Below are 40,460 nucleotides of genomic sequence, written 5' to 3' on the forward strand. Positions count from 1 at the left end.
TGTTTTTGCATTATCGTAGTAAGAAGCACACCAGTAGTGGCTTATCTCAAGACGATCTTCAACGCTTACAAGCATTATCACAAAAGGCCGAGCAAATGCAGCAGCGTGTCGATACCTTAGAACGTATTCTTGACGCAGAAACACCGAGTTGGAGGCGCCGCTATGAATAAATCAGAGCTGTATCGCGACACGGTAAACGGTAAAATTACCGGTGTCTGTGCTGGCCTGGCTAACTATTTTGCGTTAGAGGTTTGGCTAGTTCGAATCTTGTTTATTTCCGCGGCGTTGCTCGGGGGGAGCTTTTTGGTTTTGCTGGCCTATATCGCTATGACTTTGATGATAGAAAAGCAGCCAGATAATTATGTTGAGGCGATGCGATCACAACAAGAGCATAAGCTAAAGAACAAACCTTGGCAGCAAGGCCAAACACCGGACTCTTTACTCAACACTATAGAGAAAGACTTTGACCAACTTGAAGACAAAATCCGTCACCTTGAAGCTTATGTGACGTCGGACAGGTTTAAAGTGGATCGCGAGTTTAAGTCGTTATAGTGGGCTTGCTCAAAAATGCGACTTTTCACTCATAAATTGGGCAAATGATTAATTTGCATAGTAATTTAACTTAATGCTGGTGGAAGTGCTTCGGCCATTCATCTATCTTGTATCTAGTCAATGCAATTGGATGAACCACTATGTACAAGCCTGCCTTGTTACTTGCCATAGGCGCAGCTCTTAGCGGTTGTGGCAAGGAGCTCCCCCCTGTTCCAGAGCCGGACTCACGGCCTGCTAAATTGTTTACCGTTTCTCTTGGCAACTCACAGTTTGAGCGTAGTTTTCCCGCAACAACCGAAGCGGGGGACAAAGTGATTTTGACCTTTCGTGTGCCTGGCCAACTGCAATCTATTGATGTCGTAGCTGGACAACCGGTAGAAAAAGGTCAAGTGTTAGCAAAGCTCAACCCTGATGAGTATTCTCTACTCGAAAAACAAGCCCAAGCTCAGTTTCGCTTAGCCGATGTTCAATACCAGCGCTACAAAAAGTTACGGGCAGACAAAGTGGTATCAGAGCAAGACTTTGACCAAGCCAAAGCAAATCATAACTCTGCCAAAGCGACGCTAGAGCAAGCGCAAGCCAATTTAAGATACACCCAGCTTGTCGCCCCTTATGATGGCACTATCTCCTTGGTGCCTGCTGAAAATCATGAGTACATTGCGGCCAAACAAGGCGTGATGAATATTCAAACCAATCAATTGCTCAAAGTCATGTTCCTGTTGCCAGATCACTTACTAAACCGCTTTTCGCGTGGGTTAAATGTGAGTGCCAAAATGGTTTTCGATGCTTTTCCTAACAACCAATATGATCTGACATTTCAAGAAGTGGATACTGAAGCCGATCCCAAAACTGGTTCCTACAAAGTGACCATGGTGATGGAGCGCCCTACAGACGTGGGTATTTTACCCGGCATGGCAGGAACGGTGAATGCACAGGTCGAGTCAACCGGGGCCACTAAGATCCCACCGTCAGCCTTAATGGAGCAAGATGGCCAGCATTACGTCTGGCATGTTGATGAACAAGGCGTGGTCAGCAAAGCTGAAATTGTACTCAATGAAAAAGGTCAGGTGACCAGTGGCTTAAATGACGGCGACCAGATCATTATCTCTGGGGTTAACGGCATAACTCCGGGTATCAAAGTACGAGAATGGGTCAAGGAGCGAGGACTTTAAAATGAAGCAATGGTTTAAATTGTGCGCCCTTTCGACCAGTGCAATGTTGCTCGGTTGTAGCGGTGAAGCAGACTATGTTGACTTTGGTTTACCTAAAGTCAAAGTGGTTGAGGTGTCGACCAAAGATGAAACCGTAGACAAGCTCTATTTCCCAGCCGTAGCGAATGCGGCGGAGCGCTCACACTTAAGTTTCCGTGTACCTGGAGAGGTAAGCAAAATCTATGTAAAGGAAGGGGAGCACCTCAAAAAAGGTGACATGATCGCAGAGCTTGATGCCAACGATTATCAGCTCGAGGTGGATAATGCACAGGCTCGATTCAGTGTCGTAGACAGTCAGTTTAAACGCTCTCAACCTTTGGTCGAAAAAGGCTTATTGGCTAAGTCTCAATTTGATGAAATTGCGGCCAACCGCCAAATCGCGCTCGCAGAGCTAGAGCTTGCCAAGTTACGCCTTTCCTTTACCAAATTATATGCGCCTGTGGATGGCATCATCTCTCGAGTGAGTGTTGATCAATTTGAGAACATTCAAGTTGGTCAGCAAGTCGTCAATATTCACAGTGTAGAAAGTGTGGAAGTTCTGATTCAGCTTCCAGACAGGCTTTACACTAGCCAGCCGAGTCAGCAAGATTTGGCTAACATCGATGCAGTGGTTAAGGTTCCGAGTGGCAACGAGTACTCGGCCAAAATCAAGGAATACACTACTGAGCCAGACCCTGCGACGGGCACCTTCACTGTGACGCTCTCAATGCCTATGCCTGAGGATGAGTTCGTTCTCGATGGTATGGCGGTTGAGGTGACAGCGAATACTGGTGACAAAGGTGGGTTCAAGTTCAGTCAGGGTGTTCTTGTGCCGATTCGCGCCGTGTTTAATGATGATGGGTCGCCTATCGCACGCGAACACAAATACGTTTGGTTGGTTAACGCTGATGAAACGGTGACGAAACAGCAAGTGGTGACAGGAAATGTCAGTCGTGAACGCGTGCAAATACTTGATGGGTTGTCTGGAGATAATCAAGTCGTAATAGCGGGTATTTCCGCTTTGAGGGAAGGAATGAAAGTACAAGTGGTTGAACAGGAGGCGCACAATGAGTGAACAATCCATCAATTCGCCTCACGACGACGATAGCGTAACCGGCATTGCCGCGTACTTTATTCGCAATCGAGTTATCAGCTGGATGATCTCTCTAATCTTTTTGATTGGCGGGGCCGCGGCATTTTTTGGCTTGGGCCGCTTAGAAGACCCTGCGTTTACCATCAAGGATGCCATGGTGGTGACCTCTTATCCTGGTGCCACGCCGCAGCAAGTCGAAGAAGAGGTGACGTACCCGCTCGAAAAGGCGATTCAACAGCTCACTTATGTCGACGAGGTTAATTCGATTTCGAGTCGAGGTTTGTCGCAAATCTCAGTGACCATGAAAAACAACTATGGTCCTGATGATTTACCACAAATTTGGGACGAGTTGCGTCGCAAAGTCAATGACCTCAAAGGGCAATTACCTCCGGGGGTGAATGACCCGCAAGTGATCGATGACTTTGGCGACGTTTACGGAATCTTGTTGGCGGTGACTGGCGACGGTTATAGCTACAAAGAGTTGCTGGATTATGTCGACTACTTGCGCCGAGAACTCGAGCTGATCGATGGTGTCAGTAAGGTATCGGTGTCAGGGCAGCAGCAAGAGCAAGTGTTTATCGAGATTTCGATGAAACGCTTAAGCAGTTTGGGGCTGGCGCCGCAAACCGTGTTTAACTTGCTTTCGACACAAAACGTTGTCTCTAGCGCCGGTGCAATTCGGATTGGCGACGAGTACATTCGTATCCACCCAACCGGTGAGTTTCAAAGCGTCGATAAACTGGGGGATTTAATTATCACCGAAGCGGGCGCCCAAGGACTGATCTACTTAAAAGACGTGGCGGAGATCAAGCGTGGTTACGTGGAAGTGCCGAGCAACATCATCACTTTCAATCGTGATTTGGCGTTGAACATCGGTGTCTCCTTCGCTCAAGGTGTCAACGTAGTTGAAGTCGGTGAGCGTTTTGACCGGCGTCTCGCTGAGCTCAAATATCAACAACCCGTGGGTGTGGAAATAGCAGAAATATACAGCCAGCCCAAAGAGGTCGACAAGTCAGTAAGCGGATTCGTGGTCAGCCTTGGTCAGGCGGTCGCGATTGTTATTATTGTCCTGCTGTTTTTTATGGGGTTGCGCTCGGGACTGCTGATTGGATTGATTTTACTGCTAACCGTGCTGGGTACTTTTATTTTTATGAAGTACTTTGCCATCGATTTACAGCGTATTTCTCTGGGGGCGTTGGTTATTGCACTTGGGATGCTGGTCGATAACGCGATAGTAGTGGTCGAAGGGATATTGATCGGGACTCAAAAAGGACGAACCCGATTGCAAGCGGCTACCGATATCGTCACCCAAACCAAATGGCCACTGCTTGGGGCGACCGTGATTGCGGTAACCGCCTTTGCTCCGATTGGTCTTTCTGAAGATGCGACAGGCGAATACTGTGGCACTTTATTTACCGTGCTGCTCATCTCGTTGATGCTAAGTTGGTTCACTGCAATATCTTTGACGCCATTTTTTGCCGACATCTTCTTTAAAGGCCAGAAAATGAAACAAGAGGGTGCAGAGAGTGATCCATACAATGGGATGATTTTTGTTGTATACAAAAACTTCCTCGAGTTTTGTATGAAGCGCGCATGGATAACCGTGATCGTGTTGGTATTAGGTTTGGCGGCGAGTATCGCTGGTTTTACTCAGGTTAAGCAGTCATTCTTTCCTTCATCGACAACGCCAATTTTCCAAACCGATATCTGGCTACCGGAAGGCACAGATATTCGAGCGACCAATACCAAACTGAAAGCCTTGGCTTCTTGGCTGTCGGAGCAAGAGGGTGTAGAACACATTACCACCACGGCGGGTAAAGGTTTGCAGCGCTTTATGCTGACCTATGCGCCGGAGAAAAGTTACGCCGCGTACGGTGAAATCACTACTCGAGTTTCTAGCTACGAGCAACTGCATAAGCTGATGAGCGATTTCAGATCTCATCTCGAACAAGGCTTCCCGGAGCTGAACTATAAACTCAAGCAGATAGAACTTGGACCAGGCGGAGGTGCGAAAATAGAAGCACGAGTGATAGGTTCAGATCCGACGGTACTGCGTAGCATCGCTCGTCAAGTTGAAGATATTATGCGTGCCGACCCTGCCTCGACCAACATCCGTCATGACTGGCGCGAACGTACTAAAGTGTTAGAGCCGCAGTTTAATGAAAGCCAAGCACGTCGTTACGGTATTACTAAAGCGGATGTCGACGAGTTTTTAGCGATGTCTTTCTCAGGCACAACGGTGGGTGTCTACCGTGACGGTACCACTTTAATGCCGATCGTTGCGCGGCTGCCCGAAAGTGAACGGGTAGATATTCGTAACATCGAGGGCATGAAGATTTGGAGCCCTGCGCTGAGTGAGTATATTCCTTTACAACAAGTGACACTGGGCTACGAGCTACGTTGGGAAGACCCCATCATAGTGCGTAAAAACCGCAAGCGGATGCTTACCGTTATGGCCGACCCGGATATCTTGGGAGAAGAAACGGCCGCCACGTTGCAAAAACGTCTGATGCCGCTGGTCGAAGCCATCGAATTACCACCGGGCTATTCTCTAGAGTGGGGCGGGGAATATGAATCATCGGGTGACGCCCAAGCGTCGCTGTTTACGACCATGCCAATGGGCTATTTGTTTATGTTCTTGGTAACGGTATTTTTGTTCAACTCGGTCAAAGAGCCGTTGATTGTTTGGTTGACTGTACCGCTTGCGATCATTGGCGTAACCACAGGACTGCTGGTTCTTGATACTCCGTTTGGGTTTATGGCGCTACTGGGCTTCTTGAGCTTATCAGGGATGCTGCTGAAAAACGGGATCGTACTGCTGGATCAGATCGAAATCGAAATGCAGTCGGGTAAAGACCCTTATGTGGCGGTTGTTGACGCAGCACTCAGTCGGGTAAGGCCTGTGTGTATGGCAGCGATCACCACGATATTGGGCATGCTCCCGCTACTGCCAGACATTTTTTTCAAACCAATGGCGGTAACCATTATGTTTGGTCTCGGCTTTGCCACGATACTAACACTGATTGTCGTACCTGTGCTGTATCGTCTGTTTCACAAAGTTGAGCTACCGAGTTAGAGCACAATGTTAATTTGACGCCCTCACATGGTGAGGGCGTTTGTTTTAGGGGAACACTATGAACCAAGATGCGACCTGTGCCTGGGCGATGAATCATCCTCTCGAACGCGTATATCACGATACAGAATGGGGCATTCCTGTTTATGATGATACTACTTTGTTTGAGTTTATTACTTTAGAGGGGGCGCAAGCTGGATTGAGTTGGATTACCATCTTGAAAAAGCGTGAGGCGTATCGAGCGGCTTTTGAAAACTACGATTTGGAGCGTTTGGCTCAATACGATGAGAGCCGAGTAGCGCAAATTATCACCAATTTTGACGTCGTTAAGCATAAAGGCAAGATTGCTTCGGTCTACGGTAATGCGCGAGCTGCTCTGACATTGATTGAAGAGTATGGCAGCTTGTCTAACGCTTTATGGCAATTTGTAGATGGAGAACCAATGGTGAACCATTGGTCAGAGATGGGCCAAGTACCCACCTCAACACCAGAGTCCAAGGCGATGAGCCAGTTTCTTAAAAAACGTGGCTTTAAGTTTGTTGGTGAAACCATTTGCTACGCCTTTATGCAAGCCGTAGGAATGGTCGATGATCATTTGCTTACTTGCCCGAAAAAGCGCGCTTAGCCTTGTGTATTAACGCTAACGCCTTGATCATGTAGCCTTTCTAGGGCTTCCACTCGCCTTAGCTGCTTGGCTTCAAAATATTGGCTTCTAAGCTCAGAGAGCGGTTGTTCAATGTTTTGGTTCAACGCTTGGTTGAGCAGTTGGTCGCGCTTGGCTAAATAGTCGGTCAGCTTTTGTTGGAAGGTTGCGCGCTGCTGGTCGAGTTCTGCCAAGCGCAGTGCACCTTGCTCTCCAACCAGTTCCACTCGAGTGGTGTAACGCTGTGGTGGGTCGAGTGAGTCTACTTGGTTTAAATCACTGACGAGTATAGCGTTTTTTTCTGCCTGCTTAATATACTCTGGCATTTGTGCGAGTTTGTCTGCGACTATGTACCGCTGCTGCTCTGAGTCCAATCGACTTTGCGCCGCCCAGGCTTTTTCTATCGCAAGTTCACGCAATAGGTTTTCGTCATTAAATAACAAGGTGATTTGCTGCGTAGTAAAAAACTGCTGTTGCAACTGGCGAATACTAAGATGCATCTGCTCTAGATCGAGCGCATGAATCTGCCCTGTTGGCAGAGGGGGAAGTTCAGCCAGAGCTGCTTTGTATTGGAGGTAGAGGTCAAATAGCTCCGCAGAGAGACTCAGCTCGGTATGACGTTGCGCTTGCTGGTTAACTTGGTGCTGAACTTGCTCTATGTTGATTTCGCCAAGGCCAGACAGTGCGAAATCATAGTAACCTTTAGTGGAGCTGAGGTCGGGCTCGATGTCTTGTTGAGACATCGAGGAGGCGATTGGAGGTGACGTTGGCTGCAAGTGCAACCAGAACGCACCAATAAGGGCTAGCAATAGGGAGACGCTTACTAGTGCGATTCTGTAGGACATAGCCATTACAATCCTTGCTGCTTCAAGCGATTGGCGTGTTGACGATAGAGGGTAACGGGGTCGGTCTCAAAGAGATGATGAATACCGAGTAATCCATTGATCTCATCTAAATGGTTCATTTTGTAGTCATCACGGATGACTTTACCAAGGTGAGTGCTGCACGTTCCTACCAACCCATCATTAGGTTCATCGAACGCGAGACCCAACACCATCATAGCGCCGTCGGTAGGGTCAAGTGCGTTACTAAAGTTCGATGAGCCTGTCCAAGAGTAATAGTACACGTCATTACCAGCGAGCAACTCTCCATCTCCGCACGCGCCAGTGGGGACGCCTTCAGGGTAATATTGGTTGAACGCCAAAGATCCTTCTGTGGTAAGTGCATCCAGTGAGGCGAGGGCATCTTGGTCAAGATCGCTGCCGCCCGATAAAAGGCCAATTAATGAAGTGAGCCCGTTGGCTAGCTTAACGGCGAGACTTTCCAGCCCCGATCCTTGGTCAACACTGCCACGTACAAGATCCGCGACTTTAGAGCCCTTATGTACACCACCTACACTGGTCACTGACGCGACCAAGTCAGGCCTAACGGATGCGACATAGCGAGCGGTAGGACCGCCATGACTATGACCGATCAGGTTAACTTTATCTGCACCTGTTGCCGCAACGAGGGTTTCGACTTGGGCGAGTAGTTGCTCTCCACGCGCCTCAGTGCTATGGGTTGCCGATACTTGTGCCACGTATACCTTGGCCCCATCTATTGTTAGGGCATGAGGAATACCATAGAAGTAGTCGATCCCCGCGAGCTTATCAAAACCAAACAAACCGTGGACCAATACAATCGGATAACGAGTTTGAGTGTAGTTTGCAGCATGAGCTGTAACGGCAAATAGAGGCTGGACGATGAGCAGTGCGCAGCAGAGTAAAAATGAATGGGTGAGTTTCAAGGTAAGCTCCTTCTGGTTGGACCTCTTTTAGTCACTTAACCCTAGAAGAAAATAGTTGGATGGAACAATAGAGAATGGGAATGAAGTGTTAAACAATGATTTGATGCCTAAATTAAACAAAAATCATAAACATAGCATGGATGTAGAGAACCAAGCCTCGCAAAGCGAGGCTTGGTTTCGGTTAAGCTGTGGTGTTTTTTTCGTTCACCAACGCGTTGTAGCGATCGAGGCCTGCGGTCAGATCCGCAATCAGGTCATCGACGTTTTCTAACCCGATGTGAAGGCGAATAAGCGTACCGTCAAAGTTAGGGTTTGCAACACTGCGTAGACTGTTAAAACTCTTCGGCTCATTGGCTAATATCAGGCTCTCAAATCCGCCCCAAGAGTACCCCATACTAAAATGTTTCATACCATCGAGTAGGGCGGTGGTGGCTCTTGGATAACTGGTTTTGAGTACGAAAGAAAACAGGCCATTGCCGCCAGTGAAGTCACGCTCAAAGAACTCATGTCCAGGACAGGTTTCAAGTGCGGGGTGACGAACATGATCCACTTCAGGTCGAGTTTGCAACCATTGCGCGACTTTCAAACTGTTCTCGGCATGCTGGCGCAGACGTACATCTAAAGTACGAATGCCGCGTAAGCCCAAGTAAGCATCATCTGGCGAGACACATTGACCCATAAGGTAACTATGCTCACGCAATTGCTCCCAGTGTGCATCATTTGCTACCGCTGTCCCCAACATGACATCTGAATGACCAACGATGTATTTGGTTGCTGCTTGAATAGAGATATCAACGCCGTGGTCAAATGGTGAGAAATTAACACCAGCAGCCCAAGTATTGTCGAGCATGACGATGATATCGTGCTCGTGAGCCACCGCGGCCATGGCCGGAACATCTTGCACTTCCATGGTAATAGACCCCGGCGACTCTAAGAACAAGACTTTAGTGTTTTCCTGAATGAGATTGCGAATATCTGCGCCAATAGTCGGATCGTAGTAGGTGGTTTCAACCCCCATTTTTTTTAGAATTTTCTCGCAAAAGTCGCGCGTGGGTTCATAACAGGTATCGACCATTAAAATATGGTCACCTGATGCAACGAAAGCTAAGATGGCATTGGATATCGCGGCAGTACCACAAGGGTACAATGCACAGCCTGCGCCGCCTTCAACTTCTGTCATCGCGTCCTGAAAGGCAAAATGAGTATGGGTGCCGCGTCGGCCGTAAAACAAGGTTTTATTTGCTCGGTTCACCGTTGCGTGATGTTTTTCTGCGACCGTATCGAATACCACAGTCGACGCTCTTTGCACCGGTGGATTGACGACCCCATTGGTCCATTTTTTATCACGACCTGCGGTCACATACTTAGTTTGCTTACTGTCTGACATTGGAAGTCCTTATCTATTTCCTTCCCTTATTTAAAACATGGCAAGGTTTGAATAGCAAGGGGATCAGAGTAGTGGGTTAAACAGATAGAACACACGCTCTAAAAAGCGTGAAAATATTGACCGCTGTCTCCACGCGTCCAGCTTCACGGAGTGAGCTTGCTCGATATAGCTCTGTTGCAGCCAGTACATCTCTCTGGTGAAGGCTTGATCATCGATGGCTAACGTCAGTTCGAAGTTAAGCCATAAACTTCTCATATCCATGTTTACCGTGCCAACCAAGCAAAACTCCTTATCAATGACGACTGATTTGGTGTGCAGTAGCCCGCCATAAAACTCATAGATTTTCACGCCTGCAGTCAGCAGCTCACTGTAGAAGGCGCGCGATGCCCATTGCACCATCATAGAGTCATTCTTATGTGGGATAATCAGTTCGACATCAATGCCGCGTTGCGCGGTCATCTTGAGGGTCTCTAATAGGTCGGCGCTTGGGACGAAGTACGGTGTAGTGATTCGTACAGAGTGGTTGGCCTGATTGATCGCCAAGGTCAGCACTTGCGAGATTAAGTGTTCGGGCATACCTGGGCCAGAGGGCACGACTTGCACTGGGTGCTGAGGCTGATCTGGCTCGATACGACACTCAGGTAGCTTAGGGAAAGTACGTGCGCCGGTTTCAACTTCCCAATCCCAACAGTGAATTGCTGACAACACATTGACCGTGGGACCCGTAATTCTGACCATTATGTCTATCCACTGCCCGACGCCAGAGTCTTGCTTAAAATAGGCGGGATCAACGAGGTTCATAGAACCTGTGTAGGCAATGGTTTCATCAATCACGATGATTTTTCGATGTTGGCGTAGATCAAGACGACGTAAAAAAATCCGCCACGGGCTGACCTCCAACGCCTGAACCACTTCGATTCCGGCATTGCGCATCATTATATACCATTCGCTATTGAAAAATCGTGGGCTGCCGGCCGAATCGAGCAGTAGCTTAACACTGACCCCCCGCTTGGACGCCTGAATCAGCGCTGAAGCGACGGAGTCAGCCAAACCGCCAGGATGCCAAATATAGAAAACCATACGAATACTCGACTGAGCGCTTTCGATGTCTTCAATAATCGAGTGGAGAATTTGCTCTGGTGCACTTTGAAGTGACAAAGAGTTTCCAGAGAGCGCGGGTAGACCAAGTCGATTGTTGCACAGTTCATCAATGCGATAGATGTGGCGACCAAAACTCTCGGGTGAGTGTGCATGACAATCATTGAGGTTAGAAAACCACTCGGCGAACGGTGCGAGCATTTCTTTTGCTCGCTCTGCGCGAGTCCGTCCTAGGTTGAGTTCACCAAACAGGAAGTAACAGGCCACACCGACGATTGGAATGATGTAGATGATCATTAGCCAAGCTAAAGAGACGCTCACTGCGCGGCGTTTAAGTACCACACGTATCGTCACGCCCGCGACTAAAATCCAGTATAAGCCGATCCCTGCCAGTGTAAGAAAGTGATAAAACTTTTCCATTCAGTAACCTAGGTAAAAATATGCTCTTCAATCTTAGAACTGACAGACAACAAGAACAAGCACGATTTATTTGGGCACAAGGTAAAGGTCAGGTTGTCTAGAAAAAGAATAATTATGTTATGTGAATGTAAAACGTGGTGTATAGTGGATGTTAAAGGCTAAAAAAGCAGCATTTAAACATAATAATTACAATTGTGATGGGAAAATACACTAAATGGGCTTCCAATTTTAATCTCAAACTGCTTTACTTGCTACAACGTTAGCGTCACTGATAATTTTATTAAGTGTAAAAATAACTATACACCCACTTTTAACGACGCCTAACAGAAGCAAACACAACTTAAAAACGATTTAATGGAGTAACCGTGGCTACAAGTACAAGTGCACAGCCCCGTGATACATGGGGGTCTAAACTAGGCTTCGTCATGGCCGCAGCAGGTTCTGCTGTTGGTTTAGGCAACATATGGAAATTTCCTTACACAGCAGGTGAGAGTGGCGGCGGTGCGTTCGTTGCAATCTACCTAATTTTTGTCATTTTTATCGGCTTTAGCGTCATGCTCACAGAGTTTGCTATTGGTCGTAAGACAGGTCTATCTGCCGTAGGTGCGTTCAAATCAACTGACCGTCGTTGGACGTTTACTGGCGTACTCGGGGTTCTCAGTGGCCTGCTTATCATGGGTTTCTACCCTGTAGTAGGTGGTTGGGCTCTGGCATACATCTTCAAGGTGGGCGGTGGTCTACTAAGCACACCTGAAGCTATCGGTGATAGCTTTGGTGGTTTTATCTCAGACCCAGTTCAACCTCTAATGTGGATGGGTGTTTACCTAGCGTTTAACGTCATTATCGTTATGAAAGGTATTTCAGGCGGTATCGAGAAAGCAGGTAAGATTCTGATGCCACTTCTGTTCCTTATCCTGATCGTGGTATCGGTGAAAGGCCTTATGTTACCAGGCGCGATGGCAGGTCTAGAGTTTCTGTTCATGCCAGATTTCTCTAAAGTAGACAGTAATGTCGTTCTCGCGGCGCTAGGTCAGGCATTCTTCTCACTCAGCTTAGGTATGGGTTGTATGATGACTTACGGCTCTTACCTGAAGAAGAAAGAAAACCTGGTTCAGACTACCGGTATGGTCACTGCAATGGACACGGGTGTCGCCATCCTTGCAGGTGTCGCTATGTTCCCAGCCATGTTCGCATTCGGTATGGAACCTGCGGCGGGTCCTGGTCTGGTCTTCGTCGTTGTGCCTCAGCTCTTCGCTGAAATGGGCGGTGTTATTGGACTTCTATTTGCTCTTATGTTCTTCATCGGTCTGACGGTAGCAGCACTGACATCTTCTGTATCTCTACTAGAAGTTGTCGTGTCTTACCTAATTGATGAGAAAGGCATGAAGCGTCCAACAGCCGTTATTAGCGCGAGCTCAGTGATGGCAGCACTATGTGTGTTTGCATCACTATCGCTAGGTGGCGTTGGTCCAACCCTGTTCGGGACAGGTGTATTCGATATCTTCGACCTACTGACGGATAAAATCTTCCTAGCAGTTGGCGGTATGTTGGTGTGTATCTTTGCGGGCTGGCGTCTATCTCGCGCTGATCTTGAAAAAGAAATCACTAACGACGGCGAAGTATCATTCCCACTATTTGGTCTATGGTACAACCTGGTTAAATATGTCATCCCAGTTGCAATTGCTATTGTTGCCTTCATGGGTATCAAGTCTGGCTTTGATAGCGGTAAAGGTGAAATCATGCTACTAGGTATTGGTATCATCGCGTTGACCGGTATCTTCTCTAAGAAACTGTAAGCTAACAGCTTATGAGATAAGAGCCTTCCTTCGGGAAGGCTTTTTTGTGCCTATGGGTTGATAAAAACCAAACTGGTTTTCAGCGCGAGACAGGGTATACTCTGGCCTCCGAAATGGAGCAAAGTAAATGTTTGATATTTTATACACTCACAGCGACTTTCTCGTGGTGAATAAACACCCCAACGTGTCCGTGCACAAAGACGATGGGGACACCATGTTGTTGCAGGAGGTGGCGAAAGAGAGCGGCGACAAACAGCTCTACTTGATTCATCGCCTAGATAAAATGACTTCGGGACTATTGCTATTGGGCCGAAGTGCACAAGCGGCTCGGGAGTTGAGTGAGCAGTTTGCCGAGCGTAAAGTCGCGAAATTCTATTTGGCAATCGGTGGTAAGAAGCCTAAAAAAAAGCAAGGCTTGATCTGTGGAGATATGGAGCGCTCGCGCCGCTCAAGTTGGAAATTACTCAACCGCAGTCAAAATCCGGCTATGACTCAGTTTTTCTCTTCGGCCTCAGCGCCGGGCGAGCGACTATTTTTATGCAAACCTTTGACGGGTAAAACGCATCAAATTCGCGTAGCGCTTAAATCCGTGGGCTCCGCGATAGTGGGCGACCCCATTTACAACCCCTCTAGTCAGGCCGATCGAGGTTACTTGCACGCATTTGCATTGTGTATTGAATACCAATCTCACACCTATCGCTTTGTCTGCGACCCTCGCAAATCCCCGTCATTTGGTGATAAATGGCATCACGACACCACCAGCCAAGCGATGGATTCTTGGCTTAAACCATGGGAGTTATCATGGCCGACAATATCCAATTAAACTCAGAATATATGATGCAAGCCTCTCAGCTGCCGGTGTTTTTTGAACAGCTAAATCAGCAACTCGCTTTAGCACCGAATGAAGTCCGCCGCTTGTTCCACGGTCGCGGACGCCGTTTTACTGGCCTTGAACAACTGACTTGTGATTGGATTCAAGGCCAGCTGATTGTCAGCGTGTTTAAAGGCGTTGATGACGCATTCATCGCCACTCTGAAGCATGGACTGGCTCAACTCGCCCATTCGACTCTTTGGCAACAGAAACAGGGGCGCTCGATCGTTTTGCAACATCGCTATGCGCAAGGTGCCCCGTCAGAGCTCATTTTTGGTGAGTTGGATAATCGTCCCGTGGTGGAAGAGTCAGGCTTGAAGTATCAGCTCGATATTGGGCGCAACCAAAATTTCGGTCTGTTTCTCGATATGCGTTATGGGCGAGACTGGGTTAAGGCTAACGCCCGCAACAAAAACGTGTTGAATTTATTTGCCTATACATGTGGATTTTCAGTGGCGGCGATTGACGGTGGGGCAGACCAAGTGGTGAACGTCGACATGGCCCGTTCGTCGTTAAACAAAGGGCGTGATAATCACAAGCTTAATCAACATAATCTTAACCAAGTTAAATTTTTGGCTTACGATATTTTTCGTTCGTGGGGCAAAATCAAACGTCTAGGTCAGTACGACTTAGTGATCATCGATCCTCCTTCGTTTCAAAAAGGCAGCTTCGCTTTAACCAAAGACTACAAGCGCATTCTACGTAAACTCCCTGAGCTACTTGCAGAGGGAGGCGAAGTGATCGCTTGTGTCAACTCTCCACAAGTTACCTGCGAGTTCCTTATCGATGGTATGAAAGAAGAAGCACCGACATTGAGCTTTGTCGAGCGCCTCGATAATCCGCCGGAGTTTGCCGATGTCGATAGTGAAGCGGCACTTAAGGTATTGCGATTCAAATAATCAACGCCCAACCGGGCGTTTTTTTGTTATCGGTCTTGACCTGAAGTTAACTTGAGCTTTTATCCTAACTATTAAGTTGAAGGTCAGGAGGACTAGCTATGTATCACACTTATATCAAAACACTGAGCGTAAAAAGCTATCAGCAGTCCGCGCTCAAAACACCAATACATCACACACGTAAACGCTGGGATTTGACGAGTTTCTCTATGGGAATCCTCAGTGCCTTCGCGCTGATTATTCTGTTTTAGAGTTGCCCTGCTTTAGGGTGTGAAAGCCCGAATAGATGCGAGTGAAGGTGGTAAACCAGCAGGCGGCGCCAAAGATAAAAGCGATAGTGGCAAAGTAGTCAGGCAGGAAGCACAACAGCACGAAACAGGCAATAGTCTCGGTTCCCTCCGTTAAACCACTCATGTAGTAGAGCGATTTATGCTGATAGACAGGATTCTCGATCCCTCTCTTACCGGCCATGACGGCGAAGGCCAGAAAGCTACTTCCTGTGCCAATAAAAGAGAAAATTAGAAAGGCTCCGGCAACCGCATTCTGTTCAGGGTTGGCTAAAACAAAACCAAAAGGGACCAGTGAATAGAACAGAAAGTCGAGGCTGATATCGAGAAAGCCGCCCGCATCGGAAATGCCTTGAATTCGGGCCAGCGCACCGTCTAAGCCATCACAGATACGGTTGGCGATAACAAAGCCAAGTGCGAGATTGTACAGCTCAAAGATGAGTGCAGGAAAGGCAAAGCAACCGAGCGCAAAACCAAACAGGGTTGTCTGATTAGCCGTAACACCGCATTTGTCTAACACTTTCGCGGTTTGCGCCAGTGGCCAGCGAATCACTTTAATACTTAGGCTATCGAGCATGGGCAGCCTCCCATGGCCAAGTTAAGCAGCGACTATGCTCAGGAATATCCGTTTCGTCGTGAGTTACCATTAGCGCGGGTATGTTGGCTTGCTTAAGCTGCTCAACCACCCATTGGCGAAATTGAACTCTTAACGCTTTATCAAGCTTACTGAATGGCTCATCCAACAGCGCTAAGTTAGGTTTGGCGAGCAGCATGCGAGTCAAGCTAATACGTGCGCGTTGGCCCCCAGAGATTTGATCAGGGAAGGAGTCTGCGAGCTTAGTCAGCGAGATATTTTTTAGTGCTTGCATAGCTTGTTGTTTACGCTCGGGACCTTTGATGTCGTTAGGTAGAGCAAAAGCGAGGTTTTCCCATACTGTCAGGTGAGGGAACAGCAAGTCGTCTTGAAACAGGATACCGACTTGGCGCTGATGCGAAGGGAGTGAGTCAATCGACTGCTGGTTGAGCGATACAGAGCCGCTGTAGGTAAACTCACTGCTGAGATGCCCCGCGATGGCATCCAGCAAGGTCGATTTACCGCAACCGCTCGGGCCCATCAGAGTGACAATTTCACCTTGCTCAATACTGAGGCTAAGCGCATCAAACAAGGCGTCGCCATTGCTTTTATAGATGGCGAGGTTTTCGAGACAAAGGCTCATTAGGCAGCAATCCTTTAATAGACAACCTACGATACTTAACCTGCATGCGGCTAAGCACAATAGCAATTGAGAAGAATACGAGTGGCAGCAATGCTTGCCACAACGCGTATATAGCCGTTACACGACGGTCGAAGCCACTCGAAAGCGCGACCGCTTCGGTGGTGATGGTACTGATTCGGCCTGCGCCCAATACCAAGGTCGGTAGGTACTGCGCCAAACTGACACTGATACCAATCGCCCAAGCAAACATCACCGCTGGCAGTAAGATCGGAAGCTTTACTTGCCGCCATACCTGAAATGGACTTTTGCCTAGACTAAGACCAACCCGGGTTAAACCATTATCGAAACTACGCCAAGGTCCATCAAGTGACAGATAAACGTAGGGAAATGCAAAGAAAACGTGCGCCCAGCAGACCCAAAAAAGGTAAGCACCACTGTTGATATAGAGGGTCGTCACCTGAATGCCAAACAGTACCGACAACTGTGGGATGAGCATAGGAATAGCAATGATGTAACCAGGGATTGACCAGCGATGGCGCAGACGGTACTCATGGGCGGCTAAAGCGAGTAACAGGGCGATGGTTGCGCTGATCACAGCGATGAGTAAGCTTTGATTTAGAGTACTGAGTATGCCGTCCCATTCATAGTGCCAGAAACGTACGCTGTATTGACTAGGTAACAGGTCGGGAAACCGCCAGCGCTGGGCGAAGCTCCAAACAATCAAAAGTGGAACCGTGAGTAAGCTCAGCAGCAACACTAGGTTGAAGATGGATTGACCCGGTAGAGCAAAACCAGAGCGTCCGGAGTATTGCCAGTATCGAACGACTTTGGTGACAAGCCATTCAACCAGACGGGCAAACGCTATAACAAGGCTGGCTAATAGAAACAGTACTGTTGCAGCGGCAGCAGCACGAGGTAGCATGGCCAAATCCGGCTCATTGAACCACTGCCAGATCAGCACTGCAAAAGTGGGTGGGTTGGTTGGCCCAATAATGAGTGCGACGTCTACCACGGACAGGCTGTATGCGATAACCGCCAACATCGGGAAGCGCAATTTTGCGAACCATTGGGGAAAAATACACTTCCACCATGTTTGCACTCGGCTATAGCCAAGTGATGCTGTCACTTTTTCTGTTTGTGTTACCTTAAGTTGCTGCAAAATTGGAATGCTCATTAGCAGCAAAAACGGCACCTCCTTGATGGCTAGCATCACGACTAGGCCTAATGCATACGGGTCCTTGACCACAAGCGCTAAATCAGCGACGGATTGTGCATTGGCATCGTAGCCAAACAGGTGATAGAGCGAACGGGCAACGAGCCCTGTTGGTGAAAACAGAAAGGCAAAGCCAATAGCAAAGGCCACATGCGGCATGGCGAGTAGCGGCGAAAGTGTCAACTCGACTCTGCGCCAAAATGGGTGATGCCAAGTCGCGAGTAATATTGCAAAGGTAGCAAAACAAGCTAAGTAGCTACTTAATAGAGCGGAAAACAGCGTCAAACCAACAGAGTGCCATACTCCCTGCCAAGCAAAGAGTGACTCAAAACCGGCAAGAGAAAAGCTCTCTAGCCCAATGGGAGGAATATAACCAAACGCTGCGACTACCACTCCGGCCAGTCCCGGAATGGTAGGTAGGATACAGATCACAATGATCAGGACATAGATCGCGTATAACATCTAATCGCTTCTAGTTTCCGTAGCGCTTTAGCCACTCTTGCTCAAGGGCGTTCTGCCAGCTTGGATGTGGCTCAGCGATAGATTTAAACTGCTGAGTATTCTTAGCGCTTCCTGTCAGATATTTGCTACTTAATACTGATGGGTCACCCCAAACGCTGGTATCCCCTTTGCGAGATTGCGCTTCTGGGCTGAGTAAGAAGTTGATCGCGACTTGTGCACCAGAACTGGCGTTGGCATTCCAAGGGATGGCTAAGAAGTGGATATTAGACAGTGCGCCGTTATCCATAGCATACACCTGAGTCGAGTTGGCCAGATTGCCATTGGCTTGCGCTGAATACACGGCGTTTGGGTTGAAGGTGATCGCGAGATCTAGCTGTCCATCATCGAGCAATTGGATCGACTCAGCGGTGCCTGATGGAAACTGCTGACCGCCGCGCCAAGCCACTTTGTGGAACTCGTCGAGATATTGCCAGAGAGGTTGGGTGATGATCGCAAAGCTATTGTCATCCACAGGTTGCATCAGCGACGCATCGTTGTCGGTCAGTTCTATCAACAGGGCTTTAAGAAAGCTAGTGCCATGGAATTCAGGTGGGCGCGGGTAGCTAAGACGGTTTGGGAACGCTTTAGCGTAGCTGAGCATTTCACTAAAAGAGTTTGGTGGGTTGTTGAGCTTTAGCTTGTCGTGAATGAATACGAGTTGTCCCACTCCCCAAGGCGCTTCTAATCCTTCGGTTGGTTCAGAGAAATCAACGTCAATAGGTAAGGTTTTATCGACGTATTGCCAGTTAGGCAGGCGCGTAGTGAAGGGGCCAAACAACAACTGATTGTCTTTCATGGACTTAAAGTTTTCGCCGTTGATCCAAACCATGTCAACGCTACCACCACTGTTTTTACCCGCTGCTTTTTCTGCGATAAGGCGAGTGGTGGTCTCAGCGATGTCGGTCACCTTGACGTGTTGTAGAGTCACACCATATCGGCTCTGAAGTTGCCCATTTGCCCACTGAAGATAGCGGTTGATCTCTTGGCTGCCTCCCCACGCATGGAAGTAAACCGTTTGTCCTTTTGCCTGCTCGAGCGTTTGTTGCCAAGTGTCGGCAGCGAATGACGAGATGGAAATGAGTATTGATGAAAATAAAGTGATCAGCCTTGTCATAATGGTCCCTGTTCGTTGAATAGTAATATCGGCCAGATACTCAGACCGGAACAAATCAAGTATTCATTCATTATGACTGAAAAAAGAGAGGTTTATTATATATTTGAAGTATTTGTCGTTGGACCGTGTAAAAAGTGGCTAACAGAAAGTAAACAGCAGCCGAGAAGGCTGCTGTTTAGATTTAATGACTAAGTATCTGGTTAGTTTTTCCAGTCATTAAGCTTGAACGTCAGAGTATGAACATCGCTCTTAAGGGTCAACGTATCTTTGGTTAGCGTCATATCGCTCCAGTCTGATAGTGTTTGAGAGAAGGCTTGTTCAACGTCCATTACATCACCAATACACATCTTCATCGTCATGCCCATTTTTTCGATACGGAACTGATTGTCTTTAAGCTCTGCCTGACCGAAGAAGTTGTTACATCCAGCACTACCGTTAGCGGTCATTTTCTCACCCACTTCAAGACGTGGGGCCTTTCGCTTTGCAGACAACTCAAGCGGTGTGCCATCGATGCTTACTAACTCCCAGTTGTGATGCTGGAGGTCTTGCGCTGTGATTTGAGGTGCTCCGTCACCATTAGATGTACAGGCTGTCACAACCCAAGGAAGAGTCATTGCTGCAAGTAAAGTTTTTGGGCTAAGCTTCATAGAGTTTACTCCACACTATTATTAAGTGAGCCATTTCAGATGGCATTGATGACAGCAGTATAGTGAAGAATAGGTGGTTTTTGTCAGCACTGAGTCATAGTTTGGCGTGTATCACACATTAAAACTTATTGATAAACAAAATGTTATATAGTTTTGACCCGGCGATTTGTTTTATGTAGCGAGGAGAAACGTGGAGCAATTAGAGTTTTTTACCGTCCCCAGCCCCTGTGTTGGCGTTTGTACAGTGGATGACAAAGGCTACTGCAGAGGGTGTATGCGCAAGCGAGAAGAGCGCTTCAATTGGCTTAACATGACACCAGCACAGCAGTTGCATGTGATTAAACTGTGTCGCCAGCGCTACTTGCGTAAAATGAGAAAAGCGCAAACCCCAGACCATGACTCAAGGCCAATCAACGACCCTCAGCAAGAGCTTTTTTGAACTCATCTTTTCCAACTTGGCTTTGGAACGCTAGCGACCAAATAAAAGGCAAGCTACTTCATTCCCCAACGGTCGCTCACCCAACCGCCTGCACTTTCATCAAAATGCGCGCCAGAGAAACGGTGATTGACTTCGTTACTACGTTCATTCTTCGGCTTATTGTCGAGTAAATTCTGGATATAGTTGGCCATCGGATCACCGCTGTGCAGTCGTTGCTGTCGAGTCGCCACCTCTTTAATCAGTTGCAGACGGTATGAGTTGCTTGCGCGTTTCATTCGGTGATCCTCTTTGTTATGACACTAATATGAAAAGTTAGAAGTTGAACCGGAAAGCGTCAATTCAAAGTTGGTTAAAAAATGCACTATTCTGATTGTTAAGACGGGCGCAATGTGTCAAGCATGGTACTGAGTAAATCGTATCCTTCTGATTTTATGTTGGTCGAACTAGGAGCAGATGTAATCGCGGTGACACAAAAAATTCATAGAAGAGTAAAGAACCGACACGCCTGACTTGAAGTGTCGTTACACACTGAAGTGAACAATAGGCAAGTAGGTTGGGGAATAGAGCGAGAGAGACGGAAAGGTTAAAAAACAAAAAACCTTGCGTTAGCAAGGTTTTGAATTGGGTAGACTCGACTAGTTAAGTTGGGTACAGCGTGTTTTGGTGATCAACTCATCAGCCATAAGCTGTCCTCGGCTATTTCGCATTTTCACTCGATAGCTCAAACCAACGTCGAGGTTTCTTTGGGTTTCTGGACTAGTGCAATAACTGCGAATGCTGCGATTCAGCACTTGCTTAATCGGCTTGGCCCCTTTTGCGTCTTGGTTGTAGACCATCATAATCTCAATGGTGGTTTGATTGGCGTTGGCACGCAAAATGGATAATGGCCCAGCTTCGATGGGCAGTTCAGCCGCGAGAAGTTTGGCCCGGCTTTCTGCTAACATAGATAAGTGGCGCTGCCTCTCAGCATCAGCAGAAGAACATCCAGCCAACACCACGCTCGCTAAACATACGCTGACAAGAGCCTTAATGGGTAAATTCATGGTTAGAACACTTTCTTGAACGGCTTAACGATGACGTTGTGGTACACACCTGCGGCGACATACGGGTCGGCATCGGCCCAATCTTGTGCTTGTTGCAGTGAGTCAAACTCGGCAATCACGGTTGAGCCTGTAAAGCCAGCAGTACCTGGATCGCTTGAATCGATAGCCGGCATTGGCCCCGCGGTGAGCAAACGCCCTTCATCTTGGAGTTGTTGTAAACGTTCAAGGTGCGCTGGACGTACGCTAAGGCGTTTCTCCAGAGAGTTTTCTACGTCTTGAGAGAAAATGACATACCACATGATCTGCTGTCCTTTTTGCAATGGTGTTGATAGTGACTACACTCTACCCGAATCCCGACGATTTTAAAGTACTGAAGCGCCTATAATTTGATGTACTTCATTGAGTCACTTTATTGGGCGTGGCTTGCCTTCACCATCGATGGCCACGTAATTGAACGTGGCGTCGCACACCATGTATCTATCCTCTAAACCGTGTTCTTTGACGGGTTTGACCCACACTTCCAGATCAATACTCATCGATGTACGTCCGATCTTAGTGCAATCACCGTAACAGCAGACCACATCACCCACTCTCACGGGTTTTTTAAATGTAATACCAGAGACGGACACAGTGACGATGCGCCCTGAAGAGATCTCTTTTGCCAAAATGCCGCCAGCAAGATCCAGTTGGGACATGATCCAGCCGCCAAAAATATCACCATTGGCATTGGTATCGGCTGGCATTGCAAGGGTTCTTAGTAGGAGTTGTCCCTTAGGGGTATGGTTCTCTTGACTCATATTGACATCCACAACAAACAAAACAGCGACCAAAAGGGTCGCTGAAAAAAGGGATTGTAGCAAAATTTTTGTCCCAATCGCTAGAGTGAAGCTTAGCGTCTACAGTTGCATAATACGTTTGTAGTCTTCTAAGTAACCTTCATCGCGAAGACTGTCCACCGCGAACTGAAGCTCTTCATCGCTCATTGAGAAGCAACTCGACTTGCCCGTCATGCCGTTGAGATATTGATGATATTCGAGTTCGGTGAAGTGGCCAATACGATCAACCAGTAGGCTTTTGATGCCTGCGTGAATCAGTCTATAGTAGGTGTGACGTTGAACTTCCATAACGTACCTCTCTGGATGCGGCAAATGACTGATGCCGCTTATGTTCCGTGGCTAAAGAATAAGCATATTTGATGCCACTCTGATTGCGAACATTTGACAGTTACGATTTTATTTTAATGACAATAGGTTACAAGCAGAAAGGACGCGATATGCGTCCTTTTGGTTTTGCTGAGCTGCAATATGAGTGGCAGAATCGGAATCAACCTGCCACCTTTTTGACTCTACTGAGGCTGCGCAGCAAAAATAGAGTCAAGCATAGCGCTAAGTGCATCTTTGGTGGTGGGTTTGGTTAAGCGACCGTCCATCAGTTCACTCATTCTCTGAATGTCTTTAATGCCCGACTCACCAGAGAGAGCAACGATAGGAATGGTCGGATAGTGCTGTTTAATGATACTTGCCGCTTCGAACCCATCCATCACCGGCATTTGAATGTCCATAAAGACCAAGTCAATCGGGTTGTTTTGGATGATTTCAATGGCCACTTTGCCATTATTTGCCAACACAACGCCATAGCCCAACTGCTCTAGGTAGAGCTTGACCAAGGCGCGTTGAATTTCTTTATCATCGACAACGAGAATCATAGGTACCGAAGCGCGATTTGGGTTTGGCTCTGGTGCTGATGCCTTGGTTGGTACCTCGGTAGTCTGCAGCTTAGTGCCGACATCTGTAGTCGGGTTAATGGTGACTACTTGCTCTAAGGTCATGTTCGTGGCAGGGAAGGAGAGCGTAAACTCAGTGTAGCAGTTCGGCTCGGACTCACAGCTAATGGTGCCACCAAAGGCGTTCATCACGCGTTGACAATACCCTAAGCCAAGTCCGCTCCCCCCACTCTTGTTATGGCTGAAAAAGTCATCAAATACACGGTTAATCAGGTTGGGCGGAATACCCGGACCGCTGTCTCGAACAATCAGGTAGTTTTCATAACGCCCTTTTTGAGTGCGAATTTCGATGCGGCTATTTGGGTATGAATCAAAATAATAGATGGCGTTGCGCAGCAAATTAAACAGCACAAAGCTGAAGAGTGTGTCGTTGATCGCGACGACAAAATCCTCGTCGAGTTGTAGAGAGACTCTCTGACGGTGGTTGGCTTGTTCAAACCCATATTGCTCGACAGTCGCTCGAATCACAGGTGTGATGGCTGTAGGTTCTGCCGGCTCGAGTGCGAGTGAGGCGTCGTTAACTTCGCGGAGAATGATGTCAATCAGCTGTTTGCCACGCTCGACGGCTTGTTTCCCTTTTTCTACATGGTCGGCCAATGCTGCATGGCGTCCTTGAGGTTCGATCAACTGGTTAATGTACTCAAATTCAAGTTGCGCTTGTGCCAAAGGGTTGCGCATTTCATGAGCGATAGAGTTGGCTAACGCTTGAGATTGTTTGATCTTCAAACCCGCATTGATATATCCCTGAGCTTTTTTTACAACGAGCTGTAAGGCTTTGATTTCTTCACCAAAAAATAGGCGTCCGTTATGCTTTCGATGGGCGATCAACAGGTGAGAGACATTATTGGAGCGGTCAAAAATAGGCAGCACCATGGCGACATTATCGTTGTCCATTTTTTGGTAGAGTTTGCGCAGCGAGAGAATTTCTTTGCGATTTTGAATTTGCGGCAGGCTTTCCTCAATTTCTTCGAGCACTAACACGCTGGTACGGTTTTTCAGGTGTTTAGTGTACAAAGGCTCGTCTTGCACATTGGAAATCAGCTGAATCGCATCTTGGTCAACATTTAATATATTGGCGACCTTGCGGAGTGGTTCGTCAATCGAGCTTTGAAAGTCTTCAGCAAGTCGATAGATTTTTTGCTGTGGAGGCAAGCTTTCGCCGAATACCAGCCGACTCGCCACTTGCTCGCTGTAGCGGTTCAATCCACGCCAAAACAGACCTGTACATATGGTGGTGACCAGGGTGGTAAACAGCAGTTGTTCGGTCTCTGTTACCGTCAATACGACAAAGATTGGTAGAGCAATCACAAGCACCGACAGTGTCGTGCTCAACAGACGGAACACGATGTGGCGATTACTGTAAAAGCGTGAGGTCACCAAGGCGTACCCCATTAGCATCATTTCCGAGATTGAGAGTGCGGGGGGCAGCCAAGCGAGAGAGAAGTCGTCGTAAATCATAGGAATAACGACATGGATCAACAATGTTGACACCATAAATATGCTCATCCCAAACAACATATAGAGTGACTTAATATGCTGAAGAGGTTTTGCGCTGCGCGAGTATTGGGCGACACACTCGAATGAGAGCAAAATTAGGCACAGGACAATGGCGAAGAAGTAGGTTGTTGAACCGCCAAACTGAAGCGCGAACACGCCAGCCTTTTCAATATTGATGCTGTTGATCATCTCGTAATTGAAAAGATTCGCCAAAACTACGGCTAGTGAAACGAGCGCGAGTACGCCAAGTTTCAACTTGGTAGAACGTCGTTTCCCTTTGGCGAGCATCAAGCAAACAATATAGGCATTGGCGAACGCGGAGTAGGAGAACAGGTTGGCAACGATGGCGGCGAAGATCGCGGCATCATTTCCCCAAGTGACTAGCAAAGGAGAAAAGAAGTAGGCGTTGCTCAACACCCAGCCGAGTATCGACATACAGTAGAGTAAGTAGGGCGCTTTAATATGCTTAAGGCGCGATCTCGGGCTGCGCTTTATCGACTTAATGAAGTAGAGGTTCCATTGCAAGACGACAAATGAAACCAGCATTAAGAGGACAAAGACGGGGTGCAGATCAACGCTCGTCAGTGAATCAAGCATCGTTTACCTCTAGGCTGCGTTGTGTTGTTCTAACCATCTTCTGATATTGCTTAAAATCGATAGAGGCATACTGCTGGTGAAAGGACTCGACCAACCAAATACCTCGATAAGTCGGGTAGCCTAAATGGTCGATGCAGTATCGTCCAGTGTTGATGTATGCGCTATCGCTTAGTTGAGCATAAAAATTGAGCAGCCATGGGTTCTCAATAATGGTATAAGCGCACTGATATCCCGCTCGATGAAGCGCCTGAGCCATCTCTTTTTGCGCAAGATACAGTAAATAAAGACGTTGTCGCGCGCTTCCAGCGGTTGTTAAGCGAAGTATTTCACAAAGTTTTGCGTTTGAATCTACTTTTTCACGACATTGATGGTCGAAGTTGGCCAAACAACCATTATTTGGGACTAAGTTAACAAAAGCGCCCGTTTGATTGAGCAAGTGTAGGCTTCGGTCGTTGAGCAAAGGCTGCCATTGCTTGTGCTGGAAAAAAGGGCTGAAGCTTAACCAACGTTGGCGCTGCGTCCAGTCGGTAATCATTGCACTCGATGCTAAGCTGGGCGGGGTGTCTGGATGAGGTTGATGGAGTAATACAAAATGGCAGCCTTGAGATGAATGGTGCAGTAGCGGCAACAGTTCATACCATGACTGCTCGATCACAAATAGTTTGAGGTTCGCAAGACATATCGCATCAGACATCGAGTAGAGGCCTTCGCTATGGGGAGAGGTGACCAATAGATCACTGTGGGCGACATCCTCAATTAATGCCCCTCGGTAGTGACTGTCGATATAGCTTAGGCCGGGGGCGAGTTGAGTGGTGTAAGTTTTATGGCGCTGGATCTGGGTGACCTCGACCCAAGCCCACATTTTACCCAAAGACTGAAAATGCTTGAGCGCCACTTTTTCTAGCGCCAAATTGAGCTCACGTGTGGCAGCAGTCGTTGCGGTTGCGCCGTCACCCACCATTTGTAAATACTCTGGTGAGTGTAGGATCGTACTCAGACTGGAGTGGGTAAATTGAGGGTATCGGTCAAGCATCATTTGCTTGCGCTTGTTAATTAAACTCGTGAACCTATTTTGATAAGAGACAAAGCAAGAAGAGTGGGTGAGTTGCTCATAAAGCTCTGCCTGAGCGGTATCGTCGAGCACCTCGAGTTGCAAACAAGTCGAGAGTGTGGTGAGTAAAGTCATAGAATTAGCCAACATATTGTTATTAAGTTTTCAGCGTATTGTTAACGCCAAATTATTGTTTTTTATACATTGCCGATTATTGATAGATGCATGTTGATATGCAACATTAGAGGTAAGAATGTTCTGGTCAGATCTCAGTATCGGTCGCGAGTGGAGAGCGGTTGTTTCCGACAGCTGGCGGTGATCGCCGTGGGAACCGAGAAATAATAGTCGAATGGTTTAATATCAAAGGTTTGTTTGGTTTTACAGTCCCAATTCAGATACTTTATCTGACTATATTGTTAGTAGTGAGCTAAAATGCTGATGTTTAACAGTATTTTCTATCCCGGCAGGGCGAAAATGCTGTGGTTGAAATAGTCTATGTTGTTGTATTTACAGATTAAAACGTTTCAAGCAATAAAAAAGTTGGCGAAAATCATAAGCTTGTCATACACTTTCTAGGGTAAAGCCGATATGTTGTTGATTGGCTTAGCGAAAGTTAGGGTGCTGCCTAGTGGTGGCAATGTTTAACACAGCTTTGAGGAAAGTTTTATGGCGCTCACAAAGGCCGATTTGGCTGAGAACCTGTTTGAAAAGCTTGGATACAGTAAACGGGATGCCAAGGAAACGGTTGAGGCGTTTTTCGAAGAGATTCGTAAGGCACTTGAAAGTGGCGAACAGGTAAAACTGTCTGGGTTCGGTAATTTTGATCTTCGCGATAAAAATGAACGTCCAGGCCGAAACCCGAAGACCGGTGAAGACATTCCAATCAGTGCTCGCCGCGTTGTGACCTTTCGCCCAGGTCAAAAACTGAAAGCTCGCGTAGAGAACATTAAGATTGATGATTAACGCGTAGCGTTTAAGTACACCAAACGCGACAGGTTTATTCGTTCAACTATCGGCTGTAAACCTGCCAGATATATAAACGCCCCAGCGAATGCTGGGGCGTTTTAGTTTGTGAGTCTGGCTTTGCTGGTTAGTCGCGCTTCCACAAGGCGTGACAGAACTTATGCTCAGGATCTCGGCTAATTAACAGGCGAGCAAAGACATCATCGAGTACATCGTCTTGCTCATTGACCAAACCGACTCGTACTTCCGCGTATGTCTCTTTGTCGACGTCAAACCCAACATGAGCCGCCCAGTCATCACCTGTTTCAACCAATTCGGCTGCACCACGTTCATCAAACTGAGCGGTAAATAGGATGACATCTGCTGGCTCTAGGTTGTCTGGAGCCATCTCAAGAAAAATATCATAGGCCGTATCGATTGCTTCGTCGTAAGAGATCAGTTCGGCCATAATTACGCTCGACTCATGTATTTGCGCTCAGTGGTGTTGATGACAACACGGTCGCCTGTGGCAATGTATTCTGGCACTTGGATTGTTAACCCGGTTGCAAAGCGAGCTGGCTTGGTGCGAGCAGAAGCGGAGGCCCCTTTAATCGAAGGGTCAGTCTCTTCGATAACAAGCTCAACAGATGCAGGCAGTTCAAGAGCGACAGCGTTACCATTCACTAAGATAACGTGTAGACCTTGGATCTCTTCATTGATGAACATCAGTTCATCTTGGATTTCATCTTGTTTGAAGGTGTATTGAGTAAAGTCTTCATTATCCATAAAGATGTATTCATCACCGTCAACGTATGAAAAAGAAGAAGCGCGCTTGAACATATCTACAGTTTCTAGCACATCGTCGGACTTAAAGCGCTCATCAACACGTGCGCCCGTGGTTAGGTCACTGCAGCGAAGTTTGTAAATCTTAGCGCCACCACGGCCACCAGGAGTTGTCACTTCGATATCTTTGATCAGTAGCGTTTTGCCGTTCGATTCAATCGCAAAACCTTTTTTCAGTTCACTCGCCTTTGGCATGAACAATTTCCTTCGTATGTGAGTTAGTCGCCATAGTATATATCGAGACAATAGCGGAAGGAATATCTTGATTGATCAATCACGCTGAGCGAACATAAGCCTATTCAGACCTGATTAATTTGTTAACAATCAAATGCATCTATCCACAATCGACCCCAATGAAGCGTTTCAGCCTCAGTACCAGCCAGCGATCGATGCTCTGGTGAGTTTTGTAAAAACCGGGCTGGGGGAGAACCTGCATAGTGTCTATTTATATGGCAGTGTTGCGCGTAAAACCGCTAAGCCGAATCACTCTAATCTTGATGTTATCGTGGTAACGCAACACCCTTTTGGCGACATCAAAACCACCCTGTTTAACTCTATTCGTTGGCGTTTTCAAAAAGCTTACCCCTTTATTACAGAAATCAATTTTAAAACCGCATTGGTGAGTGAAGTCGCCAGCCTCGATAGCATTTTTTCATGGGGATTTCAGTTACGCCATTGCTCGGTATGCATTTATGGTGATGATTTGTCGGAGTGCTTTGGCGACTACGAACCCAGCTGGGAAATTGCAAAGTATTGGAACATGGATGTGGAAGACTGGGTAGCGGTCTATCGCAACCGCATCGCACGTGCCGATAAAGAACCGGATCAAATCCGAGCTCAGAAAATTATCGCAAAAAAATTGCTAAGAGCGAGTTACTCACTGGTGATGCACAAAGATAAGCGTTGGTATGATGATCCGATAGAGTGTGGCCGGGCATTTTTGCGCTACCATCCAGAAAAGCAAGTTGAGATTGAACGTTTGGGTATACTGCTCAGCGGGCGACTTATTGCCAAGCGGTCGGTGATCGGTATTTTGGATGGGTTTGGCGAATGGTTGGTAAAACAATACAAGAAGACCGAGTTCAAGATAGGCTAACAGATTACCCAACGCTTTATTTTTTGTTATTTAATTATAGAAAACTCACCTATCTGCTAACTTTAAAGAAGGTCCCAAGGAGTTAGCCGTTCAATGGAAACGTCGAGCCGACAACGCGCCTCAACGGTGCTATCAACATGGTTTGTAAAGTTTGTTTTTCCCTCTTTTCAAGCGATTAGAGAAGGGATGGTTTGGTTGATCCCGTGTCTGATGATTTCATCGTTTTGCCTGTTGTTAGCTTGTTTGGGCGAGTTCTTCGTTGGTTATCGCACGGGGTGGGTGAACGCGCTCTATGAATTGCATCAGGGGATAGCGTTATTTTTTCCGTACCTGATGACCGCCACCATTTCTTATGTGTTAGCGATGCAATGGCGACTGCCGCGACCACCGATCGCTTTGCTCTCTATTTTGTATTTAATCCTCGTGGCGAGGTTAATGCCGGAGGAGCAAACGGTACTCACTTTTCAAATTATTATGGCGATTTTGACGCCACTCTATGCCATTCCAGTGCTGGCGCACCTGCTGCGCTACTCGACACTGCAGTTAACGAAAATTGATAGTGCAGGGCACATCGTCAAAGAGTCGCTGAACTTGGTGATGCCTGCTGTGATCACCAGTGCCTTGGTCGTTACGATTAACCTACTGCTGTTTAGTGGAATAAGTGACTTATCATTGTTGTCATTAATGCATGTCGATTACGCGAACAGCCCAACGTTATTCGGCATGACGTTTAGTGTGTTGAACTCACTGTTTTGGTTTATCGGGGTTCATGGTTACTATGCGTTGTTACCTTTGGTCGATTTGCTGCAAGAAGCGAGCAACCTAAACTACTCCACTGTTTTGGCCGGCGGCGAAGGGGTGTATCCGATGAACCTCTCGTTTATGGGCGCGTTCGTATTTATTGGCGGGAGTGGGGCTACGCTGTCTTTAGTTGTGGCGCTTCTGCTGTTTACTAAGCAAAAAAGCTTAAAGCTAATCGCACTGGCGAGTATCCCGATTGGGCTGCTTAACATTAACGAAATATTGCTGTTTGGCCTGCCAATTATTTTGAATCCGCGCTTATTTGTGCCTTTTTTGTTGGCACCAATGGCCAATGTTATCATCAGTATGATGGCGGTCTCTCAGGGCTGGGTGGTGTCGCCAAGTGTATCGGTTCCTTTCAATAGTCCGATCTTCTTCAACGCCCTCGTTGCGACCGATGGAGACATTGCGGCGGTGTTGCTACAGGCGTTTAATGTCTTGGTTGGTGTAGTGATTTATTATCCAGCGGTGAAAGCCATTGGTCATTCTCACGACAAGCAAGCCATCCATATTACTGCACTGGATACCAGTTTTTCGCGCCTTCAAGAAGAAGCGCAGACCTTGAGTGACGACCCAGTTGTTGAACTGGCGAGAAAAACGCGCGAAAACCGCGCCATCGAACGTGAGATGGAGCTGCTTAGTCGACGGGATTTCTGCTTAGAGTACCAGCCTCAGGTTTCGCCTTCTAATCAACAAGTGGTAGGGTGTGAAGCGCTGATTCGTGCCATCAACGACAAGGGTGATAAGCTACAGCCATATCAATTTTTACCTTGGCTGGAAAAAGCCGGTTTGATGAAAGAGCTAGACTTATGGGTGGTAAAACAGGCGGTCAGTGATGTTGAAAAGATGCAAACACAAGGAGTCTTTATCAATGTCAGTGTTAATATTACCCCTGATACTCTGCTTGATGAAGAGAGTCTCACTAAGCTAGAAGCGATGATAGAACCTTATGCACACTATGTCGATATTGAGATAACCGAAGAAACCTTGCTTGCAGACACTCAACGTTTGACGCTGGCGCTCAATCGGTTACATCAGTTGGGGGTTAAGTTTCATATCGATGACTTCGGTACGGGCTACTCCTCGTTGAGCTACCTCAACCAGTTCGATATCGACTGCATCAAAATTGACCGCTCATTTGTCTTAGCGCTTGATTCCGAGAAGGGCCGCCGTGTCTTTAAAACTTTATTGGCTATCGCCGATCAACTCGCGATGGAGGTCATCGTTGAAGGTGTAGAAACCGAACAACAGCTAGCTCATATTCCACGCTCGAGCTCGGTGACAGTTCAAGGCTGGTATTACGCTAAAGCAATGCCCATCGAAGCGTTGATCAACTATTGTAACCGCTCAGCGAGCTAAAATAGCCCCAATTGCGGTTCGCTTAAAGTCGCAAAATCTAATCCGATAAATGGCAAGATTGCTTCGGCAACGGGTTTCAACTGTTTATCAATGTAGTGCTGATAATCAATTGCACTTTTATGGTATTCACGTGGCTCAGGGCCAGACACGGTGATCACATATTCAATACGTCCGCGGTTTTGGTATTGTAGTGGGCGTCCCAATTGAGCGTTGATCTCATCGGCCATACGTGCTGCGCGCACTTGAGGTGGAATGTTCTTCTGATAGTCGTGGAGCTTGCGGCGAAGACGCTTTTGATAAATGAGTTTTTCATCAAACTCACCAGTCTTGGTACGCTCGACAAAATCGCGAATATAGTTACTTGGATCTTTATCGGCGAACACTTTCGCGTATAAAACCTGTTGAAACTCTTGTGCCAGCGGAGTCCAGTCTGTACGGGCACTCTCTAACCCTTTAAATACGATGCGTTCTTGCTCACCTTCGCCAATTAAGCCCGCGTAGCGCTTTTTAGAACCCGTTTCTTGCCCGCGAATGGTTGGCATTAAGAATTTGCGATAATGCGTTTCGTATTCCAGCTCAAGGATGGACGTTAAGTTGTATTCTTGTTTAAGGTGCTGCGTCCACCATTGGTTAATATGTTCGACCAATTGATTGCCGACTTTGTCAGCCTCTTGTTGACTAAACTGGCCATTTAAAGAGACAAAAGTAGAGTCGGTATCACCGTAGATTACTTGATAGCCTTTGTCTTCTATCAAGCGTTTGGTTTGTTTCATGATTTCGTGGCCGCGCATGGTGATACTGGAAGCTAAACGCGTATCAAAGAAACGACAACCAGAAGAGCCCAAAACACCATAAAACGAGTTCATGATAATTTTGATCGCTTGCGAGAAAGCTGTCTCATTGTTCTTTTTCGCTACATCTCTCGCCGCCCAGAGGGTCTCGATCATTTGCGGTAAAAAGTGTTTTGTGCGATGAAACTGACCACCACGAAACCCCGCGACAGCTTGGTCGTCACGTTTACCGATTTCCAACGTTAACCCTTCGATAAGACCCATAGGATCGATAAGGAAGCTACGAATTATCGAAGGGTACAGGCTCTTAAAATCGAGCACCAACACAGAGTCGTAAAGATTCGGGATGGAATCCATCACATACCCACCAGGACTTGCGAGCCAGTTCTCTGGTTGCAAGTTTGGTGCAACGTAACCCGCCCGATGAAGCTGCGGTAGGTAAAGGTTGGTAAATGCGGCGACCGATCCTCCGACACGATCCAGTTCAACGCCGGTTAACCTTGAGCGTTCAATGGAAAACTGGAGTAGGTGTGTGTGGGCGAAGATCTTGTTCACCAGCACACAATCTTGCAGATTGTATTTCGCTAAAGACGGTTTGTCTTTTTTGAACATCTGGTTAATTTCGTCCATGCGGTCATGTACGTTGTGGATTTGCTTACCTTCGCCCAGTAACTCTTGGGAAACGGATTCGAGTGACCAGCTACGGAAGTGATAAGTCGCGGTTTTGAGCGTATCGATACCATCCATCACGACCCGTCCGGGAATAGAGATAAAACTTTGTTGCGTTGTATTGGAAGTGCGGAAGTAGCTGGTTTGATTCCCGCGGCCGAGATATAGTTTTAGTTTGTTCCACTCTGCTCGTTTGTGCAGCAACCTGAAGTCGAAATCAATCACGTTCCAGCCGATGATCACGTCAGGGTCAAACTGCTTAAACCAGCGGACCATCGCGAGTAACAGTTCGCGCTCGTCTTTTACCCACTCGATGGGCGTTTCTGCGGGCTGAGATTCGCCAATCATAATGACGCGGCTATCCATCGGGCTGTCGAGACCAATCGAATAGAGAATGCCTTTTTCTGAACATTCAATATCAACAGACACCACTTTAAGCTGCGGCGTGTAATCTCCCTGGCGACACTTTACGTTTGTGATACGCTGATAACCGTGTCCAGATTGGCGGGTGCCAGTAAACTCGACGCTGCCTTTGATAAATCGCTCCATCAAATATCGGTCGGCCAAGCGAATGTCGTCTTCAAGTATCAGCAGTTCATGAAGTTTGAGTGCCCGGCTTAGCGCTTGTGCGTCTTTAACCGTTGTACAGTAACACGCGGCCAGCGGTTCGGAATCAAAGCTATGTAGCGGCAACGGCTTTAGTTCGGCAGGTATCGCCATGTTGGCAATCTGTTCTTCGATGACGGCGATGTCTTGCTGTAAAACAAAGAATACAGGCTTTTCGCCCTCGATGATGAGCTGCGCAGGACCTTGCTCGGTCGCGAGCCATAAGTCGATTTGGGTGTTGCCTGACACGTCTCGCGCTTGGCGAGTCAGGAGAAAGCCTTGGTTAATGGTCATCAAAGTACTACTAAATAAAAAGCGAAACATCAACGTGATGTTCCGCTTCAGTAGCTTAGCACAATGTGAGTTAGTAGTAGATATAAGCGGTAATTTTTGCGCTGACGTCTTCTTCTTGCCAGTGTTGGTAGGTTACTTGACTACGCACGGCTAAGTTGCGGTTAAATGACCACTGCCAGCTTGCCGTGGCACTGGCGTTTTGGTCGGCTTCGGTACTGAATAAAGAGAGGTATTGTCCTTGAATACCGATGCGGTGTCGGTCACCCAATTGGTAGAGTATACCTGCTTCAACCCCTGCCCCTGGTACTGCATCGTAGCCGGTGAGTTGACCACCGCTGAGCTCTGCAGAGAACAAACCGTACAAATGCAGCCCGTCCGAATTGCCCCACGCTTTACCGAACCCACCTTGTGCAAAGGTACGTCCGGCAAGTTTGTCTTCGTCTGGCCGGCGGTCAAAACCGAGACGCACATTCCACGCCGAGCTGTCAAAGATACGGTTTGAAGGGGCCAGGGCCATAGAGTCAACCAAGTAGAAGCGATCGACGCGACTGCTGCCATTGTCATCAAAACTGAATTGGGTATCCAAAAAGCTGATTTTAGCGCCCGGAATAAATCCAGCTTGAGAATCGAGCAAATCGTGGTACGCCGGGCGCCATTCGAAGGTCGCTTTGTTGGTGTAATGATCGCTGTACTGGTAACTCAGGCCAATTCTTGCTGACGCGTGCCCTTGCTCAGGAGAAATGCTGGGCTTAGGGACTTGCGAAAACGGTGACTCCACCTTGATACGACTACGCTGATACAGCAGCTCGGTTAAACGCTTCGCCGTTGGAGCTCGTTCTAGGCCAGCATCATACAGTTCGAAGTTTAGCCATTCGTAAGCAAATTCCAAAATGGCTGCGCGTTCAGTGTCAGTGTATTCGTCAGCCGAAGGAAATTGACCTTGCTTCGCCTGCTTGGCGGCTTCGAATAGGCGCGGGTCGATCTCTTGGCTTTGATGAAGTAGGCGAGTACCGAATGCTTCACGATACTTGGGCTCTTCGAGTAAACCGTTCTTCGCCAGCGTTTCAACTGTGTCTGATGGAATCGCTTGTAACGGGAAATCGGCAATCAGCGACAAATCATCGCGTGCCAATTCAAGCAGCGCGAGCAACTGATATGAGCAGTTTTCGTCAAGGAAGTAGTAATCAAACTCAGCGCGTTGCATTTCCCACAGATGAAGCAACACACGATTCACTTCTTGTTCGTTGAGCTTGAGTTTGTACTCCCAAATGTCTCGTGATTCGATGTCGTTGTACTCGCGTACTTTGCGGTAATACGGCATCACGGTGAAACGCCCCGGATAGCTCCCGACCAAACCTTTGAAAGCGTAGAGCGCGGCGTTGTCTTGTGTCTCTGGCTCTGCGGCGAAGTTAATCGCAAATGCGACCAGCTCTTTGTGTCTGGTTTGATCTTTTGCATCTACTCGTAACAGGGTATGGCCAAACATCGAAGACGGGTTATTCATAAACGCGGTTGGAAATACCAGCGTCATGCCGCTAGGGTCAATCACCTCTCGCCACGTTTGCATCTCTTCACACTCTAACTTCGCTTCTCGGCCAGCTTTGGACTCCAACCAGGTAAAACGTGCAGGGTATTGGCAACGAGCTTCGTTAGCGGCTAAAGCGTCACTGCTGTAGAGCGCGGCGACAGTCGCATTGAGTTCGGCAAGTGGTGAGGTCTTACCTTGCGGTGAGAAGAAAAACGCCTCTTTGTCGACACTGCTCTCATAGCCAGAAAAGGTATTTGGTAAGTAGTGGCCTAACTTGAGCCAATAAGGGTCACTGGCGAGTTGTTCGGTATCGAAATTTGATTGTGCAACCGTTGGAGCACTAAAAAGTCCGCCAAGGCTGGCGAGAAGAGGAATACAAAGGGAAGATAGCTTCATGTAATACTGCTGTTCAATCCGTGAGAATAGCTAAGTACTTTATAGGTAATTATTTGAATATTAAAGGACTTAGCTATTCAAGACGTGGTAGAGATATAAAAAAGGTGCTCAAAGAGCACCTTACGTAGCATTATACCTATTTACTTAGATCGCGTAAGTCGCAAGAGCGTTGTCGCCAGCAACTAACGTATTCAAGTTAGTAAATACTTCTTGAGAAGTGACGTTTTCAGATTTGAAAACTTCTGCAAAGTTTTGTTGAGCAAGCTCGTTGAATGCAGACTTATCTGCTTCGTTGATGCCCCAAACTTCAGATAGAGTTGCCAGAGTCTCACCTTCGCCTTTCGCGATATCGCGAGCTAGGTTATCCATGTTGCCATCGATGAATAGAGCCAGTTTCTGAGATGAGTCGATAGTGCCTGTTCCATCACAACCTAGTGTACCGAATGTGATACCGAATGTTTGGTTACCAGAAGTACCGTTAGTAGTAGCACCTAGCACTTTAGATACTTTGCCAGACTGACCGTCAAATACCATAGTACCTAGACCACAACCGATGTCTGAGTCAGCCATTGCAACGTTTGAAAGTGGGAGAGTTGAAGCCAGAGCTGCCACTGCTAGTAGCTTTTTCATAACAATTCCTTATTAAATTTAGTTCTTTGCGAACAGAGAGTTAGCGCACGGTGGAATGTAATATTATTCACACCTTTTTACAATTAAATGAAAACGCTCCGGATTTCAATCAATATTTGATTGGTTGCACATTAGTGTGCCATTTTTGAGACTGTTCAGTCTTCATTTTTCTATGATATTGATTGAAATGTAATTAAGTAACGTAGGCGCAGAACTTCAAATAAGTACTTGCTAAAGTTTGCGTTTCAGCACATATTCAGAGGAAGCAATTTTTTCATTTTCAGATAAACTAGGCAGCTATAGCTGTTATCCACATCGAGTGGGTGCAGAGCCAAAGACAAAGTGTGGAGATACAAGTTTGATAAATGTTTTCCTTGTAGATGATCACGAGCTGGTTCGCACAGGGATACGACGTATTATTGAAGACGTCCGTGGAATGAACGTAGCAGGGGAAGCTGAAAGCGGTGAAGAAGCAGTAAAATGGTGTCGTAATAATCATGCTGACGTCATTTTGATGGATATGAACATGCCAGGTATTGGGGGATTAGAGGCCACCAAAAAGGTATTGCGTTTTAATCCAGATGTGAAAATTATCGTTTTGACGGTTCATACGGAAAATCCGTTTCCAACTAAAGTGATGCAGGCCGGCGCAGCAGGGTATTTAACCAAAGGCGCAGGCCCAGATGAGATGGTCAATGCGATTCGCATGGTCAACAGCGGACAACGCTACATTTCACCGGAAATTGCTCAACAGATGGCGTTAAGTCAGTTTTCTCCGGCTTCGGAAAATCCATTTGCTGATCTGTCTGAGCGTGAATTACAAATCATGATGATGATAACCAAAGGTCAAAAAGTAACCGACATCTCCGAGCAGTTGAATTTGAGTCCTAAAACCGTCAACAGTTATCGGTACCGTTTGTTCAGTAAGCTGGATATTAGCGGTGATGTTGAGTTAACGCACTTGGCCATTCGTCATGGCATGATTGATACCGAGACTCTGTAGGACATTGATACCTTAATGACGTTGTCTACTCGTTAAAGGGATATCTATGCCCCTGTTTGACTCTGAATCTTTTCTAAAAACCGTCACCAATCAGCCCGGCGTTTATCGTATGTATAACGCTGAGGCTGTGGTGATCTATGTCGGTAAAGCAAAAGACCTCAAAAAGCGTCTTGCTAGCTACTTTCGCGCCAAAGTAGATAGCGAAAAGACGCGCGCTTTAGTTAGTAATATCGCTAAGATTGATGTTACCGTGACTCACACCGAGACAGAAGCGCTGATCCTCGAGCACAACTACATTAAGCAGTATTTACCCAAATACAATGTATTGCTGCGCGATGACAAGTCCTACCCATATATTTTCGTCAGCGGTCATAAGCATCCGCGGCTCTCTATGCATCGCGGCGCGAAAAAGCGCAAAGGGGAGTATTTTGGCCCCTATCCAGATTCAGGCGCGGTACGCGAAACGCTCCATCTTATCCAAAAAATTTTTCCAGTTCGTCAGTGTGAAGATACGGTTTACAGTAACCGGACTCGCCCCTGTTTGATGTACCAAATCGGTCGGTGTGCAGCGCCTTGTGTCAGCAGCATTATTTCAGACAGTGAGTACGATGAGTTGGTGGGATATGTGCGGCTTTTCTTGCAAGGGAAAGACAAGCAAGTGTTAGCTTCATTGGTCGAAAAAATGGAACAAGCCAGTCAAGCGTTACAGTTTGAGCAGGCGGCTAAGTTTCGCGATCAGATACAGGCCATTCGCCGCGTCCAAGAGCAACAGTTTGTTTCTGAAGACTCGATGGAAGATATGGATGTGCTCGGTTTTGCTCAAGAGAGTGGCATCGCGTGTATTCATATTTTGATGATTCGTCAGGGTAAGGTATTGGGTAGCCGTAGTCATTTTCCTAAGATACCAAACAACACCAATGCTCAAGAGGTGTTTTACAGTTTCCTGAGTCAATATTACCTGAGCCACAACGAAGCGCGCACCATCCCGAGTCGTATTATACTAAATCAGCCTTTGAGCGAAGAAGCGCAACCGATCGCGTTAGCACTCAGTGAGATAGCAGGTCGCAAGGTGACATTTCATGTCAACCCGACAGGGACCCGTGGTCGTTACCTCAAGTTGGCCAATACCAATGCGCTCACGGCCATTACCACTAAGATCAACCATAAGATGACGATTTCGCAGCGCTTTAAAGAGCTGAGAGCGTTACTGGGCCTAGACACTATCCAGCGCATGGAATGTTTTGATATTTCTCACACCATGGGGGAGAGCACGATTGCGTCTTGTGTGGTGTTTAATCAAGAAGGACCGGTTAAACAAGAGTATCGCCGTTACAATATTAGCGGGATCACTGGCGGGGACGACTACGCAGCGATGGGACAGGCCCTCGAACGTCGTTATTCCAAGCAGCTCGATGTCGAGAAAATCCCAGACATAGTGTTTATCGACGGGGGAAAAGGTCAACTGAATCGTGCCCACGAAATCATTTGTCGCTATTGGAGTGATTGGCCTAAACGCCCACTTTTACTCGGTATTGCCAAAGGCGTCACGCGCAAGCCAGGGTTAGAAACTTTGGTAACGGTAGAGGGGGATGAGTTCAACCTACCGAGTGATGCACCAGCACTCCACCTGATGCAGCATATCCGCGATGAAAGTCATAATCATGCGATTGCAGGGCATAGAGCTAAGCGTGGCAAAACACGCCGCACCAGTGCGTTAGAAGGTATCGAAGGGGTTGGACCTAAACGCCGTCAAGCGTTACTTAAGTACTTGGGCGGCCTACAAGAATTGAAACGAGCCAGTGTCGAAGAAATCGCCAAAGTGCCTGGGATCAGTGCTTCTTTAGCAGAAAACATCTATCAAGCATTGAAACAATAGCAAAAATCCCGCACCATAAGGCGCTGCTTGGAAGCAGTCAACCGAGCCATACGCAAACAAAAAGAGCCCTAAAAAATATGCGTTTAAACATTCCCAACATCCTGTCTTTGTTGCGACTATTCTTGATACCAGTTTTTGTCGTTGTGTTTTATCTTCCTTACAGCTGGTCTCCTTTCGCAGCAGCGATGGTGTTTTGGGTGGCGGGGTTTACCGATTGGCTTGATGGCATGCTGGCACGAAAATTGGGTCAAACGTCTCGTTTTGGAGCCTTTATTGATCCGGTGGCAGACAAAGTACTGGTCGCGACCGCTCTTATCTTGATTACCGAGCACTACCATTCAATCTGGGTGACAATTCCCGCGGTGACTATGATTGCTCGAGAGATCATTATCTCTGCATTACGTGAATGGATGGCCGAAATCGGCAAACGCGCTAGTGTGGCGGTTTCATGGGTAGGTAAGGTGAAAACGGTCAGCCAAATGTTTGCCTTATGGGTGTTGATTTGGCGTTATGACGATTGGATGATTTGGCTGGGGTATGCGGCTCTCTATGCGGCAACCGTGTTGACTTACTGGTCAATGGCGCAGTATTTACTGGCCGCCAAGGATGATTTGCTCGACAAACAACATCATTAACAGAAAGCCCACATTGATGGGCTTTTTTTGTGCTTAAACTCGGTGTGATTAGTTGCAAATAGTATAAGAAATAATAGTTAGTGCAGATATAAGAGCTGTCATTGTGATAACTGAAGTTTGTGGGGCGCTACTTTTGCCGCACAGCTTCTATTTGTCAGCAAACTTTATTTTCAATAACTTGGTGGTAAAGTCGCCAAACCTCAATGAGAAATAACGATTTTTGTTCGTTTTGGCGGGAATTTAGACAAACGATTTAAAAAATTAAAAATAGTGTTGACGAACAAGTTCGAATCCGTAGAATGCATCCCGTACCCAAGACGAGTTGAGAATAACTCGATGCGGTTTTGGGGCGCGTTGGCAGAGTGGCTATGCAGCGGATTGCAAATCCGTGGACCTCGGTTCGACTCCGGGACGCGCCTCCATTTGCGACACTAGCTCAGTTGGTAGAGCGCAACCTTGCCAAGGTTGAGGTCACGAGTTCGAACCTCGTGTGTCGCTCCAAATTTTTCGATAGTGATTTCATAATCGTTATCCAGATGGTGTCTCCATCACAAATTTAGATTTGTGTGCCCTGGTGGTGGAATTGGTAGACACAAGGGATTTAAAATCCCTCGGCGTTCGCGCTGTGCCGGTTCAAGTCCGGCCCGGGGCACCATCTAATCACGCTCTTGCGACACTAGCTCAGTTGGTAGAGCGCAACCTTGCCAAGGTTGAGGTCACGAGTTCGAACCTCGTGTGTCGCTCCAAATTGTAAAGCCCTAGCAGAAATGCTAGGGCTTTTTGGTTTCTGGTGGTGG

At 47.3% G+C, this 40,460-nt stretch carries 37 protein-coding genes and 4 tRNA genes (1 of these 41 cut by a window edge); 20 read left to right on the forward strand and 21 right to left on the reverse strand.

The genetic code is table 11. The annotated features are described in order from the left end of the window. The 6 genes from pspB to FCU94_RS05720 all read left to right on the forward strand — a co-directional run. Positions 1-170, forward strand: the 3' portion of a protein-coding gene (gene pspB / locus FCU94_RS05695; RefSeq protein WP_176287558.1) for an envelope stress response membrane protein PspB. It extends 64 nt beyond the left edge of the window; 170 of the gene's 234 nt are visible here — the last part of the coding sequence; the start codon falls outside the window, past its left edge; it ends in the stop codon at positions 168-170. Further along, complete coding sequence (gene pspC, locus FCU94_RS05700) at positions 163-552, forward strand: envelope stress response membrane protein PspC (RefSeq protein WP_176287559.1); 390 nt, start codon at positions 163-165, stop codon at positions 550-552. Before pspB ends, pspC begins: the two co-directional genes overlap by 8 nt. A 140-nt stretch (positions 553-692) precedes the next feature. Then, on the forward strand, positions 693-1,724 hold the full coding sequence (locus tag FCU94_RS05705) for an efflux RND transporter periplasmic adaptor subunit (protein ID WP_176287560.1): 1,032 nt from the start codon (positions 693-695) through the stop codon (positions 1,722-1,724). A gap of 1 nt (position 1,725) precedes the next feature. Beyond that, entirely contained in the window at positions 1,726-2,817 is a 1,092-nt protein-coding gene (locus FCU94_RS05710) for an efflux RND transporter periplasmic adaptor subunit (RefSeq protein WP_176287561.1), read from the forward strand. Continuing rightward, complete coding sequence (locus tag FCU94_RS05715) at positions 2,810-5,911, forward strand: efflux RND transporter permease subunit (RefSeq protein ID WP_176287562.1); 3,102 nt, start codon at positions 2,810-2,812, stop codon at positions 5,909-5,911. Before FCU94_RS05710 ends, FCU94_RS05715 begins: the two co-directional genes overlap by 8 nt. Before the next feature lie 58 nt (positions 5,912-5,969). Beyond that, the gene (locus tag FCU94_RS05720) at positions 5,970-6,533 is read left to right on the forward strand and encodes a DNA-3-methyladenine glycosylase I (RefSeq protein WP_176287563.1); all 564 of its coding nucleotides are present in this window, start codon (positions 5,970-5,972) and stop codon (positions 6,531-6,533) included. Here FCU94_RS05720 and FCU94_RS05725 read toward each other — a convergent pair. The 4 genes from FCU94_RS05725 to cls all read right to left on the reverse strand — a co-directional run bounded on the left by FCU94_RS05725 (position 6,530) and on the right by cls (position 11,242). Continuing rightward, positions 6,530-7,396 carry a lipase secretion chaperone gene (locus tag FCU94_RS05725; protein WP_255199228.1) on the reverse strand — a complete coding sequence of 289 codons (867 nt, stop codon included), beginning with the start codon at positions 7,394-7,396 and terminating at the stop codon, positions 6,530-6,532. The genes FCU94_RS05720 and FCU94_RS05725 overlap by 4 nt on opposite strands. 5 nt (positions 7,397-7,401) lie before the next feature. Further along, complete coding sequence (locus FCU94_RS05730) at positions 7,402-8,337, reverse strand: esterase/lipase family protein (RefSeq protein ID WP_176287565.1); 936 nt, start codon at positions 8,335-8,337, stop codon at positions 7,402-7,404. 181 nt (positions 8,338-8,518) lie between these two features. Next, entirely contained in the window at positions 8,519-9,724 is a 1,206-nt protein-coding gene (locus tag FCU94_RS05735; RefSeq protein WP_176287566.1) for a cystathionine beta-lyase, read from the reverse strand. Positions 9,725-9,787: 63 nt separating this feature from the next. Beyond that, positions 9,788-11,242, reverse strand: a complete 1,455-nt coding sequence (gene cls, locus FCU94_RS05740) for a cardiolipin synthase (RefSeq protein ID WP_176287567.1) — start codon at positions 11,240-11,242, stop codon at positions 9,788-9,790. Between the two features lie 365 nt (positions 11,243-11,607). Here cls and FCU94_RS05745 point away from each other — a divergent pair, with 365 nt between their 5' ends. The 3 genes from FCU94_RS05745 to FCU94_RS05755 all read left to right on the forward strand — a co-directional run bounded on the left by FCU94_RS05745 (position 11,608) and on the right by FCU94_RS05755 (position 14,808). Beyond that, positions 11,608-13,038 carry a sodium-dependent transporter gene (locus tag FCU94_RS05745; protein WP_176287568.1) on the forward strand — a complete coding sequence of 477 codons (1,431 nt, stop codon included), beginning with the start codon at positions 11,608-11,610 and terminating at the stop codon, positions 13,036-13,038. A gap of 127 nt (positions 13,039-13,165) precedes the next feature. Beyond that, positions 13,166-13,861 carry a TIGR01621 family pseudouridine synthase gene (locus FCU94_RS05750; protein ID WP_176287569.1) on the forward strand — a complete coding sequence of 232 codons (696 nt, stop codon included), beginning with the start codon at positions 13,166-13,168 and terminating at the stop codon, positions 13,859-13,861. Between the two features lie 14 nt (positions 13,862-13,875). Beyond that, a complete protein-coding gene (locus FCU94_RS05755) occupies positions 13,876-14,808 on the forward strand; it encodes a class I SAM-dependent methyltransferase (RefSeq protein WP_176287621.1) in 933 nt (310 codons plus the stop codon). Positions 14,809-15,042: 234 nt separating this feature from the next. Here FCU94_RS05755 and FCU94_RS05760 read toward each other — a convergent pair whose 3' ends face one another. The 5 genes from FCU94_RS05760 to FCU94_RS05780 form a co-directional block, all read right to left on the reverse strand. After that, positions 15,043-15,669 carry a CDP-alcohol phosphatidyltransferase family protein gene (locus FCU94_RS05760; protein ID WP_176287570.1) on the reverse strand — a complete coding sequence of 209 codons (627 nt, stop codon included), beginning with the start codon at positions 15,667-15,669 and terminating at the stop codon, positions 15,043-15,045. Next, positions 15,659-16,309 (reverse strand): ATP-binding cassette domain-containing protein, encoded by a 651-nt coding sequence (locus FCU94_RS05765; protein WP_176287571.1) that lies wholly within the window; start codon positions 16,307-16,309, stop codon positions 15,659-15,661. The genes FCU94_RS05760 and FCU94_RS05765 overlap by 11 nt, the downstream gene beginning before the upstream one ends. Further along, the gene (locus tag FCU94_RS05770) at positions 16,275-17,984 is read right to left on the reverse strand and encodes an ABC transporter permease (protein WP_176287572.1); all 1,710 of its coding nucleotides are present in this window, start codon (positions 17,982-17,984) and stop codon (positions 16,275-16,277) included. Before FCU94_RS05770 ends, FCU94_RS05765 begins: the two co-directional genes overlap by 35 nt. Positions 17,985-17,994: 10 nt before the next feature. Continuing rightward, positions 17,995-19,137, reverse strand: a complete 1,143-nt coding sequence (locus FCU94_RS05775; RefSeq protein ID WP_176287573.1) for an ABC transporter substrate-binding protein — start codon at positions 19,135-19,137, stop codon at positions 17,995-17,997. A 200-nt stretch (positions 19,138-19,337) separates the two neighbouring features. Further along, entirely contained in the window at positions 19,338-19,784 is a 447-nt protein-coding gene (locus FCU94_RS05780) for an META domain-containing protein (RefSeq protein ID WP_176287574.1), read from the reverse strand. 190 nt (positions 19,785-19,974) lie between these two features. Between FCU94_RS05780 and FCU94_RS05785 the strand changes: the two genes are divergently transcribed. Beyond that, positions 19,975-20,223: a DUF1289 domain-containing protein gene (locus FCU94_RS05785; protein WP_176287575.1), complete on the forward strand. Its 249-nt coding sequence runs from the start codon at positions 19,975-19,977 to the stop codon at positions 20,221-20,223. A gap of 53 nt (positions 20,224-20,276) precedes the next feature. Here the strand turns inward: FCU94_RS05785 and FCU94_RS05790 are convergent, their stop codons facing one another. The 7 genes from FCU94_RS05790 to FCU94_RS05820 form a co-directional block, all read right to left on the reverse strand. Next, positions 20,277-20,498 (reverse strand): hypothetical protein, encoded by a 222-nt coding sequence (locus FCU94_RS05790; RefSeq protein WP_176287576.1) that lies wholly within the window; start codon positions 20,496-20,498, stop codon positions 20,277-20,279. Positions 20,499-20,858: 360 nt separating this feature from the next. Further along, complete coding sequence (locus FCU94_RS05795; protein WP_176287577.1) at positions 20,859-21,266, reverse strand: GspS/AspS pilotin family protein; 408 nt, start codon at positions 21,264-21,266, stop codon at positions 20,859-20,861. 2 nt (positions 21,267-21,268) lie between these two features. Beyond that, positions 21,269-21,565 carry a YciI family protein gene (locus FCU94_RS05800; protein ID WP_176287578.1) on the reverse strand — a complete coding sequence of 99 codons (297 nt, stop codon included), beginning with the start codon at positions 21,563-21,565 and terminating at the stop codon, positions 21,269-21,271. 105 nt (positions 21,566-21,670) lie between these two features. After that, positions 21,671-22,063: an acyl-CoA thioester hydrolase YciA gene (yciA, locus tag FCU94_RS05805; protein WP_176287579.1), complete on the reverse strand. Its 393-nt coding sequence runs from the start codon at positions 22,061-22,063 to the stop codon at positions 21,671-21,673. 99 nt (positions 22,064-22,162) lie between these two features. Continuing rightward, positions 22,163-22,390 carry a hypothetical protein gene (locus FCU94_RS05810; protein ID WP_176287580.1) on the reverse strand — a complete coding sequence of 76 codons (228 nt, stop codon included), beginning with the start codon at positions 22,388-22,390 and terminating at the stop codon, positions 22,163-22,165. A 221-nt stretch (positions 22,391-22,611) separates the two neighbouring features. After that, positions 22,612-25,143: a hybrid sensor histidine kinase/response regulator gene (locus FCU94_RS05815; RefSeq protein WP_176287581.1), complete on the reverse strand. Its 2,532-nt coding sequence runs from the start codon at positions 25,141-25,143 to the stop codon at positions 22,612-22,614. After that, on the reverse strand, positions 25,136-26,329 hold the full coding sequence (locus FCU94_RS05820; protein WP_176287582.1) for an acyl-homoserine-lactone synthase: 1,194 nt from the start codon (positions 26,327-26,329) through the stop codon (positions 25,136-25,138). The genes FCU94_RS05815 and FCU94_RS05820 overlap by 8 nt, the downstream gene beginning before the upstream one ends. A gap of 531 nt (positions 26,330-26,860) precedes the next feature. Between FCU94_RS05820 and ihfA the strand changes: the two genes are divergently transcribed. Continuing rightward, a complete protein-coding gene (gene ihfA, locus FCU94_RS05825; RefSeq protein ID WP_004413569.1) occupies positions 26,861-27,157 on the forward strand; it encodes an integration host factor subunit alpha in 297 nt (98 codons plus the stop codon). A 127-nt stretch (positions 27,158-27,284) separates the two neighbouring features. Here ihfA and FCU94_RS05830 read toward each other — a convergent pair whose 3' ends face one another. Together FCU94_RS05830 and efpL are read right to left on the reverse strand one after the other, a co-directional pair. Then, complete coding sequence (locus FCU94_RS05830) at positions 27,285-27,605, reverse strand: HI1450 family dsDNA-mimic protein (RefSeq protein ID WP_176287583.1); 321 nt, start codon at positions 27,603-27,605, stop codon at positions 27,285-27,287. A 2-nt stretch (positions 27,606-27,607) separates the two neighbouring features. Further along, complete coding sequence (gene efpL, locus FCU94_RS05835; protein ID WP_176287584.1) at positions 27,608-28,174, reverse strand: elongation factor P-like protein EfpL; 567 nt, start codon at positions 28,172-28,174, stop codon at positions 27,608-27,610. Between the two features lie 133 nt (positions 28,175-28,307). Between efpL and FCU94_RS05840 the strand changes: the two genes are divergently transcribed. Together FCU94_RS05840 and FCU94_RS05845 are read left to right on the forward strand one after the other, a co-directional pair. Beyond that, on the forward strand, positions 28,308-29,075 hold the full coding sequence (locus FCU94_RS05840; RefSeq protein ID WP_176287585.1) for a nucleotidyltransferase domain-containing protein: 768 nt from the start codon (positions 28,308-28,310) through the stop codon (positions 29,073-29,075). Between the two features lie 93 nt (positions 29,076-29,168). Further along, positions 29,169-31,235 (forward strand): PTS sugar transporter subunit IIC/EAL domain-containing protein, encoded by a 2,067-nt coding sequence (locus tag FCU94_RS05845; RefSeq protein ID WP_176287586.1) that lies wholly within the window; start codon positions 29,169-29,171, stop codon positions 31,233-31,235. Here FCU94_RS05845 and FCU94_RS05850 read toward each other — a convergent pair. The 3 genes from FCU94_RS05850 to FCU94_RS05860 form a co-directional block, all read right to left on the reverse strand. Beyond that, on the reverse strand, positions 31,232-33,595 hold the full coding sequence (locus FCU94_RS05850) for a DNA polymerase II (RefSeq protein ID WP_176287587.1): 2,364 nt from the start codon (positions 33,593-33,595) through the stop codon (positions 31,232-31,234). The two genes, FCU94_RS05845 and FCU94_RS05850, sit on opposite strands and share 4 nt — an antisense overlap. Positions 33,596-33,665: 70 nt before the next feature. Beyond that, positions 33,666-35,519 (reverse strand): Lnb N-terminal periplasmic domain-containing protein, encoded by a 1,854-nt coding sequence (locus FCU94_RS05855; RefSeq protein WP_176287588.1) that lies wholly within the window; start codon positions 35,517-35,519, stop codon positions 33,666-33,668. A 144-nt stretch (positions 35,520-35,663) separates the two neighbouring features. Further along, positions 35,664-36,149, reverse strand: coding sequence for a DUF3015 domain-containing protein (locus tag FCU94_RS05860; protein WP_176287589.1), 486 nt, complete (start codon positions 36,147-36,149; stop codon positions 35,664-35,666). A gap of 358 nt (positions 36,150-36,507) precedes the next feature. On the opposite strand from FCU94_RS05860, the gene uvrY reads away from it, so the two are divergent. The 7 genes from uvrY to FCU94_RS05895 all read left to right on the forward strand — a co-directional run bounded on the left by uvrY (position 36,508) and on the right by FCU94_RS05895 (position 40,409). Next, on the forward strand, positions 36,508-37,152 hold the full coding sequence (uvrY, locus tag FCU94_RS05865; protein WP_176287590.1) for a UvrY/SirA/GacA family response regulator transcription factor: 645 nt from the start codon (positions 36,508-36,510) through the stop codon (positions 37,150-37,152). Positions 37,153-37,198: 46 nt separating this feature from the next. Further along, a complete protein-coding gene (gene uvrC, locus FCU94_RS05870) occupies positions 37,199-39,028 on the forward strand; it encodes an excinuclease ABC subunit UvrC (protein WP_176287591.1) in 1,830 nt (609 codons plus the stop codon). A gap of 77 nt (positions 39,029-39,105) precedes the next feature. Continuing rightward, the gene (gene pgsA, locus FCU94_RS05875; protein WP_176287592.1) at positions 39,106-39,663 is read left to right on the forward strand and encodes a CDP-diacylglycerol--glycerol-3-phosphate 3-phosphatidyltransferase; all 558 of its coding nucleotides are present in this window, start codon (positions 39,106-39,108) and stop codon (positions 39,661-39,663) included. 348 nt (positions 39,664-40,011) lie between these two features. Next, positions 40,012-40,085: transfer RNA gene (locus FCU94_RS05880), tRNA-Cys, on the forward strand. A gap of 3 nt (positions 40,086-40,088) precedes the next feature. Continuing rightward, positions 40,089-40,164: transfer RNA gene (locus FCU94_RS05885), tRNA-Gly, on the forward strand. Between the two features lie 67 nt (positions 40,165-40,231). After that, positions 40,232-40,318 (forward strand) — tRNA-Leu (locus tag FCU94_RS05890). Positions 40,319-40,333: 15 nt separating this feature from the next. Continuing rightward, positions 40,334-40,409: transfer RNA gene (locus FCU94_RS05895), tRNA-Gly, on the forward strand. Positions 40,410-40,460: the final 51 nt, after the last annotated feature.

This window comes from Vibrio sp. JPW-9-11-11, from assembly GCF_013369335.1.
Classification (GTDB): Bacteria; Pseudomonadota; Gammaproteobacteria; order Enterobacterales; family Vibrionaceae; genus Vibrio.

What these genes read in the sequence shown, in the direction of transcription:
- pspC (WP_176287559.1), top strand. Translation starts at nt 163, where the DNA reads ATGAATAAATCAGAGCTGTATCGCGACACGGTAAACGGTAAAATTACC.
- FCU94_RS05705 (WP_176287560.1), top strand. Translation starts at nt 693, where the DNA reads ATGTACAAGCCTGCCTTGTTACTTGCCATAGGCGCAGCTCTTAGCGGT.
- FCU94_RS05710 (WP_176287561.1), top strand. Translation starts at nt 1,726, where the DNA reads ATGAAGCAATGGTTTAAATTGTGCGCCCTTTCGACCAGTGCAATGTTG.
- FCU94_RS05715 (WP_176287562.1), top strand. Translation starts at nt 2,810, where the DNA reads ATGAGTGAACAATCCATCAATTCGCCTCACGACGACGATAGCGTAACC.
- FCU94_RS05720 (WP_176287563.1), top strand. Translation starts at nt 5,970, where the DNA reads ATGAACCAAGATGCGACCTGTGCCTGGGCGATGAATCATCCTCTCGAA.
- FCU94_RS05725 (WP_255199228.1), bottom strand. Translation starts at nt 7,396, where the DNA reads ATGTCCTACAGAATCGCACTAGTAAGCGTCTCCCTATTGCTAGCCCTT.
- FCU94_RS05735 (WP_176287566.1), bottom strand. Translation starts at nt 9,724, where the DNA reads ATGTCAGACAGTAAGCAAACTAAGTATGTGACCGCAGGTCGTGATAAA.
- cls (WP_176287567.1), bottom strand. Translation starts at nt 11,242, where the DNA reads ATGGAAAAGTTTTATCACTTTCTTACACTGGCAGGGATCGGCTTATAC.
- FCU94_RS05750 (WP_176287569.1), top strand. Translation starts at nt 13,166, where the DNA reads ATGTTTGATATTTTATACACTCACAGCGACTTTCTCGTGGTGAATAAA.
- FCU94_RS05755 (WP_176287621.1), top strand. Translation starts at nt 13,876, where the DNA reads ATGCAAGCCTCTCAGCTGCCGGTGTTTTTTGAACAGCTAAATCAGCAA.
- FCU94_RS05760 (WP_176287570.1), bottom strand. Translation starts at nt 15,669, where the DNA reads ATGCTCGATAGCCTAAGTATTAAAGTGATTCGCTGGCCACTGGCGCAA.
- FCU94_RS05765 (WP_176287571.1), bottom strand. Translation starts at nt 16,309, where the DNA reads ATGAGCCTTTGTCTCGAAAACCTCGCCATCTATAAAAGCAATGGCGAC.
- FCU94_RS05770 (WP_176287572.1), bottom strand. Translation starts at nt 17,984, where the DNA reads ATGTTATACGCGATCTATGTCCTGATCATTGTGATCTGTATCCTACCT.
- FCU94_RS05775 (WP_176287573.1), bottom strand. Translation starts at nt 19,137, where the DNA reads ATGACAAGGCTGATCACTTTATTTTCATCAATACTCATTTCCATCTCG.
- FCU94_RS05780 (WP_176287574.1), bottom strand. Translation starts at nt 19,784, where the DNA reads ATGAAGCTTAGCCCAAAAACTTTACTTGCAGCAATGACTCTTCCTTGG.
- FCU94_RS05790 (WP_176287576.1), bottom strand. Translation starts at nt 20,498, where the DNA reads ATGAAACGCGCAAGCAACTCATACCGTCTGCAACTGATTAAAGAGGTG.
- FCU94_RS05795 (WP_176287577.1), bottom strand. Translation starts at nt 21,266, where the DNA reads ATGAATTTACCCATTAAGGCTCTTGTCAGCGTATGTTTAGCGAGCGTG.
- FCU94_RS05800 (WP_176287578.1), bottom strand. Translation starts at nt 21,565, where the DNA reads ATGTGGTATGTCATTTTCTCTCAAGACGTAGAAAACTCTCTGGAGAAA.
- yciA (WP_176287579.1), bottom strand. Translation starts at nt 22,063, where the DNA reads ATGAGTCAAGAGAACCATACCCCTAAGGGACAACTCCTACTAAGAACC.
- FCU94_RS05810 (WP_176287580.1), bottom strand. Translation starts at nt 22,390, where the DNA reads ATGGAAGTTCAACGTCACACCTACTATAGACTGATTCACGCAGGCATC.
- FCU94_RS05815 (WP_176287581.1), bottom strand. Translation starts at nt 25,143, where the DNA reads ATGCTTGATTCACTGACGAGCGTTGATCTGCACCCCGTCTTTGTCCTC.
- FCU94_RS05820 (WP_176287582.1), bottom strand. Translation starts at nt 26,329, where the DNA reads ATGACTTTACTCACCACACTCTCGACTTGTTTGCAACTCGAGGTGCTC.
- ihfA (WP_004413569.1), top strand. Translation starts at nt 26,861, where the DNA reads ATGGCGCTCACAAAGGCCGATTTGGCTGAGAACCTGTTTGAAAAGCTT.
- FCU94_RS05830 (WP_176287583.1), bottom strand. Translation starts at nt 27,605, where the DNA reads ATGGCCGAACTGATCTCTTACGACGAAGCAATCGATACGGCCTATGAT.
- efpL (WP_176287584.1), bottom strand. Translation starts at nt 28,174, where the DNA reads ATGCCAAAGGCGAGTGAACTGAAAAAAGGTTTTGCGATTGAATCGAAC.
- FCU94_RS05840 (WP_176287585.1), top strand. Translation starts at nt 28,308, where the DNA reads ATGCATCTATCCACAATCGACCCCAATGAAGCGTTTCAGCCTCAGTAC.
- FCU94_RS05845 (WP_176287586.1), top strand. Translation starts at nt 29,169, where the DNA reads ATGGAAACGTCGAGCCGACAACGCGCCTCAACGGTGCTATCAACATGG.
- FCU94_RS05850 (WP_176287587.1), bottom strand. Translation starts at nt 33,595, where the DNA reads ATGACCATTAACCAAGGCTTTCTCCTGACTCGCCAAGCGCGAGACGTG.
- FCU94_RS05855 (WP_176287588.1), bottom strand. Translation starts at nt 35,519, where the DNA reads ATGAAGCTATCTTCCCTTTGTATTCCTCTTCTCGCCAGCCTTGGCGGA.
- FCU94_RS05860 (WP_176287589.1), bottom strand. Translation starts at nt 36,149, where the DNA reads ATGAAAAAGCTACTAGCAGTGGCAGCTCTGGCTTCAACTCTCCCACTT.
- uvrC (WP_176287591.1), top strand. Translation starts at nt 37,199, where the DNA reads ATGCCCCTGTTTGACTCTGAATCTTTTCTAAAAACCGTCACCAATCAG.
- pgsA (WP_176287592.1), top strand. Translation starts at nt 39,106, where the DNA reads ATGCGTTTAAACATTCCCAACATCCTGTCTTTGTTGCGACTATTCTTG.